This is a genomic window from Microbispora catharanthi, from assembly GCF_006334915.2.
Lineage (GTDB): Bacteria > Actinomycetota > Actinomycetes > Streptosporangiales > Streptosporangiaceae > Microbispora > Microbispora catharanthi.
Genome location: NZ_VDMA02000008.1, coordinates 1 through 55,287 on the forward strand (window position 1 = coordinate 1; position 55,287 = coordinate 55,287).

Consider the following 55,287-nt stretch of genomic DNA (forward strand, 5'->3'; position numbering starts at 1 on the left):
TACGGCTTGATGAACTCCCACTCTTCGTCCGTCAACTGGGCCCGCGTCACACACGAGGACCTACCGGATCAGACCCGGCCACAACGGCAAATCCCAAGGATTGATCACAACCCGATACGCGCCCTAGTCCGGTGGGAGGAAGGTGGGGCGGGGAAGCGGCCGGAATTCGGATTGTTGGTGGATGGCGGCGGTGGCGCGTTCATGAACACTGGGGCAGGCCAGTTCCTGAAAGAAGGTCTGTTCCGTGTTCGAACGGCTCTCCGATCGCGCTTCGTCGATCGTTTTCATTGTCCTGACGCTTACAATCTCGCTGGGTACCGCCAACATCGCCGGAGGGCTCATTCTCGCCTTCTCGCCGTTGCTCGTCGTGATCGCGATGTTGCTCGTCATCACGCGAGAGGGGTACTCCAGAGACGGGTGGCGCCGGCTCGGTATGGGGCGGCTCGGCCTGCGAGCCTGGCCGCTTACGGTCGCCACCACTGCAGGCGTCTGCCTGCTCGCCACCGTGGGTGCCGTCGCGCTTGGCTTCGGGCGGTTTACCGCGCCGCAGGGTGACTGGGTGCCGTCGGTAATCGCTGTGTGTATCACTGGGCCGGTCCTGGCGTTCGCCGAAGAGATCGGCTGGCGGGGCTATCTGCAGCCACGGCTCGCGTTCCTGGGCGAGCGCTCGGCGATGCTCGTCGTCGGGCTGGTGTGGATTGCCTGGCATATGCCGTACATCTTGTTCACGCCGTACTACCACAGCGAAGGGAACCATAGCCTGGTGCTGCTGCTGTTCAGTGGCTCGGTGATCGCGTTCTCGTTCCTCTTCGGGTACCTGCGTGTCATGTCCGGGAGCGTGTGGCCGGTCGTGCTCGCCCACTTCGCGCACAACGCCACCTTCGCCCTGTTGCTGGAGTACGCGATCTCGACGGACGAGCCCGTGGTGGTGCGCGAGTACCTGGCCGGTGACACCGGGCTGTTCGTGCTCCTCGGCACGGCTGTCTGCGCCCTCGCGATCGGGATCAGCCGGTCCGTTGCGAGTCGTCGGTCAGCCCCTGTGTCTGCGCGAGGATGACTGCCTGCACACGGTCGCGTAGCTCGAGTTTGCGCAGCACCGAGCCGAGATGCGTCTTGACGGTCGACTCTGCCAACTGCAGTCGCGCGGCGACCTCTGCGTTGGTGAGTCCCAGCCCGACCGAGGCGAGGATCTCGCGTTCGCGGGTGGTGAGACGCCCGAGCCTAGACGCGGCAGCGGGTGGGTGCTCGGCGGATTTGGTCGCCGGCGGTGCGAGGACGAATGAGTCGATCAGGCGACGTACGAGCCTCGGCGCGATAGGCGCCTCCCCGGCAGCGGCTGCCCGTACGGCCGTCAAAAGCTCTGCCGCGCCCGCGTCCTTGAGCAGGAACCCGGCCGCTCCAGCTCGAAGGGCGGCGACGAGAAGCTCGTCGTCGTCGAACGTCGTCAGCATGACGACGTGTGGCGGATCGGGTGTGGTCAGCAGCCGCCGGGTGGTTTCGACGCCGTCGATACCCGGCATACGAATGTCCATCAGGACGACGTCGGCACGGTGCTCGGGCCGACGCAGGGCATCAAGGGCCGTCTGCCCGTCGGCGGCCATTCCGACGACCCGTAGGTCCGGGGTGGCGTTGAGGATCATCGCGAACCCGGTCCGCACCAGCTCCTGGTCGTCCACTAAGAAGACGCGGATGAGGTGGTCGGCCCTCATCACTCGCCGCTTCGCCTCAGGCCGTCCGACGGATTGGCAAGGCCCGGAGGTCGCGCGGAAGGCGGCAGAACGGCGACGGGGATCGCGGCATCGACCACGAACCCGCCGCCAAGGCGTGAGCCTGCGTCCAGCACTCCGCCCAGGGTGCGCAAGCGCTCTCGCATTCCGTCGAGGCCGTAGCCGGGTTCGGATGCGTGGTCCGCGGTCGCGTCGGCGCGACTGACACCGACACCGTCGTCCTCGACTCGAACCATGATCCCTTCCTGCGTCCTCGCCACGAGCATGTGCGCTGTAGCGTCCGGGCCGGCGTGCTTCAACACGTTCGTCAGTGACTCCTGGACAACGCGGAGCACAGCAAACCGTATCGCGGCGGGGACTTCGTCGAACACGCTCGGCTCGGCATCGACGTCCACAGCAAGCCCCGCCGCCCGTACCGAGTCCACGAGCTGCCGCAGCTCGGCGATTCCCAGCCCGGCCCGGCGCAGCTCGTCCGATCCGTCGGCGTCGGCGTCGCGGAGAACCTCGATGACGCCACGCACCTCGGCGAGGGCCGACCGCGCGGCACGCCCGATCGTGGCGAAGACCCTCCCCGCGTCTCCACGGTCCCAGGGCTGCGCGTGCTCGGCGGCGTACTCGGCGCCGTCAGCTTGCACGATCACAACGGTGAGCGAGTGGGCCACAATGTCGTGAATTTCCCGTGCCGCGACGACACGTCGCTGCTGCGCGACGAACCGTTCGCGCTGCAACCGGCTCTCCTCGAGTCGGGCACTTGCCTTACGCAGTGCACTCATGTTGGCCTGTCGGCCGCGGACGAGATTGCCGATGACCCAGACCAGCACACACAGGATCCCCAGGACAACAGTGGTCTTGAGCACGTTCACCGGGTATTCAGGCGGGGTGCTCCATCGAAAGCCGGCCAGCACGCTGCCGACGAGCGCGGCACCGAGGGCGAGCAGGCGGATCGGCAGAGATTCGACGTGTGCGGCAACCGTATAGACGACGATCGCCTGCGCGATGTTGGCCGGCAACGGAATCGGCACCAGCATGAGCTGAACGGCGAAGGCTGCGGCCGACGAGGCGAGAATCGCGGTCGGGAAACGTCGCCGTACGGCGAGCGGGAGGATGGCCGCGGTGGCGACGAGGAAGGCGGGCAGCCCTGCCAGAGCACTCAACAGGCCGAAAACCAGCCACATCAAGCCGGTCAGGGTCAGATCCAGCAGTCTGGGGTGCTCTCGTGACCACTGGTCGATGCGGGCGGCGAGGAAAGTCCGCTGCTTCAAGGTTCCCGGCCCTCCGTGACTGTTCGGCCGATGCGGCAGCCCAGGATAGAGGCACAGGCACTGACGGACAGGTAGGGCGGTCTCCCTGGACAGGGTGCTGGTGGCCACCTCGGTCAGCGCGATGTCGTGGTTCAGCGGCGCGCTGACCGTCCCGCACTCCAGGCGTTTCGTCAGGGTACGGAAGTTCGCGACGTGATCCTGCCCGCTGTGGAACAGCAACTTCAACCGCCGCTTTTGGGCCAAGGCGCTCACAAAGGCCGGCGTCCCGAAGGTTCACTTCCACGATCTTCGGCACACGGGGAAAACCCTCGCGGCCAGCACTGGCGCATCGCTGCGAGAGCTAATGGACCGTATGGGCCACTCCAGCACACGCGCCGCGATCATCTACCAGCACGCGACGGACGAGCGACGGCACCAGGTGGCCAAGCAGCTCGACAGCCTCGCGCGAGGACAACTCAAGAGTGGATCGGGCACGCAACGGGCGCGGAAGAGCTCGAAGGCCGATTAACGATCAAAGCCCAGGCGGGGGAAAGGGTCCCTGGCCTGGGCTTTCGAGTGGGTGGAGCCTAGGGGATTCGAACCCCTGACTTCCTGCTTGCAAAGCAGGCGCTCTGCCAGCTGAGCTAAGGCCCCTTAGCGGGTGCGAACTGCGCAAACACGCAGATCCACGGGCCGCCGGTGCGTACACCGTAGCAACAGCCCGCACCCGAGCGCCACTCGATACCGCACGGTGCCGCCCACGTGGCCCTCCTCACCGGGGAAGACCGCAGAAAACGAGCCGGCGATCAGGAGGCCGAGGTGGCCACCGGTGACGCGCCGACCTCGTTGCCGAGGACGAGTCCGGGGAAGTCGGCGATGGACTCGATGATGTGCGTGGCGCCGCCGCCGAGCAGACGGTCCTTGCTGTGGACGCCGGTGAGCACTCCGGCGACGATCGAGGCGCCCGCGCGCCGGCCGCACAGCATGTCGCTCTCGGAGTCGCCCGCCACCGCGACCTGCCTCACGTCGTCGACGCCGGAACGCAGGACGGCGGTGAGCACCATGTCGGGGTAAGGACGGCCACGTCCGGCATCCTCGGGACACAGCGCGAGGTCCAGCATGTCGACCCAGGCGAGGGTGCTCAGCACCCGTCCCAGGGTCGCACGGCTGAATCCGGTGATCAGGGCGATCTTCAGGCCCGCGTCGCGCAGCTTCGCGACGGCCTCGACGGTCCCCGGCAGCGGCACGAGCCCGGTCCGTTCGATGGCTCCCTCGTAGGAGCGCTCGAAGGTCAGGTTCGCGGCCTGCGCCTGTGCCTCGTTGCCGGGGAAGATGCCCCGGAAGACCTCGATTTTGGGACATCCCCGGGACCTGTGCACATGCACCATGGCACGGGCATAGGCGCTGGTCCCGGGGACGATGCCCTGCGTGGCGATCGCCTCGGCGAACGCCCGTTCCACCATGTCGATGTCACCGATCGTGGTCCCGGCCAAGTCAAGACAGGCCAGCTTCACGGGGCTCATTCCCGTACCCTTGCCACGATCAAGCACCATCCCTGGTGGTCAGTTCTCGCTGCCGGTGGCCTCGGTCCACAGATCGAGCTCGGCGCGGTCGGCCTGCACCTTACGCCAGACCAGAAGTCCGCCGACGGCGACCAGAGCGAGAACAAGCAGCTTCTTCACGGTGTGACCCCACTTCTCGACGGTCTCACCTGCCGGGTGAGACAACGCCCGGTTCTACGGTTCCCTGCAGCCTAGCAAGGCTTCGGCGCCCAACCTGGATTGCCCGAAATTTCGGTGAATCAAAATCATGATTACGGCTCGCCCGCCTGGCCTGCCGTCCGACCCTGGCGGCAGGGCGGCGAGATCAGAAGTGCCCAGCTCACAGTGGCGCTAACCATGCCTGCAGGCGGTGTTCGGGGAGATGGGGAAGCCTGATTTCGGTCAGGCGGTCCGCGCTCCGCTCTCAGCGGAAGTCAGATGTCGATCAGGGAAGCGTCACGCAGAGGCGGATCGTCGTTCCTTCGGCCCCCGTACGCACGACGAGGTCGGCCAGGCGGTTCATGAGCCACAGTCCGCGTCCCCCGAAGTCGAACCGCGTCGCCGTCTCCTCGCGGTCCAGCGCCTCGTCGGGAATGCCGGGACCTTTGTCGGTGATCTCGGCCACCAGCACTCCCGCCTCACGCCACATGGCGATTCCCCGCGGCGGGGAGCCATACCGGACGGCGTTGGTGACCGCCTCGTGCACCGCGAGCACGAAGTCCTCCAGGACCACGCCCTCGAGCCCGGCCTCCTGCGCCGACACCATGACGAGATGCCGCACCCTGGTGACCGAACTTCGGTCGAACTCCAGGCTGAGCAGGCTGCCCGCCAAGGTTCTCACCGCCCTCCTGCTTGCCCCACGGTGTGGTAGTACTCCATTTACCGCCCACGCGCACCTGACACGTATTTTCGGGTACGGCTTGCGCCACAGTCTCCTGCGGCGTACGGCAGCGGAGGTCGCGCACGTGACGCTAGCGCATCGTCACAGCTCCGTCATGAGCTGCCGCAGCATCCGCTTGGTCTCCGACGCGGGTTTGGCCTGGATGCACAGGCGTTCCATGACTGCGAGATAGCGGTCGATGTCCTCCCGCTTTTCCAGGTAGATGGCGCTGGTGAGCTGTTCGAGGTAGACGACGTCAGGCAACCCGACCCCCGCGAAGCGCAGGATGCTGAACGGCCCTCCGGCGGCCGCGTGCCCGCCGGCGCTGAACGGGATGACTTGGAGCGTTACACGAGGCAGGGCGATCATCTCGAGCAGGTGCTCGATCTGGGCCCGCATGACCTCGGCCCCACCCACCGGACGCCGCAGGACGGCCTCGTCGATCACCGCCCACAGAACGGGCGAATCCGGGCGGAGCAGCACCTCCTGGCGGTCCATCCGCAGCCGGACGCGGCGCTCGATCTCCTCGTCCGACGCGTCGGGATGGCCGAGTCGCACGACCGCTTCGGCGTACTTGGGGGCCTGCAGCAGCCCGGGCACGAACTGCACCTCGTAGCAGCGGATGGCGCTCGCGGCCTGCTCCAGGCCGACGTACGCCTCGAACCAGGAGGGCAGGACGTCGTCGTACTTGTGCCACCAGCCGGGGGCGTTGGCCTGGGCGACGAGCGAGAGCAGCGCCTCCCGCTCACTCTCGTCGGTGACGCCATACAGGGTGAGGAGGTCGGCGACGTCACGGCGGCGGAACCCGACGCGCCCGAGTTCCATCCGGCTGATCTTCGAGTGGGAGGCGCGGATGGCGTGACCGGCCTCCTCCAGGCGGATGTGCCTGCTCTCACGGAGCCGTCGCAGTTGGGTGCCGAGCAGAATGCGCAGGACAGTCGGGCTGCGGCGCGACCGTGCCGTCAGGTCGAGCGGGTGAGGCACACCCTCGGTAGGGGCCGCAGTCATATGGGGTCCTTTGAGGTGCACCGATGTTTACGCCACGTTCACGATACTCGTCACGTCGGCCCGCGCAAGTGGCGAGATCATTTCTCCACTTCACCAAGAAGGTCGTCGAATTCGCCCTCCTTGGCGGAGCGGAGGAATGCGGCCATGTCCTGAAGAGGAACGATCAGCGCCGGCCCCGTCGGGTGCCGGGAGTTGCGCAGGGCCACCCGGCCGTCGGGCAGCGCGGCGATCTCGACGCAGTTGCCGCTCGGATTGCTGTGCCGGCTCTTGCGCCAGGCCTGCTGCCCCAGGTGAGATGAGGGCATTCCGTTGTAGATCACGGACACGGGGCACCTCGTTTCGGAATCCGAGCCCAACCGACGACATTCGTGCGTTTGCACGTGCATCTGTACTTGCACAGGAGCATCAATGGGAGCAGTATGACTTACTGAGTCATCCCGCCACATGGTCGACATCAACCTCATAGGGCTCTCAATGACTGGTTATCGGACAGACCGAGCTTCCCTCGCAGAAGCCGATAGCGTTGCCCGGGATCCCTGGCTGGGCACGCTTGAGCAGGTCTTTCCGGAAGGCAAGCGCTGGCCTTGGACCTACGGCGAAGAGCCCTGTGGTGTCCCCCAGGTGGCCGTGCACGAGTTCCACCGTGAGAGTCTCGCCGCCCGCACCGCGCGGCACTTCACCGCCGGAGTGCTGCGGACCTGGTCCATGGAGGACGTCGCCGACGACGCCGCGCTCGCGGTCTGCGAACTGGTCACCAACGCGCTGCGCCACGGCCTGCGGCACCAGGCCATCCATCCCCTGCCGGTGCGCCTGTTGATGTTCCGTTCGTCCCGCGCGCTGCTGTGCGTGGTCACCGACCCCAGCACCGACGCGCCGGTGCTGCGCGAGCCCGACTACGTCGCGGAGACCGGGCGCGGCCTCCAGGTCGTCGCCGGGGTCAGCCGCATGTGGGGCTGGGCGCGGCTACGCCCCGTGGGCAAGGCCGTCTGGGCCGGATTCACGGCCGACGCCGCCGGCTACCGCTGATCCCTCCGACCGAGAGGGCCGCCGGAGAAGGCCGGCCGGGAAGGCCCGAAGGCCGGCCCCGCCGCCGACACCACCCACGCCGTAGGCCCAACACGCGCACGAATCCTCACTTAGACCCGTCTTGCACCGGTAATATCGGTCATGAGGGCTGAACGGAGGATCATGCCGGGTTTCCCCCCGGTCGAGCCTGTGGGTTTCGACCCGTCCGTCCCGAACGAGGCCCGGGTCTACGACTACTGGCTCGGCGGGAAGGACAATTTCGCCGCGGACCGCGAGGCCGCAGAGGCGGCGCTGCTGATCGCGCCAGAGCTTCCCCTGATGTGCCGCGAGGGGCGCAAGTTCCTGCGCAGGACCGTACGGTTCCTGGCCGCTGCCGGGATCCGCCAGTTCATCGACATCGGCTGCGGCCTGCCGACCCAGGGCAACGTGCACGAGATCGCACGGGAGTGCGCCTCCGACGCGCGCGTGGTCTACGTGGACAAAGACCCCGTCGTGGTCAACCACGGCCAGGCGCTGGTGGAGGACAACGAGCGCGTCGTGGTGATCCGCGGCGACGTACGCGACCCGGACTCGATCCTCACGCATCCACGGCTGCGGGAGCTCGTCGACCTCGACGAGCCCGTGGGCGTCCTGCTCGTCGCGGTCCTGGCGGCGATCAACGACGACGACCTCACATTGGCCATCACCGCGCGCCTGCGCGAGGCGATCGCACCCGGCAGCTATATGGCCATCAGCCACGCGATCTCCGACCTCCGGCCGGAGGTGACGGACAAGCTCGCCCTGCTTTTCGCCAACGAATGGGCGGTCAAGGACGACGGCCGCCTGCGGCTGCCCACCCGGGCCGAAATCCTGCCGTTGTTCGGCGACCTGGAAATGGTGGAGCCCGGCCTGGTCCAGGTGCCCGAATGGCGGCCGGAGCCCGACGAGCTCCGACCGCCGAAGGACGCGGTCTGGGCGGTCGGCGGCGTCGGCCGCAAACGCTGAAAGCCGCCAGTTCTTTGATCTTCGTTGAATATTAACTGGACTGACCATTGACAGATGCGCTGTCAGGCGGCCACGCTCAGTGAGTATTTCCACTTCCAGCGAGGAGGTGGGACCGTGACGACGTTCACCGTGTCCTGCTCCGAAGACATGCGCCCAAGACGGGCGGACATCGCGTCTTACACCGGTTCGCCGTGCCGGGGCGTCTCGTGAATCCAACCGCTGGTCACTGCGGCGTTCTCTACACGGACACCCACCTCAGCGTCAGGTGGTCCGCCGCGGACTCCTCGGTGATCCTCGATGGCGAGGTCGACGTCTCGAACAGCGCCGCCCTGGCGACCGCGCTCGCCGAGGCGAGGAGCGAGCGCGGCGAGATCACCGTCGACACGGGCGCTCTGCGGTTCATCGACCTGGCGGGACTGCGGGCTCTGCTGGCCCCAGCGTCCCCCGCGGCGGGCGACGCCGTACGGCTGCGCAACGTGCCCCCCTACCTGTGCCGCCTCATGGAGATGCTCGACGGGTGACGGCCCCGCCCGCCGGGCTCAGGCGAGCAGCCGCCGCGCCAGCGTCTCTATCCTGTCCCGCCACGCCTGCAGAGGCCCCGCGGGGTCGGGCAGGCCGGTCTCGGTGACGACCAGCCGGGCGCCGTGCCCGGTGCCCCGCGACAGTTCCCAGCGCACGCGCCTGCCCTGCTCACCGGACTCCACGTACGCGGGAAGCTCGGCAGCGGGTTTCCCGATGGCCGTGACGATCCCCTCGCCGAGGCCGTCGGGCACCGGTGCCCCAAGCGTCGCGGCAGGCGCGCCGGCGGCCGTCCAGACCTCCTCGACCGGGCGGGTGAGCTGGCGCTCGAAGCGCACCCGCCATTCGCCGCCCACCTGCTCGCCCGGCTGCTCGGCCAATCGCTCGGCCACGCCCTCGGCCAGCCCGAACGCCTCCACGTACGCCTCATGGAGGTGGGCGAAGTTCCCCTCGGGCCACTCGACGGGCCGTCCGCCGGCGATCGCCTCCATGGCGTCGAGGCAGACCTGCCAGCCGGACGCGTAGCTCGCCGCGGCCGGCCGGTCGTGGAAGATCTGGGTGAAGACGAGCAGGCAGCCGCCCTCCTCCGGCAGCAGCTCGAAGCTCAGGAGGTTGTCGCCCTCGCGCGGCATCTCCCGCGGCGAGTGCTGGAGGAAGGCGAACAGGCGGGGCGGGTCGAGCTCGGTGATCTCGGCGTCCATCGTCATGCCGCCGCCGTCGAACATGATCTTTCCGCCCACCCGCAGGTCCATCTCGACGACCGCGAACGGGAACCACTGGCCGAGCCGGTCGGGCTCGGTGACCGCCCGCCAGACGTGCTCCGGAGGATGGGCCAGCCTGCGCTCCATGCGCAGCGACGGCTGCCCGTCGAACATGCCGAGTGTCGCGTTCACGGTGTCTCCTCTGAATGGTCGGGCATCGCGTCCAGGTGCCGTTCCAGCGCGTCGAAGCTCTCCGACCACAACCGCCGGTAGGGCGCGAGCCAGGCGTCGATCTCGGCGAGCGGCTCGGGGCACAGTTCGTACCACCGGCGCTGGGCGTCCCTGCGCACACGGACCAGCCCGGCCTCCCGCAGCACCTTGAGGTGCTTGGAAGTGCCGGGCTGGGTCAGGCCGAGCCGCTCGGTGAGCTCCCCGACCAGGCGGGGACGTTCGAGCAGCAGGTCGAGGATGCGCCGCCTTGCGGGCTCGGCGAGTACGTCGAAGGTCACTGACACGCCTTCGAACATACTCCATCAGGTATATAGCCGCAAGTGCATATACTCAGCTCGCGATCTCGTTCAGCTCTTTCAGCGCCGCCTCGTCCGGTCGCCACGCCGCCGCCGCGACGTTGGCCTTGATCTGCTCGGGCCGGGTCGCCCCCGCGATCACGGAGGAGACGGCCGGCTGCGCGAGCAGACCGCCGATCGCGACGTCCAGCAGGGTCACCCCCTGACGCTCGGCGAACTCCCGCAGCCGCTCCACCACCTCGAACCGCGCGTCGGTCAGATACTGTGTCCGGCCCGCGAGACGGGTGCCCGCCGGCGGCTCCTCCCCGCGCCGGTACTTGCCCGTGAGCAGGCCGTTGGCCAGCGGGAAGTACGGCAGCAGGCCGACGCCGTGGTGCAGCAGCGCCGGGACGAGTTCCTTCTCCACCCGCCGGTCGAGCAGGCTGTACTCGTTCTGCGCGCTCACGAAACGCTCGAAGCCGCCGGTGCGGGCGATCCAGTCCGCGTCGGTGACCTGCCAGGACGCGAAGTTGGACGAGCCCACATAGCGGACCTTGCCCTCCCGCACCAGGTCCGTCAGCACCGACAGGGTCTCCTCGATCGGCGTGGACGGGTCGGGGAAGTGCAGCTGGTAGAGGTCGATCCAGTCGGTCTTGAGGCGGCGCAGCGACCGCTCGACCGCCAGGCGGACGTACCGCCGCGAGGCCCTCGCACCCCAGTCGGGCCCGTTGGCGCCGTTCACGTCCCCGCCGAACTTGGTGGCGATGACGACCTGGTCACGCCGCCCCTTCAGCACCTCGCCGAGCAGCGTCTCCGACTCGCCGTAGATGTCGGCGGTGTCGATCAGCGTGACGCCGGCGTCGAGCGCCGCGTCGACCACGGCCCGCGTGGCGTCGAGGTCGATCCTGCGGCCGAAGTTGTTGCCGCCGAGGCCGAGAGCCGAGACGACGAGTCCCGAGTCGCCGAGCCGCCGGTAGGTCATTTCGGTCATGCCCCTACATCCCCTTCTCACGGAGCCCCTCCCTGCGGGGAGAGGTCTCCTCACCGTATTTCGGCCCCCTTCGGCAGCGGACGCCGGACCGTCCGCGAGAGGATGCCGGACATGACCTCCGTACGGCACAGCGTCCGGGCCATCCTGTTCGACGGCGACGACGTCGTCCTGTTCCGGCGCGTACGGCCGGGGCGGGAGCCGTACTGGGTCACGCCGGGCGGCGGGGTGGAGCCGGCCGACGCCTCTCCCGAGGCGGCGCTGCGCCGCGAGCTCGACGAGGAGCTCGGAGCGACGGCGGGACCGGCGCTGCACGTGTTCACCCTCGTCGAGCCCGGCCGATTGAGCACGGTCTTCGCCTGCCGGCTGGTGTCGCTCGACCTGTCGCGCCGCAGCGGCCCGGAGTTCCTCGAACCGGACATCGGCCTGCACGAGGTGCGGCGCGTGCGCCCGGAGGAGGTGCGCGCGCTCACCATGGTGCCGCCCGAGCTGGGGGAGTTCATCTCCGCGAACGCCGCGACCCTGCCCGCGCTGCTCGACGCCGCGACGTACGCCCCGGGCCGCTACCGGCCGGTCGTCGACGTGCACCTGATGCTCACTGACGGCGAGAAGGTGCTGCTCGGCCGCCGCCAGGGCACCGGCTACGCCGACGGGGAGTGGCAGATCATGCCGTCCGGGCACCTGGAGGAGGGGGAGTCGGTGGTGGACACCGCCGTGCGGGAGGCCCGCGAGGAGCTCGGCGTCGAGGTGGACGACTGCGAGGTGGTCCATGTGATGCACCACCGCAACGCGGGCGGGACGGCACGCATCGGGATGTTCCTCATGCCGCGCTCCATCACCGGCACACCGGTCAACGCCGAGCCGCACAAGTGCGCCGAGCTGGCGTGGTTTCCGCTCGACCGGCTGCCCGAGCAGACCGTGCCGTACGCGCGGGCGGGCGTCGAGGCCGTGCGGCGGGCACTCGCCGCGACCCCGCCGGGCCTCCCCGCGGCCGCCGATGCCGCCCTGGTCGCTTCCAAGGCGCCGTTCTTCTCCCTGCACGGATGGGACGTCCCGGGCTCCGCCGATCTGGCGGCCGAGGCCGTACGCGCCGGGTTCGAGGAGGTCACGGTCTGCCTGACCGGCTGGCTCGACGGCGCGGTGCTCGTCCACTCCGACGACGAGACCGACCGCCTGCCCGCCACGGTCGTAAGGCCGGGCGAGGGAGTGGTGGCGGCGCTCGCGCGGCTCGCCCCGGTGGAGGAGGTGACCTTCGTCGGCGCGGACGACTACGTCTCGCCCCGGGGACTCACCGGACGCCGTCTCGCCTTCTCCGCCCGGCTGACGGAGGTGCCCGAAGGCATGGTCCCGCTCCCGGCCGGATCGCTCGGACGCCTGCCGTACGGAGAGGGGGTATTCGTCCGCCGCGCCTCTTCGGGGCTTTTGTACGGCCTGTCCGGTCGATAGCCTGATGCGGGGCGTGCCGGGAAGTCTGGTCGGCGAAGGGGTCTCCCATACCCGGGGGACCGTACCGGCGACCGGAAGGCAGACGTGAGCACAGCCGCACGTGGCAGGCAGGTGAGAACATGCGTGCCCGGGATCTCGTAGTGCCGATCCCCACCGTGGAGCTCGACTCCCCCGTGACCGACGCCGCTCGCCTCATGGCCGAGCGCGAACTGCCCGGGCTGATCGTGCTGGACGAGCGCGGAGCACCGGTGTCGATCCTGCCGGGCACGCAGGTGCTGCGTCTGGCCGTGCCCCGCTACTGCCAGGACGACCCCGCGCTGGCCCGGGTGATCGACGAGGCGCACGCCGACGCGTTCGTCCGCGCGCTGGGCGAGCGGACAGTCCGTCAGGCGATGCCGGAACGGCCGCGCGAGCTCCCGGTGACCGATCCCGACGCCACGCTCCTGGAGGTCGCCGCGCTGATGGCGCGCACCCGCAGCCCCCTGGTCGCGGTGCTCGACGGCGACCGTCTGCTGGGCGCGGTCACGCTCTCCGCGCTGCTCAAGCGGCTCACATGACGGTGACCGCGTGGGTGGCGGCGATCGTCTTCGTCGCCACGTACGTCCTCATCGCCAGCGAGAAGGTCCACCGGGTCAAGGCCGCCCTGGGCGGCGCCGCGATCCTGCTGCTCGTCCACGCGACCACGGCCGGCTCGGCGTTCTTCTCGCAGGAGTCCGGCGTGGACTGGAACGTCGTCTTCCTGCTGCTGGGCATGATGATCATCGTCGGTGTGCTGCGGCAGACCGGCGTGTTCGAATACCTCGCCATCTGGGCGGCCAAACGGGCCAGGGGACGGCCGTTCCGGCTCATGGCACTGCTCCTGGTGATCACGGCCATGGCGTCGGCGCTACTGGACAACGTCACGACCGTGCTGCTGATCGCGCCGGTCACGTTCCTCGTCTGCGAACGCCTCACGCTGCCGGTCGCGCCGTTCCTGATCGCCGAGGCGATGGCGTCCAACATCGGCGGCACCGCGACCCTCGTCGGCGATCCGCCGAACATCATCATCGCCTCCCGCGCCGGGCTGACCTTCAACGACTTCCTCGTCCACCTCGCGCCGCTGGTGATCGTGCTGACGGCGGTCTTCATCGGACTGTGCCGGCTGCTGTTCCGCAAGGCGTTCCGGTACGACCCCGAGCGGGCGGCCGAGATCATGCAACTGGACGAGCGGGCGGCCATCCAGGACAAGGTCATGCTCGTGCAGAGCCTGTCCGTGCTCGGCGTGGTCATCGCGGCGTTCGTGCTGCATCCGGTGCTGCACTACGAGCCGTCGGTCGTGGCGCTGCTCGGGGCGGGGCTGCTCGTCCTGGTCACCAAGATCACCACCGACGACGCGCTGCGCGAGGTGGAGTGGCCGACGCTGGTGTTCTTCGCCGGGCTGTTCGTGATGGTCGGCGCGCTCGTCGAGACCGGCGTGATCGCCCAGGTGTCGCGGGCGGCGGCGGAGGCGACGGCCGGGCGGCCCGGGGTGACCGTCATGGTCCTGCTCTGGGCGTCGGCCGGGCTGTCCGCGATCGTGGACAACATCCCTTATGTCGCCACGATGAGCCCGATCGTGGCCGATCTCGCGCAGCACGTGCCCGGCGGCGACCACAACGTGCTGTGGTGGGCGCTCGCGCTCGGCGCCGACCTCGGCGGCAACGCCACCGCCGTGGGCGCCTCCGCCAACGTCGTCATCCTCGGCATCGCCGAGCGCAACGGCGCGCGGATCAGTTTCTGGCAGTTCACCAAATATGGCCTGGTGGTCACCGTCGTCACGGTGGCCCTGTGCGTGCCGTACCTCTGGCTGCGCTACCTCCTGTAGGCCCGGCGGGCCCCCGAAATGGGGCCCCCTTTTGACGCGGAAATACGGTAGGGGGGTATGGTGTTCTCGTCAGTGAGGCACGAGTTATCGGAGTGATCGTTATGACCAGCACCTACACCGTCACCGGCATGACCTGCGGCCACTGCGTCAGCTCGGTCAGCGAGGAGGTCGGTGCGGTCGCCGGCGTGACCGACGTCCGGGTGGACCTCTCCTCCGGCCTGTTGACGGTCGAGACCGACGGCGCCGTCGACGACGCGGCCATCGTGGCGGCCGTCCGGGAGGCGGGATATGACGTGGCGGGTGTCTCGTGAACACCCCCGCCCGGCTCGCACGCGGATGGACGGATCCACGGTGATGACGGACGACCTCGCACCGGGCCGGGTCAGTAAGCTCGGGTTCACGGTGAGCAAGGACGGCAGGCCCGCCGGCGACCTCGAACCACCATCTGGGCGCGATCCGCGCGGGCGACCCGGCCTACCTGCACGTGCCCCCCGAGGACGCGACGTCGGGCGGAGCGACCTTCGCCGCGCCGGTGCCGGGCGGCGGGGACTACCGCCTGCTCCCGGACTTCACGCACGAGGGGACCGTCCGCACCGCGGCCTTCACGGTTCACGCGGAAGCGGCGGGGCACAGCCGTTGACGGCACGACGCGAGAGGAAGGAGTGGTGATGTCGGCGACAACCGGTGACCGGCCGTCTGGCGCGGTCGAGCTTTCGATAGGCGGCATGACCTGCGCGTCGTGCGCGAACCGGATCGAGCGCAAGCTCAACAAGCTGGAGGGCGTGTCCGCGACGGTGAACTACGCCACGGAGAAGGCCAAGGTGACCTTCCCTGTGGAGTTGGACCCGCAGACGCTGGTGGCGGAGGTGGAGAAGGCCGGATACACCGCCAGGCTGCCCGAGCCGCCCAGACCCGAGCAGGCGCCTGAGGCGCCGGAAGACGAGCTGGCTCCGCTGCGCACCCGCCTGCTGGTGTCCGTCGTGCTGGCGGTGCCGGTGATCGCGATGGCGATGATCCCGGCGGTGCAGTTCACCTACTGGCAGTGGCTGTCGCTGACGCTCGCCGCCCCCGTCGTGGTCTACGGCGGCCTGCCCTTCCACCGCGCGGCCTGGACCAACCTGCGGCACGGCACCGCCACGATGGACACCCTGGTATCGCTGGGCACGATCGCCGCGCTGGGCTGGTCGCTGTGGGCGCTGTTCCTCGGCGACGCCGGGGTGCCGGGAATGCGGCATGGGTTCGACCTGACCATCACCCGCAGCGACGGCTCGGGCAACATCTACCTGGAGGCCGCCGCCGGGGTGACCGCGTTCATCCTGGCCGGGCGGTATTTCGAGGCGCGGTCCAAACGGCGCGCGGGCGCGGCGTTGCGTGCGTTGCTGGAACTGGGCGCCAAGGATGTGGCCGTGCTCCGCGACGGGGCCGAGGTGCGCATCCCCACCGGTGACCTCGCGGTGGGTGACCACTTCGTCGTGCGGCCCGGGGAGAAGATCGCCACCGACGGCGTCATCGAGGAAGGCAGCTCGGCGGTCGACGCCTCGATGCTCACCGGCGAGTCGGTCCCGGTCGAGGTGCGGGCCGGGGATGCGGTGACCGGGGCCACGGTCAATGCCGGAGGCCGGCTGGTCGTGCGGGCCACCCGGGTCGGCTCCGACACCCAGCTCGCCCAGATGGCGCGGCTGGTGGAAGACGCCCAGACGGGCAAGGCGCAGGTGCAGCGCCTGGCCGACCGCATCTCCGGGATCTTCGTCCCGATCGTCATCGCGTTGTCGGTCGCGACGCTGGGGTATTGGCTCGGCACGGGTGAGGGGGCCGGGGCGGCCTTCACCGCCGCGGTCGCGGTGCTGATCATCGCCTGCCCCTGCGCGCTGGGGCTGGCCACGCCGACCGCGCTGCTGGTCGGCACCGGCCGCGGCGCCCAGCTCGGCATCTTGATCAAGGGCCCGGAGGTGCTGGAGTCCACCCGCGCGATCGACACGGTCGTGCTGGACAAGACCGGCACCGTCACCGAAGGAAGGATGGCCCTGGTCGAGGTCCATCTGGCCGACGGGCAGGACCGTGAGGAGGTGCTGCGCCTGGCCGGGGCCCTGGAGCACGCCTCCGAGCACCCCATCGCCCAGGCCATCGCCCGGGGCGCCGCCGAGCGGGTGGGCGGCCTGCCCGCCCCGCAGGACTTCGCCAACGTCGAGGGCCTGGGGGTGCAGGGGATCGTGGACGGCCACGCGGTGCTGGTCGGCCGGCCCCGCCTGCTGGCCGAGTGGTCCCAGCACCTGCCCGCCGATCTGGCCCGGGCGCTACAGGATGCGCAGGACGCGGGCCGCACGGCGGTGGCGGTCGGCTGGGACGGCCAGGCGCGGGCGGTGCTGGTGGTGGCCGACACCGTCAAGCCCACCAGCGCGCAGGCCATCGGGCAGTTGCGGGCGCTGGGGCTGACGCCGGTGCTGCTGACCGGCGACAACCAGGCGGTCGCCCGTGCGGTCGCCGCCCAGGTCGGCATCGATGAGGTGATCGCCGAGGTGCTGCCCGCCGACAAGGTCGATGTGGTCAAACGGCTGCAGGCCGAGGGCAAGACCGTCGCGATGGTCGGCGACGGGGTCAACGACGCCGCGGCGCTGGCCCAGGCCGACCTCGGCTTGGCGATGGGCACCGGCACCGACGTGGCCATCGAGGCGGCCGATCTGACCCTGGTGCGGGGTGATCTGCGGGTGGCGGCCGACGCGATCCGGCTGTCGCGACGCACGCTGCGCACGATCAAGGGCAACCTGTTCTGGGCGTTCGCCTACAACGTCGCGGCCCTGCCGCTGGCCGCCGCGGGGCTGCTCAACCCCATGATCGCCGGCGCGGCGATGGCGTTCTCCAGCGTCTTCGTCGTCAGCAACAGCCTCAGACTCCGCCGCTTCCGCTGAGCGTCAAGGTGAGCTTCAAGGCCGGGTTGTCCACAGCCTGTGGACGACTCGGCCTCAGCCATACGTGGAGTGCCGGACCGGCGGGGCGTCAGCGGCCCAGGCGGCGTCCGGTCTCCTCGATCACCTGCCACAGAACCGCCGCGAGGTCCGGACGCTCCGTCAGGACGTCCTCGATGCGGGCGCGCCAGGCGCCGACCTCTGCGGACAACGGGTCCTCGCGAACGCCCCGCACAGGCCGGGCCTCGTCTCGTAGGAGGCGCGTGCGGGTGCGGGCCAGGTCCCGTTCGTACGTCTGCCCGAGATGGCGTCCGAGCGTCTCACCGAGCCACCAGTAAGCGTTGTCCGTCGCGGCCGCGACGAACACCCTGGCGCTCTCCCACGCCACACGGTCCCTGTGGATGACGGCCACGCCATCGACGGTACGTCCGGATTCCACGGCGGGCAACGGCCGCTTCGCCGTCGGATCTCGCCGGGCTCTTGGTGCTTCGCCGGGCGCGCCCCGAGTTTGTCGAAACTCGCGCACGGATACGAAGAGTAACGATCGAGCACGATTAGTTACACCTGAGATGAGGAATCTTCATGCACCACCCTTTCCGTCTTCTGTCCCTGGCCGCCCTGACCTGCGCGGGCCTGCTCGCCACCGCGCCCGCCTACGCGGGCTGCGGTTGTGACACGCCGAAGGCCGCCAAGCCCGCGGCCGCCGCCGCGGACCTCGGCGCGAGGGTCGACGCGGGCCTGAACGTGGGCCTCGGCCTCGACGTCGCCCTCGACCTGGGTCTCGACCTCGGCCTCGGCCTGAACGCGCGGGCCGGCGCCAACCCGGGGACCATGAGCTGCGGCAAGCCCATGGTGCTGCGCCGGTGCGGCTGACGGGGCCGGCGTGACCCGGCCGGCGCCGGGTCACGCCACCCGAAAAAACCTCGTGCACGATTGGACCGTTCACGTGCAGATGGCGGGCCAGGCTCCTACAGTGGAGGAATGACCGGCACCACGAGCGAGCGGCTTCCCCGCATCCTCGACGACAAGATGTGCTTCGCGCTCTACGCCGCCTCCCGCGCCGTCACCGCCCTCTATCGGCCGCTTCTCGACGAGATGGGTCTCACGTACCCGCAGTTCCTGGTCCTGCTGGTGCTCTGGGACGGCCCCGAGGAGGGCGTCACGGTCAAGGAACTCGGCGCCGCACTGCACCTCGACTACGGCACGATGACGCCACTGCTCAAGCGCCTGGAGGCGAACGGCCTGCTGCGCCGGGAGCGCCGCATCGACGACGAGCGCACGGTGCAGATCACGCTGACCGAGAAGGGCGCGGGGCTGCGGGAGCGGAGCGACGGCATCTTCGCCTCCGTCGGCGACGCGATGGCGCTCGAGCCCGAGGAGTTCACCCGCACACTCGCCACGCTGCGCCGCCTGACCGCCAACGTCACCGCCTACGCCAACCGGCGGGGCTGAGAGGCGAGCGTTCGCTCAAGGGCGATGCGGGTGAGCCAGGCGAGGGCGGCGGTGAACAGCGGCGGCCACGCGATCGGACCGAAGGTGTAGGCGACCAGCACCACGAGCGGGATCCACACACGGTGGACGGCCTGGTAGAGCGCGCCAGGCGGACGAACCCCGGCGAGCCGCGACAGGTCGATCAGCGCGAAGAAGGCGAGCGCGGCGACGGTGGTCGGCACGCCGTACTTGACGCTCTCGAAGACCGCGAACGCGGCCAGGAAGAGCGCGACCACTCCCCAGCCGATCTTTCGCAACCAGCCGCCGCCTTTGTGGTCGGCAGCCCCTGCAGACGGCTGCGCCCGATCGCCTGCACCCTTCGTGATCCGCACACCCGCGACCTTATCGGTGGTACGCCCATGAGACATCATGCGCGCGATTACCTTGCACACAACTTAATTGTGCCCTAGTCTCTGGGACGCACGAGGAACCCGGTCGCAGAGGCCGGGGTCACGCACTGGAGATCAGAAGGAGCAGGTCATGGCGTACATCACCGTCGGCCAGGAGAACAGCACCGACATCAACCTGTACTACGAGGACCACGGTAGCGGGCAGCCCATCGTGCTCATCCACGGCTACCCGCTGGACGGCCACTCGTGGGAGAAGCAGATCCCCGCCCTGCTCGGCGCCGGCTACCGCGTCATCACCTACGACCGCCGCGGCTTCGGCCAGTCGAGCCAGCCCACCGTCGGCTACGACTACGACACCTTCGCCGCCGACCTGAACACGCTGCTGGAGACCCTCGACCTGCGCGACGTGATCCTCGTCGGCTTCTCCATGGGCACCGGCGAGGTCGGCCGCTACCTCGGCACGTACGGCTCGGCGCGGGTGGCCAAGGCCGCGTTCCTGGCCTCCCTCGAACCGTTCCTGCTCAAGACGGAGGACAACCCGGAGGGCGTGGACGGCAGCGTGTTCGAGGGCATCCTCGAGGCCGTCACCAAGGACCGCTACGCCTACTTCACCGACTTCTACAACGCCTTCTACAACACCGACGAGAACCTCGGCACGCGCCTGAGCGAGGAGGTCGTCCGGGCCAACTGGAACACCGCCGCGGGAGCCTCGTGGTACGCCTCGTCCGCGGCCGTCCCCACCTGGACGACGGACTTCCGGGCCGACATCCCCAAGATCGACGTTCCGACGCTCATCGTGCACGGCACCGCCGACCGCATCCTGCCCATCGAGTCCACTGGCCGCCCATTCCACCGGGCGCTCCCCCAGGCCGAGTACGTCGAGATCGAGGGCGCCCCGCACGGCCTGCTGTGGACCCACGCCCAGGAGGTCACCGACGCGCTCCTCGCCTTCCTGGCGAAGTGACGCGCGGGCGGCATGTGCCGTCCTGAGATCGTTGCGGCGTGTTCACCCTCGCGTCCGTTTCACGGAAGGAGAGGTTCAAGGCAGGGTAATGGGATCACAGGGCCTGCCCTCAGCACCGAAAGGTACGTCCTGTGAGTTCCTCCCTCTCCCGCCGCGACCTCATGCGCTCGGCCGCCGCCGGCGGCCTCGGCATCGCCATCGCGGGCAGCATCGAGGCCATCGCCGGCCCCGCCGCCGCCCAGGCCGCCCAGGCGGGGGCCGGCAAGACGACCGGGTACGGCCCGGTCGTCGCCGACCCCGCCGGTCTGCTCGCCCTGCCCGCGGGTTTCTCCTACAAGATCGTCGCTCAGGCCGGCAAGACGGTGCTGGAGTCGGGCGAGCCGACCCCCAGCGACGCCGACGGCACCGGCTGCTTCCGCGGCCGTGACGGCTGGGTGCTGGTGAACAACCACGAGATCGGCGGCAGCGAGCCGTACGGCGTGCCCGCCCTGCCCGGACTGACCTACGACCCGGGCGCGAAGGGCGGCACCACGACCATCGAGGTCGACAGGGACGGCAACCGCATCCGCGAGTACGTCAGCGTGGCCGGCACGCACAACAACTGCGCGGGCGGCATCACGCCGTGGAACACCTGGCTGACCTGCGAGGAGACCGAGCAGCGGGCCGGCGGCGCCTTCCAGAAGGACCACGGGTACGTCTTCGAGGTGGACCCGTTCGACCGCGAGGCCAACAAGAACCCGGTGCCGCTGAAGTTCCTCGGCCGCTACTCCCACGAGGCCGTCGCGGTCAACCCGCGCAACTCGGAGATCTACCTGACCGAGGACGCGAGCGGCCCGAACGGCCTGTACTTCCGCTGGACCCCGCCCCACGGCTTCCACGGCCGCAAGGGCGCGCTGCGCGCGCTGGCCCTGGGCCCCGGCGGCGACACCGCAGGGAAGCTGCAGGCCATGCGGTGCCGCAAGGGCAGCAAGCACATCGCCGACCTGTCCGAGGCGACCCAGCCGGGCACCCGTTACAAGGTCGAGTGGGTCGACGTGCCGGACCGGGACGCCAAGACGACCTCGGTGCGCAAGCAGTTCGCCGACGACCAGATCACCCGCAGCCGCAAGCTGGAAGGCGCCTGGTGGGGCGACGGCGGCGCGTACTTCGTCGCCAGCTACGCCCGGCACGACGACGGCAGCGTCAACGAGCACGACGGCCAGGTCTGGTTCTACGACCCCGAGTCGGAGACCGTCACGCTCAAGACCATCTTCGGCGTCAACCCCGACCCGGAGCAGGACACAAACTACGACGGGCCGGACAACATCACCGTCTCACCGTACGGCGGCGTCATTCTGGCCGAGGACGGCGAGGGCCTGTCGCACCTGGTCGGCGTGACCGACAAGGGCGCGCCCTACCCGATGGCCCGCAACGAGCTCAACGACAGCGAGTTCACCGGCCCGACGTTCAGCGACGACGGCCGCATCCTGTTCGCCAACATCCAGACCCCCGGCTACGTCTTCGCGATCACCGGTCCCTGGACCCAGAAGCACAACGGCCACGGGCACCACTGACCCGCCGCACACCGAGCGAGCCTCTCCGGCTCGCTCGGTGGTTCAGGCGAGGAGGGCGGCCAGTGCGAACCCGGCGGCGGCGGCGAGGACGCCGAGGACCAGACTGCCGAGCGCGTTGAGCCCGGCCTCCAGGACCGAGCCCTCCTCCAGCAGCCGTACGGTCTCGAAACCGAACGTGCTGAACGTCGTGAACGCGCCGCAGAAGCCGGTGCCCAGCAGGGTGACCATCACGGCGGGCAGCCCGAGGTCGTCCCGGGCGCCGAGCAGCAGCCCGAGCACGAGCGACCCGGACAGGTTGACCGCCAGCGTGCCCCAGGGGAACACGCTGTCGTGCAGGCGCTGCACCAGGCGGTCGGCCAGATAACGGGCGGGAGCGCCGACGATGCCGCCGAGGAAGACGAGCAGCAGGGTCACGGCTCCGCCCGCCCCGGCTCACGCCCCACGTAGCGGTAGACCTCCACGGAATCGACGATCACCAGGCCCTCGGTCACCAGTTCGTCCAGTTCCGCCACGAACGCGCTGATCCTCTCCGGAACGTCCACGATGACGACGGCGATGGGCAGGTCCTCGCTGAGCGACAGCAGGCGGCTGGTGTGGATGCGCGAGGAGGCGCCGAAGCCCTCGATGCCCCGGAACACGCTGGCCCCCGCCAGGCCCATCTTGCGCGCCCGATGAACGATCTCGGTGTACAGCGGCCGGTGCCGGTACTGGTCGCTCTCGCCTATCAGGATCGTCAATCGCTGGGCGGGGCCGTGCAGTCTCATTCGCCCCTCCTCCCGCGCCGCCGTACGGGGAGACCCGCCAGGGTGCGGGCGAGGACGATGCCGCACCAGACCGCGATCAGCCCGGCGACCATGCCGGCGGCGGCGTACGCACCGGCCATCGGCCACGCGCCGTGCGACGACCTGTCCACGATCTCCACGGCGAAGGTGGAGAACGTCGTGAAGCCGCCGAGGAAGCCGACCCCGAGGAACGGACGGACGTAGCGGCGCGGCGGCCAGACGTCCAGGACGAAGACCATCAGGGCCCCGAGCGCGAAGCAGCCGGTGACGTTGGCGAGGAACGTCCCCCAGGGGAATCCGGTGGGCGGCGCGGGGAAGGCCCGGCCGAGCAGATACCTGGCCACGGCGCCGGCTCCGCCGCCGAGTGCAATCACCGCGAGGATGTCCCAGGTCCGGCGGGGGGCCGGGGCCGGGGCCGCCGGCCCGCGGAACATGTCCCGCTCGTGGCGGAGGTCCACGTCGGGGTCGACCGGCAGATCCGCCTCTTCCCGATCGCCGCGTACGCGCCGGCTCACACCGTCCTCCTCACCTCGCCACCCGGTCCGCCGTTCGACTCGTCGCCCGGCCTGTCCGCAGGACCGCAGGTCCGCGCGACGGTTGCCACGACGGTCGCGAAGGGGAGCGGACTTCCGCACGAGTGCATCCCAGTTTAGGTGCCGCACCGGAACGGCCATCCGGGCCGCCGTGGTCGTCGCGGACCGGGCGATTCGCGATCAGCAGCGGTATGCCCCTATTAAGGAATTGCTGACGACCACAAATTAAGGGTCGGGACAGAACAGCAGACAGAGCTTCCGACAGTCACCGCTTTCCGGACATAGACCTATAGTGACCTGCTGGAATACAACTCCTACATATCACAATAAACATATCGATTAACCACATTAGGTTCTATTGACAGCAAACCGGGGCCACCGTTGACTGGTGGGATATGGGCGTGATCACGAAAATGATGCCGATAGAAGCGTCACCGGTGCGAGGTGACGGATTCGGAGCGCGCACGGCTGCGGTCACGCCTTGTTGAGCGCCACCGGCGTCCCGGGCCAGGCCGGGCCGGGCCGGTCGTGCGACCCTCACCTCACCGTCGATCTGCGCGGATCGCCGGGCTCGGTGTCGTGGCGGCTCCCGGAGACCGGGCTGGTCACGGACGCCGCGCCCTGCGTCGTGCTGGCCGACCGTGCGGGCTGCGCCGAGTTCGCCGTCCTCCAGGACACGCTGCACCACCTCGGGGTGCCGAGCGTACGCGTCGACGCCGAGAGCGTGGCCGCGCTGCGGCTGTCCGCCGCGGTGACCGGCGGGGCCGGACACGACCGCACCTGGTGCGTGCTCGACCTTGACGGCCGCCGGATCGCTCCGACCGTCGTCTGGGCGCGCCACTTCTCCCCCCGGGCCATGCCCGCGACGGCGGATGCCGCACAGACCCTCTTGCGGGCCGAGTCCTGGCACGCGTTCGTCCGCCAGCTCTGCTCGCTCGCGCCGGCGAGCCTGCCCGGCAACCGTCCCGGTCGTCTGGAGCAACTCGCCGGGGCCGCGGCCGCCGGCATCCGCGTTCCCCGGACGGTCGTCACCACCGCCCCGGCGGAGGCCGCCGCCGCGATGCCGGGCCGCAGGGTCGTGGTCAAGGTCGTCGGGGAGCACTTCGTCGAGGCCTCGCCCGGCCTCCTGACCGGGGCGCTCCCCGAGATCGCGGCACGTGCGGAGGTCCTGCGCCGGCCCGCGCTCGACCATCCGGTCATCGTGCAGGAACACGTCGAGCACGACGCCGAGCTGCGGGTCTACCACGTCGCCGGGGCCGTGCACGCCTACGCCGTCGGCAAGCGCGCCCCCGACTCGCCCTGGCGGGAGGAGGCCGGGGTGACGGTCACGCAGGTCGCCGCCCCGCCCGCGGTCGCCGACGCCGTACGCGGGCTCGCGAGCCTGTGGGGGTTGACCTACGGCGCCTTCGACCTGCTGCTCAGCGCGGGCGAGGTGGTGTTCCTCGAGGTCAACACCGACGGCGACTGGCGCTGGTTCGAGGCGAAGGCCGGAGGGCGTGAGGTCTCCACCGCCGTCGCGCTCGCGATCAGGACGCTCCACCTGGCGGCCCTGGGGAAGGCGGGACCCCCATCGCCGCTCGAACTCGTCGACTTCCTCCTGTTAGGCACTCGGACACGCGGCTCCCGCCGGTGACCGGGGTCGCCGCGCAGACCCGGACCAAGGAAAGCGCCATGGGTGACGTGAGCTCGCCGCGACTGCACTGTTCTGTACTCGGTTCGCTGGAGGTCCGCGTCGCGGGCCGCAGGGCCGTCATCGGCGCTCCGAAACAGCGGCTTCTCCTGGCGATACTGCTGTGCCACGCGAACGCGGTCATCCCGTCGGACCAGCTGATCGACTCGTTGTGGGGCGAGACCCCGCCGCGTACGGCCCGCAAGAACCTGCAGGTCTACATGTCCGCGCTCCGCAAGATCGTGGGCGACCGGATCAGCTTCCAGGGATGGGGCTATCGCATCAGCGCCGATCGCGAGGAGCTCGACCTGCTGCGCTTCCTGGAGCTGGGCAGGTCGGGGCGCGCCGCCGTCCGGAGCGGAGACCTCGCCACCGCCGCCGCGCTGCTGGGCGACGCCGTCCGCATGTGGCGGGAACGGCCGCTCGAGGAGTTCTGCCACGTCCCGCTCGTGGCCGCCGAGGTGGGCCGCTTCACCGAGCTCTTCCTGTCGATCTACGAGGACTGGGTCGAGCTGGAGATCGAGCTGGGCCGCCACGTCGACGCCCTGGGCTCCCTCGACGTCGTCGCCGCACGGTTCCCCGCCCGCGAGCGCGTCGCCGCGGCCAGGATGACCGCGCTGTCGCGGTGCGGGCGGGCCGCCGAGGCCCTGGCCCACTTCGAGGGCCTGCGCCGGCACCTCGCCGCCGAGATGGGCATCGATCCCAGCCCGTTGATCAGGCAGCTCTACCAGGCCATCCTCCGCGGTGACGGGCCCCCGCCCGCGCGTCTCCCCGGCCTGTCCGGCGTCGTCCGCCCCCGGCCCGTACGCGCCCTGGCGAACCGGCTGCCCCGCGCCATCGACGACTTCGTGGGCCGTGAGGCGGAGGTGCGGCGCGTCCTGGACGAGCCCGCGCCCGTCACGGTGATCACGGGCGGGCTCGGCGCCGGCAAGACCGCCCTCGCCGTGCACGTCGCGCACCTGCTGGCCCCCCGCTATCCGGACGGCGCCGTGGTGATCCCGCTGCGGTGCCACGGAGTCGCCAGGCCGGCCGCCGACGTCCAGCGGGAGATCCTGGAGGGCGTCGGACTGGAGGTCGCCGGCGTGCGCGGGGACGACGTGCTGGCCTCTGTCTGGCGGTCGTGGCTCGCCGACCGGAAGGTCCTGCTGGTCCTCGACGACTCGCCGGACGAGTCGAGCGTCCGCATGCTGCTCCCCGGCACCACGTCGAGCAGAGTCCTGGTGACGAGCCGGAACAGGCTCAGCGGGCTGGAGTCGGTGGCCAGGATCGATCTCGAGGACCTGTCCACGAGTGAGGGCGTCGAGTTCCTGAGCCGGTTGATCGGCCGCCACCGGGTGGCCGGGGATCTGCCCGCCGTCCTGCGGATCTTCCGTAGGTGCGGGCTGTCGCCGCTGGTCCTGCGCCTGCTCGGGGGACGGCTCGCCGGGCTGCGGCACCTGCCGCTCGGCCTGCTGGCGGAGCGGCTGGAACGGACCGAGGACGTGCTGGACGAGTTCGTCGCGGGGGACGTGTCACTGCGCCGGCGGTTCGAGGAGTCCTACGCCCACCCGTCGTGGCCGCACCGCGCCGCGTTCCTCGCCTTGGGCGCGCTCGACGGCCCGGTCTTCGGGCACGAGGAGCTCGTCGTGGCGCTGGACGGCACCGAAGGGCCGGGCGAGCGGGTCATCGAGTCCCTGTTGGAGGCCGGTGTCCTGTCGATCCCGCAGGTAGAGACCGACGTCGAAGTGGTCGCCCACTCCTTGTCGTACGCGATGTCACCGCTCGCCCACCGGTTCGCGGCCGAGCTCGGCGAGGACCGGAACCGCTGAGGGCGCGGAACCGGTGGCGGCGGCAGCCGGCACGTGGAGGCCGCGCAGCGCGGGGCTGATCGAGGCCACCACGCTGCACGCCGCGAGCAGGCCGCCCACCGCCACCAGCGCGCCGGCGCCGCCGACGTACTGCGCCAGCAGGCCGCCGAGCAGCGGCCCGACCGGGGTCAGGCCCATGGTGGCCATGGTGAACACGGAGACCACCCGGCCCGTCATCGCGTCCGGGACGAGCCTGGCGAGCAGGACACGCAGGACCACGTTGAGCGCCGGCGCCGCGACCGTCGCGAGGAAGAGCGGGACCACCGGCCAGTACGGCCCGAACGGCAGGGCGGTCGCGCAGACGGCCAGCGCGAAGAATCCGACCACGGCCGGCATGAGCCTGCCCGGCGGCAGCAGGCGTCCGATCCTGGCCGACAGGGTCGCGCCGAGCAGACCGCCCAGGCCCAGCCCGGCCAGCACGACGCCGGTCGCGGCCGCATCACCGCCGCGCGCCTCCACCATGACGATGACGGGCAGCAGCAGCGCGTTCGCGACGAGGTTGGCGACCAGGGCGAACGCCAGCCCCGCGCGCAGGCCGCGATGGCGCCACAGCCAGCCCGCCGCCTCCATGACGTCGGCCCGCATCCCGGTCTCGCGCCGCTCCGCCGCCCCCGCCGGCCGGCGCGGCACCCGCGCGCGCACCACGCACACCAGCGAGACCAGATAGCTGAGCGCGTCCACGGCGAACGGGAGGGCCCGGCCCAGGCCGAACAGGAGGCCGCCGAGTGGCGGCCCGGCGAGGGCGGCCGCGTGCCCGCGCGCCTCCTCCTGGGCGTACGCCTCGGGAAGCTGCCCGGGAGCCACGACCCCGCGGATCGCGGCGGCTCTGGCGGGGCCGAAGAAGGAGTCGGCCGCGCCGGTCACCACCGCGACCGCCAAGATCTGCCACAGCGCCACCCGGCCGGTCAGGACGGCGGCGGCGAGCGCGGCCAGGGCGAGACACCGGACGACCTCGGCGGCGATCAGGATCCGGCGCCGGTCCCACCGGTCCACCCACGCCCCGGCTGGCAGGGAGAACAGGAGATTGGCCGTGATCCGGCAGGCGCCGACCAGCCCGGCCAGCGCGGCGGAGCCGGTGACGGCCAGGATCAGCAGCGGGAAGGCCACCCAGGTGAGCGTGGTCCCCAGCTCCGATGCCGCCGCCCCCATCCAGAGCATCTGGAACCGGGAGTTACGGCGCAGCGGCGGCAGCTCACCGCGCTTACTGATTCGCTCGCTCCGCTCGCTCATGCCCGGAGCGTCCCAACGGGCGGTTCGCGCCCAGTAGGGACGCGGTATGGGGCCGGTATGGGCGGCCGGACCAGGCGTGATCGGGGCCAGTATGGCGACGGCATGGCGTCGCCATACTGGCCCTGAACCCTCCGTACTTACCGTTGGCGGCGTACCCCTGTGGCCGACAGGTCCCGCACGACCAGTCCCCGCACGACCAGGAGGTGGCCGATGAACAGCCGCGAGGTTCATAGCGGGCCGGCGCCGTTCGACCCGTTGACGGCCCTGCGCGAGGCGGGTCACCCGGTGGACCTGCTCAACGAGCGGCAGCGGCAGGTGTTCGCCGAGCTGAGCAGGCCGGAGGTCGAGCTGCTCAACTCGATCAAGACCCGCCTGGACGCGGCAGCGGGCGAGGTCGAGGGGCAGGAGCTCAAGCTCGTATGAGCGCCGGGGCGGCCCGCCCTACGCGCCGGAACGTCGTCGTCGTCTTCATCGACCTGGTCGGCTCGACGGAGCTCGCAGAACGGCTCGATCCCGAGCTGCTCCGGGACGTCCTCGACCGCTACTACCGGGCGTGCACCTCCGGCATCGAGGAGCACGGCGGCGTGGTGGAGAAATACATCGGGGACGCGATCATGGCCGCCTTCGGCATCCCCGCCGGCCGCGAGGACGACGCGCTCCGCGCGGTCCGCGCCGCGCACGCCGCGCTGCAGCGGGTGCGCGAGCTGAGCGAGGACCTGGCCCCCACGCACGGCATCCGGCTCGACGTGCACTGCGGCGTGAGCGCCGGGGAGGCTGTGGTCATCGCCACTCCGGGAGCGGACCTGCGCGTCATCGGCGACACCGTCAACACGGCCGCCCGCCTGCAGTCGGCCGCGGGCGTCGGCGAGATCCTCGTCGGGGACGAGGTCGCGCGCATGGTCCGCGCCCAGGCGCGTCTCGAGCCCGTGCCGCCGCTCACGCTGAAGGGCAAGAGCAACCCCGTACGGGCCTGGCGGGTGACCTCCCTGGAGCCCGAAACCGGCCACGACGACGACCAGATCCCGCTCATCGGCCGCGACTCCGAGATCGGGCGCCTGCGCGCCGCGTACCGCGAGGCGGTGCGGGATCGCCGGTGCCGGGTGGTGACCGTGCTCGGCGTGCCGGGCATCGGCAAGTCCCGGCTCGTGCGCGACTTCGTCCACGAGCTGCCCGCCGGGGTCACCGTGATCACCGGCCGGTGCCGCTCGTACGGCGTGGGGATCACCTACCGCCCCATTGTGGAGATGGTCGAATCCCTCGGCGACGACTGGCGGGACATCCAGCCGGCGCTGGAGGCGTCGAGTGGCTCCACCCTGCGCGGCCTGGCGACCGCCGACGCCTCGCGCGCGCCGCGCACCGGGGAGGACGCGGGCGTCGAGGAGATCTCGCGGGCGGTGCGCGCACTGTTCGAGGCGCTGGCCCGGCGCGGCCCGCTGGTGGCGGTCTGGGAGGACCTGCACTGGGCCGAGCCGACCCTGCTCGACCTGATCGACGACCTCGCGGCGTGGCTCGCCGACGTGCCCGTCCTGGTCGTACGGGTGGCCAGGCCCGAGCTGCTGGAGGCGCGGCCCGCCTGGGGGGACGACGCGGAGCGTGCCGCCGCGTTCGAGCTGGGGGCGCTCGACGCCGCTCAGATGGAACGGCTGGTCGCCGAGCTGGCCGCACACCGGCTGCCGGACGCCGAGGTGGTCGCCCACGACATGGCCGCCGGCCCGGCCCTGTGCCTGCGGGTCGCGCGGAGCTCCGACGGCAACCCGCTGTTCGCCGAGCTGCTGCTGGAGACGCTGGCCGAGGAGGGGGAGGACGCCCCGCTGCCGCCCACCATCCAGGCGCTGCTCGGCGCGCGCCTCGACCGGCTCGACGAGGGGGAGCGCGACGTGCTCGAACGCGCCGCGACGATCGGCCACCTCTTCACCCGCGACCAGCTCGGCGTCCTCTGCGCGGCCGAGCCGCAGGCCCGGCTCGACGTCGACGAGCTGCTCGGGCGCCTGATCCGCACGCGCATGGTCCGGCGCGGGGAGGCGCCGGGGTCGTTCCGCTTCGCTCAGACGCTGACCCGGGACACGGTCTACGCCATGACCCGCAAGGACCTGCGGGCCACCTGGCATCTGGCCCTCGCCGACCGGATCGCCGGCCGGGCCGGCGCCGCCGCGGCATCCCGCGCCGCCCTTTCGTCCCGTGCCGCGGAGGAGAGCTCGCACGGCGACCTGACCCACCACCTGGAGACCGCCTGCCTGCTCAAACGCGAGGTGCGGCCGGACGACCCGATGCTGCCGGCGCTCACCGAGCGGGCCGCCCGCGCCCTGGTGGGCGAGGGCACCCAGGCGCTGCACCGCAAGGACCTGCCCGCCGCCATCGCCCTGCTGGAGCGGGGGCGCGACCTGCTGCCGGCCGGCCACGCCGAGCACCGGGTGCTGGCGGTGCGCATCTGCGACGCCGGGCTGGCCCACGGCGAGGCCGACCGGCCGTACGACGCGCTGGATGTGGCCGAGCGGATGCTGCCGGACGACCGGCGCAACCGGCTGATCTGCGCCATTCAGCGCGAGACGCTGGCAGTGCGCTTCGGCACCCGGCCCGCGTCGGGCGAGCCGTTCCGCGACCTGCTGGCCGCCGACCCCGGCGACGACCTCGGCTGGTGCCGTTTCCACCATCTCCAGGCGCTGGTGCGCATCGGCGAGGGCCGGTTCGGGGCGGCCGAGGCGGCGCTGCGCGACGCCCTGGCCCGGGCCCGCTCCCTCGGCGACAGATATGAGGAGAACCGCCTGCTCAGCGGGCTCTGCGAGCTGGCGCAGTGGTCCCCCACGCCGCTGGCCGAGGGGCTGAGCCTGTGCGTCGGGGTGTCGGGCAGGTTCCGCGCCGACCGGGCGATGCTCCTGCCCGTCCTGGTCACCGAGGCGCGGCTGCTCGCGCTCGCCGGCTACGTCACCGCTGCCAGGGCCGTCCTCGACAAGGCCGACCAGTACGCCCGCGACCTCCACCTCGACCTCGCGGCGACCGCGGTCCTCCAGGTGCGCGGGCTGGTGGAGTCACTCGTCGACCGGCACGCCGAGGCGGAGGCGCTGTTCCGCAGGGCGGCGGCGGACCTCCATCGGGCGGGCCAGTCCGAGCCGGCCAGGACGCTGGAGCTCTACGCCGTGCGCGAGCTGCTCCGGCAGGGGCGGCACCCCGAGGCCGCGCGGGAGCTGGACCGGTTGCGGGCCGCGGGCGGACGGCTGCAGGCCCGCGGCGAGCTGACCCTTCTCGCGCTGAGCGCCAGGGTCGCGGCCCTCGACGGCGACCACGGCGCGGCGGGCGCCCTCGCCGCCCGGGCGGAGGAACTGCTCGCCCGCACCGACGACCCCTGCCTGCGCGGCGACGTGCTGGCCGACCTGGCGGTGGCGCACCGCGCGGCCGGGCGCACCGGCCCGGCGGCCCTGGCCGCGGCCCGCGCGCTGCGCGACTACGCGGCCAAGGGAGCGGAGCTGCCCGCCCGGCGCGTACGCCGGTGGATCGAGGAGGAGAGGCGACCTTGACGCAGCCCCCATGGCGCCGGGAGCGGCGTGAGCAGTTCCCCGGCGTGCCGGCCTGGAGCCTGGCGACCTCCCGGCTGGCCCCGGAGGAGTTCGGCGTGAGCCGCCTGGAGGACGTCACCAGGGAGTGGGCCTGGGGTGGTGACGGCACAGGTGGTGACGGCGCGGGTGACGGCGGCGCGGACCGCGCCGACGGAGCCGGCGTGCGCGTCTGCGTGCTCGACACCGGAGTGGACGCCGGTCACCCGCGAGTCGGCGGGCTGGAGCGTTCGCTGGTGGTCGCCGACGGCGAGGACCTGACGGTCGTCGACTGCGAGCCGGTGGACCCCGTGGGGCACGGGACCGCGTGCGCCGGGGTGATCCGCTCGATCGCCCCGGCCGTCTCGCTGACCTCGGTGCGGGTGCTGACCGACGGGCGCTCCGGCAGCGGAGCCGCCCTCCTGGCCGGGCTGCGCTGGGCCGTCGAGGAGGGGTTCGACCTCGTCAACCTCAGCCTGTCCACCACCAGGAGCCGGTATCTGCCCGCGCTGCACGAGCTGGCCGACCGCGCGTACTTCCGGCGCTGCCTGCTGGTGGCCTCGGCCCACAACATGCCGGTCGTCAGCTTCCCCTGGACCTTCTCCTCGGTCATCTCGGTGGCCAGCCACGACGAACCCGACCCCATGACCTACTACTACAACCCCGCGCCGCCGGCCGAGTTCCTCGCCCGGGGCGTCCGGGTCCCGGTGGCCTGGCGCCGCGGCAGGGAGATCCGCAGCACCGGCAACAGCTTCGCCGCGCCGCACATCACCGGGATCTGCGCGCTCATCCTGAGCAGGCACCGGTGGATGACCCCCTTCCAGCTCAAGTCCGTGCTCTATCTGGCCGCCAGCAACGTCGTCGCATCCAAGGGAGGCGCGCATGTCCGTGCATGAACGGCGCTCCGACAGCGAAATCATCGAGCGCGGGCTGCTGCAGTCCACCGTCGAGGTCGCCCGGCACGTCTTCGCCTCGGCCGCGGCGTCGGTCTTCCTGGTGGACCAGGAGACCGGCGAGCTGGTCTTCGAGGCCGTGTCGGGCGAGGGGGAGCAGCACCTGGTCGGGACGCGTTTCCCGGCCGGCACGGGCATCGCGGGCTGGGTCGCGGCGAGCGGCCAGCCGATGATCGCCGACGAGGTGACCGCGGTGCCGCAGTTCGCCCATGACGCCGCCGAGTCCACCGGGTATGTCCCCCGCAGCATCATGGCGGCGCCGGTGATCCGGCAGGAGAGCTGCATCGGTGTGCTGGAGGTGCTCGACAGGTCGGCCACCTGGCGGGGGGACCTCGCCGACGTGGACCTCCTCGCGATGCTCGCCGCCCAGGCCGCGTACGGGCTGGAGCTTCTGCTGCGGCTGCGACGGGCCGAGACGGCGCTCCCTGCCGCGCCCGGCGGCGACGACGTCCACGTGCTGCTGCAGCGGATCTCCGACCGGGTGCCGCGCGACGGCGGGCCCGCCGACCCGACCGCCCTGAAGCTCCTCGCCGTGGCCGAGGAGTTGTTGCACTGAATCCTCTGGCGTGGCTTGGCCGAGTCTGGGACCGCGGCGGAGATTGCCGACCTGGTCGAAGGCGGTATGAGCCAGGACGAAAGCCACGATCGTCAGAGGGGAACAGCCGCTCATGGAGATGCCCGTAGTCAACCGGTGCGAGGCCACCTCGTGCGCGTACAACCGCGACGGCATGTGCCACGCCACCGCCATCACGGTCGGGGACGCGTCCCACGCGCATTGCGACACGTTCTTCACCGCGTCCACGCGGGGAGGCGACCAGGAGACCGTGGGCCGGGTGGGCGCCTGCAAGATGTCCGACTGCCGACACAACGTGGCGCTGGAGTGCCAGGCGCCCGGCATCGACATCGGCTACTCCCAGGACGAGGCCGACTGCCTCACGTACGCCCCGGCGTAGGCGGCGCTCAGCTCTCCGCCTGCACCGGAGCGACCGGGGCGAAGCGGGCGATGGGGTTGTCCAGCTCGCCTGCCGTCTGCAACGCGGCCGACGGATCGGTCAGGTCCACCATCTGCCGGTTGTCGCGCAGTTGCAGGCGGTTGAGGCACGACAGGAGATGCGTCTCGGCGAACAGGTCGTAGCGCCGGAACCGGTCCGCGAGGTGCGGGACCGACCGCTGGTAGGCCGCCGCGCACTCGGCGACGGTCCGCCAGAAGGCGTCCTCGTCCAGCACGCCGTCCGTGGCGAGCACCGCGTTGAGGAAGCGCAGGAAGCAGTCGAAGACGTCGGTGAAGATCGACAGCAGCCGGTGTTCCTCGGGCACCTCCGCGCGGATCCGCCGGACCTCGGGCGGCAGGTCCGCGTCCGGGTCCATCACCACGATCTCCTCGGCGATGTCCTTGAAGATCACCCGTTCCACCGTGCCGCCGTCGAGGACCAGGATGACGTTCTCGCCGTGCGGCATGAACGCCAGGTCGTACGCGTAGAAGGCGTGCAGCAACGGGACGAGGTACGCGTCGAGGTAGCGCCGCAGCCACACCTCGGGGGCGAGGCCCGACTGCTCGATCAGCGCCGCCGCGAACGACCGCCCCTCATCGTCGGTGTGCAGCAGGGAGGCCATCGTGGCCAGGCGCCGGCCCGGCTCCAGGCCCGCGACCGGGCTCTCCCGCCACAGCGCCGCCAGCATCTTCCGGTAGGGCGAGTGGCGGTCGGTGGCCGCCTCGTACAGACGATTGCGGTAGCCGACGGCCGCCCGCTCGCGGATGATCGTCAGGCGGGTCGCGCGGAGGACCTCGTCGTCCCCGATCAGGTCGGCGAGCCAGTCGTTGATCGCCGGGGTGCCCTCCATGTAAGCCGCCGACAGGCCCCGCATGAAGCCCATGTTCAGCACCGACAGGGCCGTCTTGACGTAGTGCCTGGACGGCTCGCTCGCGTTGAAGAACGTGCGGACCGACTGCTGGGCGAGGTGCTCGTCGTCGCCGGGGCCCAGGCAGACCAGCCGCCGCTCGGCGACCTCCGCCGCGAACGTCACGGAGATCCGGTTCCACCACTGCCAGGGGTGCACCGGCACGAGCAGGTAGTCGGCCGGGTCGAGTCCCAGGCCGCCCAGCGTGCCCGCGAAGCGGGCCAGGACCTCCTCGCCCAGTTCGCCGCGCATCAGCCGTTCGTAGTCGATGTCGCGCGAACAGGTGAACGTGGTGTGATCGCGGTGGGCGGCCAGCCAGATCAGCCGTACGGGCGCGGCGGCCTCGGGAGCGTACATGTGGTGGTCGTCGATCCCGTAGCCGATCCGGCCGCTGTTGGCCACGAAGCACGGGTGGCCCTCGGTCATGGCGGCCTCGATCTCCTGGAAGCCGGCCTTCGCCAGCTCGGCCGCGCCGACCGGCCGCCGGCTCAGCTTGTACGCGAGGCTCGCCAGCGTGGAGGTGATCTCCTCCAGGTAGACCGGGAGGACCTCGTCGCTCAGCCCGAGCGGGCCGCGCATCTCGGTGACGAACTCCAGCGCGTCGAGCGGCAGGGTCTCGCCGGAGAGCCGGTGGCGGGTGACCTCGCCGATGCGCCAGTGGTCCAGGGACATCACGGTGGCGGTGAAGCGATACTCCACGCCCTCACCGCGCACGGCGTACCGGCCGCCGCCGAGCGGGCGCGGGGTGAGCAGCCGCTCGTGGGCGAACTCGGCGAGCGCCTTGCGCACCAGCCGCCGGTTGGCCTTCTCCCAGGTGGCGGGGGTGAGATGGGAGACCGCCTCGATGGGGTTCACGCCGTCGCCTCCCGGGTCGCCGCGAGGAACCGCTCCCGGGTGCAGAGGCTCAGCAGGGCGTCCTTCTCCGGCTTGACGACGGTGCCCACGACCTCGAAGCCGACGGCCGCGTTGAGCGCGTGCACCGCCGTGTTGCGCACGTCGGGCTCGACCACCACCCGCCGGGTCGCGGGATCGGCGAACAGCAGCGCCATGACCGTGGTGATCACGGCCAGGGTGAAGCCGTGGACCGGGGTCTCGGCCGGCGCGCACAGGAAGTGCATGCCGGCGTCGCCCTCCTCGGCGTCGTAGAGGCCCGCCAGCTCGACCCGGGCGGGGTCGTAGCGCTCGGCCAGGAAGGCCGGGCGGCCGTTCACCAGCCCGAGGAACGCGTCGCGGTGCGGGTGTTCGACGATCTCGCGGTACTCCTTCTCCACACGGGCGACGTCGGCGTCCCGCATCATCCAGAACACGGCCTTGGGGTGGGTGACCCAGGCGTGCACGGCCGGGGCGTCGGTCCGCGGGTCGAGCCGGCGTACGGCGAGCTCGCCGACCCGGGCGTCGGTGCGGCGGAAGAGGAGGTCTCTACGCCTACCGGTTCGCTCGCTTCGCTCGCTCACGCGACCACGCCCTCGGGCGCCCCGAACTCCTGGAAGGCGATGGCCTTCTCGACGGGGTAGTGCTCCCGGCCCAGGATCTGGCCGATGATCCACGAGTTGCGGTAGGGGCCCATGCCGAGGTCGGGGGAGGTGACGCTGTGGGCGTGGGTGGCGCCGTTCTGCACGAAGATCCCCCGGCCGGTGACGTCGACGCTGTAGTTCCTGGCAACGTCGAACCGGCCGTGCCGGTCCCACCGGATCCGGTCGCGTACGGGGTCGAGGAAGGCGGGAGTCTCGTAGCGGTAGCCGGTGGCCAGCACGAGCCCCTGGGTGACGAGCGTGAAGTCGCGCTCCTGCTCCACGTGGCGCAGCCCGAGCGTGTACTCGCCCCGGCCGGGGTCGTACGCGGCCTCGCGCAGCTCGGTGCGGGTCAGCAGGCGGGTGGGGATCGGGCCGCCGACGGTCTTGGCGTACAGCAGGTCGAAGATGTCGTTGATCAGTGCCGCGTCGATGCCCTTGTAGAGGCCCTTCTGCTCGGCTTCGAGGCGGTAGCGGGTGTCCTCGGGAAGCGCGTGGAAGTAGTCCACATACTCGGGGGAGGTCATCTCCAGGGTCAGCTTGGTGTATTCCAGCGGGAAGAACCGCGGGGACCTGGTCACCCAGTTCAGCCGGTAGCGGTGTGTGTCGATGCCGGCCAGCAGGTCGCGGTAGATCTCGGCCGCGCTCTGCCCGCTGCCGACGATCGTGATGCTGTCCTTCGCCTGCAGCGCGGCCTTGGCGTCGAGATAGCCGGCGTTGTGGACGAGGTCGCCGCCGAGGCCCCGGCAGGCCTCCGGCACGTACGGCGGGGTCCCGGTGCCGAGCACGAGGTGGGGGGCCCGGTGCTCGGTCTCCTCTCCGCCGCCGGTGACCGCGCGTACGACGTAGTGGCCGTCGGCCTCGTCGTACGTCACCGAGGTCACCCGGTGGCCGAAGCGGACGCTCCGCAGCCGCGCGGCGGCCCATCGGCAGTACGCGTCGTATTCGGCGCGGAGCTGGTAGAAGCTCTCGCGGATGTAGAAGGGATACAGCCTGCCGGTCTCCTTCAGGTAGTTGAGGAAGGAGTAGGGCGAGGTCGGATCGGCCAGCGTGACGAGGTCGGCGATGAACGGCGTCTGCAGCGTCACGGAGTCGAGCATCATCCCCGGGTGCCAGGCGAAGCCGGGCCTCGCCTCCAGGAACACGCCGTCGAGCTCGGCGATGGGCTCGGCGAGGCAGGCCAGGCCCAGGTTGAACGGCCCCAGCCCGATCGCGACGAAGTCATGAGTGGACATGCGTTACCTCCGAGTGGTCGGCGACCGGGGCGAGGTCATCCACATACCGCTGGGCGTGTCCGGCGAGGAGGTCGAGGACATGCGCGACGTCGTCCAGCGTGGTCTCCGGGTTGAGCAGGGTGAGCTTCAGGTGGTGGCGGCCGTCGACCGTGGTCCCCGCGACGACGGCCTCGCCGGAGGCGGCCAGCGCCTCGCGGGCGTACAGGTTCGCGTCGTCGGCGAGCTTGCGGCCCGGACCTTCCTGCGGCAGGTAGCGGAAGACCAGGGTGCTCAGCGGCGACCGCGTGACGACCTCGAAGCGCGGGTCCGCCGCGACGAGGGCGTACGACGCGGCCGCGCGGTCCACGACCTCGTCGAACAGCTCCCCGACCGCGTCCGGGCCCATCACCCGCAGCGTCAGCCAGAGCTTGAGCGCGTCGAAGCGGCGGGTGGTCTGCAGGCTCTTGTCCACCTGGTTGGGGATCCCCCGCTCGGCCATCCGCCGGGGGTTGAGGTAGTCGGCGTGGTGGGCCGCGTGCCGCAGCACCGCGCCGTCGCGCACCAGCAGGGCGCTCGAGCTGACCGGCTGGAAGAAGGACTTGTGGAAGTCGACGGTGACCGAGTCGGCCCGCTCGATCCCGGCGAGCAGGTGCCGCCGTCTGCGGGAGACCAGCAGCCCGCAGCCGTACGCCGCGTCCACGTGCAGCCACACCCCGGCCGATCTACACAGGGAGGCGATCTCCGGCAGGGGGTCGATCGAGCCGAAGTCGGTGGTGCCCGCGGTGGCCACCACGGCCATGACCACCAGTCCGGCGCGGCGGCAGCGGCCGAGTTCGCGGGCGAGCGCGGCCGGCCGCATCCGCCGTTCGTCGTCGGTCTCCACGGTGACGACGGCGTCCGGTCCGAGGCCGAGCAGGTTCGCCGCCTTGCGCACGCTGAAGTGCCCGGCCTCGGACGTGATCACGCGTAGCCGCGAAGGAACGGCACCGGCGTTCGTACGAACCTCCTCGCGGGCGAGCAGCAGGGCGTGGAGGTTCGACTGCGTGCCGCCGCTGGTGAAGACGCCGTCGGCGGCGGGGCCGAAGCCGATCCGGCCGGCCGTCCATTCGATCAGGCGGCGCTCGATGAGCGTGCCGCCCGCGCTCTGGTCCCACGTGTCGAGGGAGGAGTTCACCGCCGACAACACCGCCTCCCCCAGCAGCGCGGGGATCACCACCGGGCAGTTGAGGTGCGCCAGGTAGCGGGGGTGGTGGAAGTAGACGGCGTCGCGCAGGTAGACCCGTTCGAGCTCGTCGAGGGCGGCGGCGTGGTCGTGCAGCGGCCGTTCGAGGTCGATCGCGGCGATCTCCGGCGTGAGCCGTTCCGGGGACACGCCGCTGAACGGCCGGTCGGCGCGCCGGATCCGGTCCGCCACCCGCTCGGTCGCCGCGGCCATCGCCCGCCGGTATCCCTCCACTGTGCGGTCGTTGAACAGGTATGGCCGCGCGGCCCCGGCATGGGGAGAGGTCATTGCCATCCTTACCGTGAGAAGTTAGGTTAGGCGAACCTAATTTTTGGGAGTCGACACGTGTCCCCGGGTGATTTATCCGAAGCGTGGTCAGCCGAGCTTCTTGGCGTTCCGGATCGCCGAGGCAAGGCCCTCCAGGATCGGCGCGGCTCCGGCGTACGAGAAGCGCGGCACGGGGTCCCAGCCCACGACCTGGTCGGCCTTGACGGCGGGCAGCGTGGCCCAGGACGGCTTGGACGTCAGGTCCTTGGGCTGCAGCGCGGTGCCGCGGTTGTCGAGCAGGATCAGATCGGCGTCGTACTTGTCGGCGTTCTCCCAGCTCAGGTTCTCGTAGTAGCCGCCGTCGCCGGGCTTTTCCGGCTTGACGACGTCGACCCCGAGCTGGGTGAAGTACATGAGGTCGGTGTTGACCTCCGGGTTGGACACGTACAGCACGTCGGGGCTGCCCGAGGCGGCCAGCACCTTGATGCCGGGGTTCTCGGCGACCGCCTTGCGCACGCTCTCGGCGGCGGCCTCGAACCTGGCCCTGGCCTCGGCGACCTTCGGGGCCTTGAGATCCGCGCCCAGCGACTCGGCGAGGGCGGCATAACGCTCGATCGGCTCGGTCATCGGGACGCGGGCCGTGCTGACGGCAACCGTGGGAGCGAGCTTGACGATCTTGTCCTTGCTCTCGTCCGGGACGTACCACAGGGCCCCGGGGTCGTACATGTGCGTCACGAGAAGCTCGGGACGCAGCGCGGCGTACTTCTCGATGTTGAACTCGCCCCAGACGTTGCCGAGGATCGTGACCTTGTTCACGTCCAGGTCGCCGGCCTGCGGCTCGGGCGAGCCGTCGGCGCGCTTCGTCTCGCCGAAGACGCCGACGACCTTCTGCTGGAGGCCGTAGTCGGCGAGCACCGCCGCCGTCCCGGTGAACGCCACGACCCGCGAGGGGACGGCCCCGGCCGTGACCGTCTCCTTCCTGTCGTCGGCGAAGGACCACGATTTCGCGCTCTGACCTGCGGTGGAGGGCGCCGGATCGCTCGACCCGCAGGCGGCCAGGGCCAGGGTGAGTACGGCGGCTCCGCCCGCCGCGAAAAGGCCGCGACGGGACAAGGGGGAGTTCAGGTTTCGCACGGTTCGTCTTTCTGTCACGGGGCAGGTTCTGCCGGCACCGGCCTTGGGGTTGATCGCTAGTTAGGTTACCCTTACCTAAGTTCTTGTCCAGAGGGGCGGTGGAAATCGCCCCCCGCCCCCCACCGGAGCCGGTCGTGGTCGTCATGGAGTCCTCGCAGATCAGCGGGCCTGCGGGGGCGCCGCGAAAACGCGCGGAAAACGGCCGGCGCGCCGCGGCGCTGCTGGGCTCGGCGATCGCCCTGGCCGCCCTCCTCGTGCTCAGCCTCGGGCTCGGCGCCCGGCAGCTCTCCCCGGCCGAGGTCTGGCACGGGCTCGTCGACGCCGACTCGGCCGCCTACACGGTCGTCCACCAGATGCGGCTGCCGCGCACCCTCCTCGGGCTGCTCGCCGGGGTCGCGCTGGGGGTCGCCGGCGGCGTCATGCAGGCGCTGACCCGCAACCCGCTGGCCGACCCCGGCCTGCTGGGGATCAACGCGGGCGCCTCGGCGGCGGTGGCCACGGCCGCCGGGCTTTTCGGGGTGGCGACGTTCCAGGGCTACGTCTGGTTCGCCCTGGCCGGCGCGGCGGCCGTGTCCGTGCTGGTGTACGCGGTGGGCGGCGGGCGTGCGGCCACCCCGGCGCGGCTGGCGCTCGCGGGAGCCGCCGTCAACGCCGCGCTCTACTCGTACGTGAACGGGACGATGCTGCTCGACGCGGCCTCGCTGGAGACCATGCGCTTCTGGACGGTCGGCTCGCTGGCGAGCGCGCAGGGCGAGACCGCGGCCATGATGGCGCCGTTCGTCGCGGCGGGCCTGCTGCTGGCTCTGGCCCTGGCCAGGCCGCTCAACGCGCTCGCGCTCGGCGACGACTCGGCGCGCTCACTCGGCGCGCATCCCGCCCGGGTCCGCGCGGGCGCCATCGTGGCGGTGACGCTGCTGTGCGGGGCGGCGACGGCGGCCTGCGGGCCCATCGTCTTCGTCGGGCTCATGGTGCCGCACCTCGTCCGGGCGCTGACCGGCCCCGACCAGCGCTGGATGCTCCCCTGCTGCGCGCTGCTCGCGCCCGTGCTGCTGCTCGGCGCCGACGTGCTCGGACGGCTCGTGGCCCGGCCCGGCGAGCTGCAGGCGGGCATCGTCACGGCGGTGCTGGGCGGCCCGCTGTTCCTGTACTTCGTGCGAAGGAAGGTCCGCGCATGAGCGAGCGTGGCGAGCGAATCAACAGGCACAGCGTGATCCGCTACAGAGTCACCTGCGCGCCTCCGGCACGACGGAACTCCGAGCCGTCAGGCGAGGAGAAGGCATGAGTGCGGCAAGGCCCGTGCCCGTCCGAAGGATCGCCGGCGGTTTGCCCCTTCGGTTCAGGGCCGTCGCCGTCGGAGCCGGCTGCCTGCTGCTCGCGCTCGTCTTCGGCGTGCTCGCGGTCGGCGGCGGCGACTACCCGATGAGCCCCTCCGATGTCGTCCGCACCGTCGTGGGCGGCGGCAGCCCGGCCGAGGACTTCATCGTGCACGAGCTCCGGCTGCCCCGCGTGGTCACCGCGCTGCTCGTGGGCGCCGCCCTCGCGCTGGCCGGCGCGGTCTTCCAGTCACTCGTACGCAACCCGCTGGGCAGCCCCGACCTGCTCGGGTTCACCCAGGGCTCGGCGGCCGGGGCGCTCCTCGTGGTCGTCACGGGAGGCGGCAGTGCGGCGCTCGCGGGCGGCGCGGTGCTCGGCGGGGTCGTCACCGGAGCGGTCATCTACGCGCTGGCCTGGCGCGGCGGCCTGCACGGCCACCGCCTCGTGCTGGTGGGCATCGGCGCCACCGCGATCCTCACCGGCGTCAACGGCTACCTGCTGACCCGGGGACGGCTGATGGAGGCGGCGCGGGCCATGCTGTGGCTCACCGGCAGCCTGGACGGGCGCGGCTGGGAGGACGTCCTCCCGCTGCTCGTCGCGATGTCGATGCTGGCGCCGGTGGTGCTGCTCGGCTGCGCGCGCCCGCTGGCGATCACTGAGATGGGCGACGACCTGGCGCGCGGCCTCGGCGTACGGGTCCAGGGCCTGCGGCTGGTCCTGCTGACGGCGGCCGTGCTGCTCACCTCCCTCGCGGCGGCGGCCGCCGGGCCCGTGTCGTTCGTCGCGCTCACCGCCCCGCACCTGACCAGGCGGATGACCGGGGCGCCCGGGCCGAACCTGCTCGCCGCGACGTGCACCGGCGCGGCGCTGCTGACGGGCGCCGACCTGGCCGCGCAGCGGCTGTTCGCGGGCCACCAACTGCCCGTCGGGGTGGTGACGGGGGTGCTCGGCGGCGGCTACCTCGTCTGGCTGCTCGCCGCCCAGCGGAAGGCGGGACGGATTTGACCCAGACGATCGAGCACGGAACCAGCGGACAGGGGAACGGAGTGGCGGGCATGCACGACGACGGGCCGCGCCTCAGCGGCAGCGCGCTGACCCTCTCCTACGACAAGAGGGTCGTCGCCGAGAACCTTGACGTCGCCATCCCCGACCGGTCCTTCACGGTGATCATCGGGCCCAACGCCTGTGGCAAGTCCACGTTGCTGCGGGCGCTGGCGCGCACGCTCCGGCCGGCCGCCGGGACCGTGCTGCTCGACGGGCGGGACATCACCTCCCTGCCCGCCAGGAAGGTCGCCAGGACCCTCGGCCTGCTGCCCCAGACGTCCGTCGCGCCCGACGGCATCACGGTCGCCGAACTGGTCGGCCGCGGGCGCTATCCCCACCAGCGGCTGCTGCGCCAGTGGTCGGCCGACGACGAGCGGGTGGTGCGCGAGTCGATGGAGGCCACCGGGGTCGCCGACCTGGCCGGGCGCCTGGTCGACGAGCTGTCCGGGGGGCAGCGCCAGCGCGTGTGGATCGCGATGGCGCTGGCGCAGGAGACGCCGCTGCTGCTCCTGGACGAGCCGACGACCTACCTGGACATCGCCCACCAGATCGAGGTCCTCGACCTGTGCGCCCGGCTGCACGAGGAGCGCGGACGCACGCTCGTGGCCGTGCTCCACGACCTCAACCACGCCGCCCGCTATGCCACCCATCTGATCGCGATGCGCGACGGCCGGGTCGTGGCCGCCGGGACGCCCGGGGAGGTCATGACCGCCGACCTGGTGGAGGAGGTCTTCCGGCTGCCCTGCCGGGTGATCGACGACCCCGAGACCGGCACTCCGCTGGTCGTTCCCGCCGCCCGCCGCCGCACCGAATCGGCTACGCGGTGACGAGAATTACGCGAGGGACGGCGTCGTGAACATCTCGGTGTCGGAGACGGTGTCGTGAACAGGGTGTATCGAGACGCCTGGGGCATCCCCCACCTGCGCGCGGGCGATCCGTACGAACTGGCCTTCGCCCAGGGGCGTGTCACGGCCCTTGACCGGGCCTGGCAGATCGAGGTCGAGCGGCGCCGGGCGACCGGCACGTCGGCGGCGATCCTCGGGCCGGACGCCGTCCCGTGGGACCGCTTCGCCCGGCAGGCCCGGCTCGCGGACACCGCCGAGCGCTGCCTGCACGCCCTGGACGACGACACGGCACGCTGGGTGAACGCCTACGTGGACGGGGTCAACGCCGGGCTCCCCGAAGGGGCGCGCCGGGCTCCGGAGTTCACCACGACGGAAGCGGCACGCTCCGAGGCGGCACGGCCCGAGGCGGCACGGCCCGAGGCGGGGATCGCGCCGGGCCGGTGGGAGCCGTGGACGCCGATGGCGATCTGGCTGTCCCACCACATCCTCTTCGCGCACTTCCCGGCCAAGCTGTGGCGCGAGGCGGTGGCCGAGCGGCTGGGTCCCGAGGCGGTCGCGCTGTTCGCGGCCGACGGGCCGGGCACCGCCGGGAGCAACGGCTGGCTGGTCCCCGCGGATCGCACCGCCACCGGCGCGGCCCTGATCGCGGGCGATCCCCACCGGTTCATCGAGGACCCCGGCTTCTATCAGCAGATCCGCCTGGCCTGTCCCGAGTTCGACGTGGTGGGACTGGCCGTGCCGGGCGTTCCTGGCATCGCCCACTTCGGGCACGCGGGCTCGGTCGCCTGGGCGATCACCAACGCCATGGCCGACTACCAGGACCTCTACCGCGAGCGGCTCCGGTGCGCGGACGGCCGCGTCGAGGCGCTGGGACCGGACGGCTGGCGTCCCTGCACCGCACACGTCGAGGTCGTCGAGGTGGCGGGGGAGGCCACGGTCGAGGTCGAGGTCGTCGAGACCGAGCGCGGCCCGGTCGTCATGGCGGACGCCCGCGTCCCGGGGGAGATCGGCCACGGACGCGTGTGGGAGGCGGTGAGCCTGCGATATCCGCCTCGGGTGCGCCGTGACCTGGGGTTCGCGGCGCTGCCGGCGCTGCTGCTGGCGAAGACCGTGGCCGACGTGGACCGGGCGCTCGACCGCTGGGCCGAGCCCGTCAACGTCGTGCTCGCCGCGGACACCGACGGCGGGCTGCTGCACCGGGTCGCCGGGACGGTGCCCGTACGCCACCCGGACAACGCGTTGCGGGTCGTGCCCGCCTGGGAGCCCGGCCACGAGTGGGGCGACCGGCACGCTCCGATGCCACGCCGCGAGATCCGCGGCATCACGGTCATGGCCAACGAGCGGGGGATCGCCGCACCGCTCGGCGCCGAGTTCGCTCCGCCATACCGCGCCGACCGGATCAGGCGCCTGCTCGACGGGTCGCCGCGCTGGTCGGCCGGGGACATGGCGGCCGTCCACACCGACACCCTGCTGCCCAGCGCCGGCCCTCTCCTCGACCTGCTGGCCGGGACGGACGGGCTCGGCCCCGAGGCCGTACGCCTGCGTGACCGGCTGTCGGCCTGGGACCGGCGTATGGACGCCGGCAGCACCGACGCGGCGGCGTACGCGGCGGTCCGGGCCGAGGTGGTGCGTCGCCTGGCGGCCCATCCCGCCCTGGCATCCCTCGCCGGACTGGACGCGGGGGTTCCCGAGGTCTTCCGGCCGTGGCTCGCGCCGGCTCCCCGTGTCGCGTACGCCCTGGAGAGCGTGCTGACGACCGGCCTGCTGCCCGGGCTCGACCGGGCAGCCCTCACGGAACTGGCCGGGGCGGCGCTGGAGGATGTGGCGGCGCGCGGCGAAACGAGCGGCGTCTCGTGGGGCGACCTGCACCGGCTCGCCCCCTGGCGGGCACTGCCGTCCCCTGCGATCTCATCCCCTGTGGACAACGCAGGTTCTGGGGACGGCGCAGGCTCTGGGGACGGCGCTGCGCCGGCGGAGGCGGGCCTGCCGGGCGACCACGACTGTGTGCTGTCCACGTCGAGTGTGCCGGGCGTCACCCATCACTGCGCCCGGGGCCCGGCGGCGCGCTACGTGTGGGACCTCGCCCGGCGCGACGGGAGCCTGTGGATCGTCCCGTTCGGCGCGAGCGGCGTGCCCGGTGACCCCCATCGGCGTGACCAGCACCCGCTGTGGCTGCGCGGCGAGCTCGTACCGGTGATCACGGACTGGAACCGGCTGACCATGGACCCGGCAGACCGAGGAGCGACATGACCCCTGACGCACGGACCACGGCCCCCGCACGGCGCGAGGCCCTATGGGAGCAGGTGGTCGAGGGATTCGGCGCCTTCCGCGTCGTGCCCGTGGACCCGCCCGCCGACGCGGGCCTGATCCACTCCTGGGTCACCGAGGAGCGGGCCCGGTTCTGGGGCATGCTCGGCGCGAGCCGGACGCGGGTTCTGGAGATCTACGACTACCTGGACGGTCTCGCCACCCACCACGCCTATCTGGTCCACCGCGACGACCGGCCGGTGGCGCTCTTCCAGACGTACGAGCCCGAGGCCGACCCGGTCGGGGAGTGCTACGACGTCCAGCCGGGCGACTTCGGCGTCCACCTGCTCCTCGGACCGGCGACGGGGGAGGGCGAGCGCGGCTTCACCCCCGCCCTGCTGTCCGTGCTCCTCGCGTACGTGTTCTCCGACCCGCGCCACACCCGGATCGTGGCCGAGCCGGACGCCCGCAACGCCAAGGTGATCGACCGGATGCTGCGGACCGGCTTCACCCTCGGGCCCGAGATCGACCTGCCGGACAAGCGGGCCCGGCTGCTCTTCCTCACCAGAGACCACCGCTGACACAAGGAGTGCGGAGTGCTGCTCGACGCCCTTTCCGACCATCTGGAAGGCCTCGCGGCGGAGCGGGGCGGCGTGCTGGGGGTCCTGCCCGGGCTGGTCGCCGACGACTCCCCCGGCTGGATCCCCGCCGCCGCCCTCGTGCGGGAGCCGTACGAGGGTCTGCTCGCGCTGGTGGACGAGACGGCCGGACGCTGGAGCGCGCCGCGTCACGTGGCGGCGGCGCTGCTGTGGAAGACCTACGGCTACTGGCACACGATGCCGATGGCCCTGGGCTGGGGTCTCGGCCGCCGGGTGCCGCTGATGCGCCTGGAGGACACGCTGGTCAGGCCGTCCGCGGCCGGGGTGACGGTGGCGGCGTCGCGGGTGACGGTGGCCGTGCTCCCCGGTGACCCGCTGGCCGAGGCCGAGGGCACCGTCGTCGTCCCCGACCTCGCGGCGGCCATCGGGGAGGCGCTCCTGGAGAGCCAGTATCCGTTCGTCAGGGCGCTCAGCACCCTGACCAAGGTGGGCGAGCGCACCCTGTGGGGGTCCACCGCGGAGGCCTTCGCCCACCCGCTGCTCACGCTCGGGTCGTACGCAGAGGCGGCCCGGCTGCTGGACGAGATCGGGCCGCCGGTGGCCGGGCTGCTCGTGCCCGACGGTGACGGATACCGCCGCCGCACGTGCTGCCTGTGGGTCACGCTGCCGGACGCCGACCCCTGCTCCACCTGCTGCGTACGCTGAGCCGCACATGAGATCTTGACAGTCTCACCGCCGCTGTGTCAGCGTTCCGAGTGCGTGGCCCAGCCGTGGGTTTCACGCTTTTCCATGCGCGCTGGAAGGTCAATCGGTCAGGTTCCTGACGTGCGTGACTCCTCCGCTCCCTGAAGGGAGCGGCTTCTCGCTAGGCCGCTTCCGCAGCGTCGCGAAGGGCAAGCCCTGCCGCCGCGTTCACGTCGGCGTGCGCGGTATGCCCGCACGCCGTACACGCGAACTCGGCCTGGGTGACGCGGTTCTCCTTCGCGCAGTGCCCGCAGCGGGCGCAGGTGCGGGAGGTGTTGGCGGGGTTCACCGCGATCAGCTCGCGACCGGTGCTCACCGCGTCCCGAGACTGCGGGTGGTGCCATCGGCGACCGCCTGGAGTTTGTCCGGGTTGGCGACGTTGTGGATGGTGGTGATCCGGCCGTCGGTGTCGAAATCGAAGGTGACGGTGGCGATCACACGCCCCGTCCCGCTGAAGACGATGCCGGGACCGCCGTTGATCTCGACGAGCTCGACGTTCATGTCGGCGGGCTCGATGCCCTGGTAGCTGACGGTGCCGATGGCCGCGAACCAGGCGGCCACGGTCGCCGCGCCCACGACCGGGCGCAGGGCCTGGCGGACCTTTCCGCCGCCGTCGGTCCACAGGGTGACGTCCGGGGACAGCAGCTCCATCAGGGCGTTCACGTCACCGCCGGTCGCGGCACTGAAGAACCGCTCGGTGACCTCACGCTGCCGCGACCGGTCCGTGCGGAAGCGCGGACGCCGGGCGCGCACATGCTCGCGAGCGCGGTGCGCGGCCTGCCGCACCGCTGCTTCGGAACGCTCGACCGCCTCCGCGATCTCGGCGTGGCTGAAGCCGAAGACCTCCTTGAGCACGAACACCGCGCGCTCGAGCGGACTCAGCGTCTCCAGCACCACGAGCATCGCCATCGACACCGACTCGGCGTCCGCGACGGCCTCGGCGGTGTCTGCGCTGGTCAGAATGGGCTCAGGAAGCCACGGCCCCACATAGGCCTCACGCTTGCGCTGGGTGGAGCGCAGCCGTTCCAGCGCCACGTTCGACACGATCCGCGTCAGGTACGCCTTCGGATCGGCCACCTGCGAGCGGTCGGCCGCCGACCAGTTGATCCAGGCGTCCTGGACCGCGTCCTCGGCATCGGCCGCAGTGCCGAGGATGCGGTAGGCCACCGAGAACAGCAGGTTCCGATGCCGCACGAACACCTGCTGGTCGAGGTCGGGAGGCTGAATCATCACGCCTCCCGCACCCGGGTGAAGCGGCCCCCGCGGGGCCAGAACGCGCCCGAGGCGGGCATCTTCTTCATGCGGCCCCATGTGGGCCAGGGCGAAGCGGTCACCGTCTCCTTGTATCGGACCGCGACGCGGCCCGTCAGGTGCAGCCGCCGGGGGCTGTCGTCGGGGTGGGTGAACTGCACGACCGCATCGTTCCTGCCCAGGCTGACCGGCGTGTGATAGTAGCCGAAGCGGAACGGCTTGGGCCGCTTGCCCCGCAGCTCCCGGACGATCGAGACCGCGGCGTGCACACCGGTCGGCATGCCGCCCTGGCAGGTGCCGTGCATGACGCCGTAGCCCTGGCGGATCGCGGCCGCGTCGCCCACTGCGTACACCTCGGGGTGGGACACCGACCGCAGCGTGGCGTCGGTCACGACGCGGCCGCGTTCGTCGACGGTGAGCCCGGCGGCGGCCGCCAGTGGCGACACCCGCGTACCACTCGTCCACAGGACCGCGTCGGCCGCCACACTCTCCCCGCCGGCCAGCTCGACCGCGCCGGGCAGCACCTTCACCACCTCGGCCCCGCTGCGGACCCGCACGCCCAGGCGATCGAGCGCGGACCGCAGATAGGCCCTGGCCTTAGGGTTCATGGCCGCGCCGGGTTCACCCCGGCCCAGCAGCACGACGGTCAGCTCCGGGTGCCGCTCGGCGATCTCCGCGGCCGCCTCGACGCCGGTCAGCCCACTGCCGACGACCGCCACCGTGCCGCTGCCGAGCCGCGACAGCCGGTCGGCCAGCACTTCGGCGTCCTGGGCGCTGTTCAGGGTGTACGCGTGGTCCTCGACGCCCGGGACCGCCGCCGTGTCGGCCATGCCCCCCAACGCGTACACCAGCGTGTCGTAGGGGAGGACGCGTTCGTCGTCGATCCGCACGGTCTTCGCGTCCGCGTCCACCGCCGTCACCCACCCGCGCTCGAAGTGCGCGCCCGTGCCCTCGAGCAGTTCGGGGATGCTCAGCTCGGCGAGCCGCTGCCCGGTCGCCGTCATGTGCAGCCGCAGCCGCTCGGTGAACCGCTCCTGCGCGTTCACCAGGGTCACCCGCACCTTCTCACTCCGCTTGTCGACCCTCGACGCGAGCTGGATCGCCGCGGACAGGCCCGCGTACCCCGCTCCCAGGATCACCACTCGGTGCGTGGTGGTCGCCACACCGGCTTCGTGCTGTGCGCTCATCGTTCCGCCTCCTCGCTTGACCGTTGACGACCAGCAGATGGAAGCGGGCCACCCGGACGTGACATGCACCCGATGTGATCCCCGTCACAGGTCCCCTCATCAACTAACCCAATGAAGCGTTTCCGACCTGCGGACTTAACACTTGCGTTAACCTGCGCGTCGTGGCTCAATGGGAAGTGATTCTGGTCGCGGAGGTCGCGGCCTGGTTCGAAGCACTCGCCGAGGAGGATTGGGATAGTGCGGAGCAGGTCGAGGACGCCATAGACATGCTGGCCGAGGCCGGTCCCGCGCTTGGGCGTCCACTAGTAGATCGCATCAAGGGCGCCGAGCTTCACCACCTGAAGGAGCTGCGGCCGGGATCTACGGAGGGGCAGCGAGATCCGCATCCTGTTCGCCTTCGATCCGGTGCGCCGGGCGGTGCTCTTGGTTGCCGGCGACAAAGCGGGAAACTGGCAGAGATGGTACGACGCTAATATCCCGCTGGCCGAAAAGCGCTACGAGGCTCATCTCATCGAGCTGGAGATCAGGGAGTACGAATGACCTCTGTGAGCTGGGAGGAAACCAAGCGCAGGGCCCGTGAGCGCCGGGAGGCCGCGGGACTGCCGGTGCGGTCCGAGAAGCAGAAAAGGGCCGACATGGATCGGTTGGCCGCGGAAGTACGCGCGCATCGGCTTGCGGAGATTCGGCAGGAGCAGGATTTGACCCAGCGGGATGTCGCCGCGCTGATGGGTGTATCCGCTCCCCGGGTGTCGGCGATCGAGCATGGAGAGATCGACCGGGCCGAGGTGTCGACCCTCCGGTCCTACGTGGAGGCGTTGGGCGGCAGGTTGCGTGTGGTGGCCGACTTCGGAGACACGGAATACACGCTCGCCTGAGGGCGGGTTCGAGCCGTGATCGAGGGTGGGAGGCGGGTCAGGCCGGATCGGGTGTGACGGTGGCGGCGATGTGTGCCGCGACCTCTGCCGGGGGGAGGCGCGTCGTGTCGACGACCTGTGCCTCGCGGCTGAGCCACGGGAGAGCGTCCTGGTATGCCGTCAGGTGGTTCAGCCGCCATGGCGAATTCAGCGGCGTGTCGCCCTCGATCCTGCGGATGAGCGTGGCCCGGTCGGCGTGGAGCACGAAGTGGTGCAGCGGGATGCCCGCCGTCTCCAGGCCCGCGCGGATCTCCTGCCAGTAGTCCTCGACCAGGACGGTCTGGGCCAGGACGAGGGCGCCGCCGACCTGACCGGCCAGTCGTGTGACGGTCTCCACGACGAGCGCCCGCCAGAGCGCCCAGTCCTGGAAGTCCCCGACCTTCGGCAGGCCCGTGGCATGCGTGAGCATGACGCCCACCTGCTCGGGGTCGAAGAAGTGCGCCCCCGGGATCAGTCGCACGAGTTCCGCCGCCGTGGTGGTCTTCCCCACGCCGAACGTCCCGTTCAGCCAGATGATCACAGGGATTCGTTCCGCCGCCGTACGGCGGCGGCCCGGGCGGCGAGCAGCGCGGACAGAGCCTCGCAGTCGTCCGGGGTGAGCGGCGCGAGAGGGAGCAGATAGAGCCTGCCTCCCGGGCCGTCGACGAGCTCGACCGGCAGGGGACGTGTGGGCACGTCTGTCGGCGCGGTGATGGCCGGCGCGGTGATGGTGGTCATGATGAGGGTGATTCTTCCGCACCCGACCGACAATTCCGCGCCCGCGATGCCCGGCTTCGAGCACCGCCGCAGGCGTGCGTGCCGGGGCGCTCGAAGCGGCTGTGCTGTCAGAGGGCGGCCGTCAGGGGGTGAAACGGTAACCCATGCCCGGCTCGGTGATCAGGTGCACGGGGTGGGCGGGCTCCTTCTCCAGCTTGCGCCGGAGCTGGGCCATGTACTGCCGCAGGTAGTGCGTCTCCTTGACGTACTGCGCGCCCCACACCTCGCTCAGCAGCTGCCGCTGGCTGATCAGCTTGCCGGGATTGCGGACGAGGAGTTCGAGGATGTGCCACTCGGTCGGGGTCAGCCGTACGTCGCCGGAGACGGTCTTGTCGGCGAGGTCGATCACGTGCTCCCCGATCCGTACGCGGGCGGGCTCGCTCTCCCGGGGGCCGGTGCGCCGGGTCACCGCACGGACGCGGGCCAGCAGCTCGTCCACCCCGAAGGGCTTGGTGACGTAGTCGTCCGCCCCGGCGTCCAGCGCGTCGATCTTGTCCTGGTTGCCGGTGCGCCCCGACAGCACGATGATCGGAACGCTGCTCCAGCCGCGTACGCCGTGGATGACCTCGACTCCGTCCATGTCGGGCAGCCCGAGGTCCAGCACGATCAGGTCGGGACGCCGGTCCGCGGCCTCGCGCAACGCGGAGCCGCCGTCCGCCGCGACGGCGACCTCGTATCCGCGCGCGGCCAGGTTGATCCGCAGCGCGCGCAGGATCTGCGGCTCGTCGTCGACGACGAGGATCCGGCTCACGGCGCCGCACCGCCCATATCGAGAGAACCGCCGAGATCCGGAGAACCGCCGAGCTCCGCCGGGCTTTCGATCACGTCGTGGGTGTGCACGGCGACGGGCAGGGCCAGGATCATGGTGAGCCCTCCCCCGGGCGTCTCGTCGGGCGTCAACGCTCCTCCCATCGCCTCGGTCAGTCCGCGCGCCAGGGCCAGGCCCAGCCCGACCCCGCTGTGGTTGTCCCGGTCCCCCAGCCGCTGGAAGGGCAGGAAGATCCGGTCGTAGGCGTCGCGCGGCACACCGGGCCCACGGTCGATTATCCGGATCTCGGCCCGGTCGCCGTACCTGCTGGCGGTGACGAGCACGCTCTCCCCGGCGGGGGTGTATCGGACGGCGTTGGCGACGACGTTGGCGAGCACCCGCTCCAGCAGCGCCGGATCGGCGACGACCTCGGGCAGGTCGGGCGGGGTGTCGATCTTCACCTCGGCGGCGAGCGGCCCGAGGTCGTCGACCGCCCGGGGCACGATCTCCTCGACGGCGACCGGCTGGGCGGCCACGCCGAGCACCCCCGCCTGCAGGCGGCTCATGTCGAGCAGGTTCGCCACCAGACGGTCGAGCCTGGCCAGCGACTCGTCCGCGGTCTCCAGCAACTCGGCGCGGTCCTCCGCGGACCACTCGACGTCGGTGGCGCGCAGGCTCTCCACGGCGGCCTTCGCGGCGGCCAGCGGGGTGCGCAGGTCGTGGCTGACCGCCGCGAGCAGCGCGGTGCGCATCCTGTCGGCCTCCGCGAGCGGCCTGGCCTGCTCGGCCTCCTCCTCCAGCCGTTCCTGCCGCAGGGCGACGGCCATCTGCGCGGCGAACGCCTCGATCACGCGCCGCTCGGAGGCGTCGAGCAGCCGCCCGCGCGCGGCGAGCACGAGGTCGCCGTCGATGTCCACGTCGGTGCCGGCGGCGTCCGGGCAGGTGCACGGCTCTCCCCCAGAGGTGGCGACGATCCGCCAGGAGGCGGGGTCGGACCGGTCGTCCGGCCCCTGCCCCGCCTCGGACCGCCGTTCCAGCAGGGTGACCGAGACCAGGCCGAACGTCTCCCGCGTACGCGCGAGCAGGGAGGGCACGGCGGCCTCGCCGCGCAGCACGTGCCCGGCCAGCGCGGACAGGATCTCCGCGTCCGCCCCGGCGCGGGCCGCCTCCCGCGTACGGCGGGCCGCCACGTCCACGATCATGCTGACCGCCGCCGCGACGAGCACGAAGACGACCAGGGCGAAGAGGTTCTCCGGGTTGGCGATCGTCAGGGTGTGCAGGGGAGGGGTGAAGAAGAAGTTGAGCAGCAGCGACCCGGCGACCGCCGCCGTGATCGCCGGCCACATGCCGCCGATCAGCGCCACGCCCACGACGGTGGTCAGGAACAGCAGGATGAAGCTCGGCAGCGCCAGCGTGCCCCGGAAGGGGAGCAGGACGGCGGTGAGCAGCGGCAGGCCGGTGAGTGCGACGGCCCACCCCGCAAGCCTGCGCCGCCGGGTGAGCGCCGCCCGCGACCGCTGCGGGCGCTCCCGTCCCTTCTTGACCTGCTCGTGCGTGATCATGTGGACGTCGATCGAGCCGGACCTGGCGGTCGTCTCGACGCCCACCCCTCTGCTGAAGATCTGGGCGACCCGGCCGCGCCGGGAGGCGCCGAGCACGAGCTGGGTGGCGTTGACGCCCCGGGCGAACTCCAGCAGCGCCCGCGGCACGTCGTCGCCCACCACCTGGTGGTAGGTGCCGCCCATGCTCTCCACGAGGGCGCGCTGGCGTGCCAGCAGCGCCGGGTCGCCTCCGGCGAGCCCGTCCGCCCGGGTGACGTGGACGGCGAGCAGGTCGGCGCCCTTGGTGCGGGCGGCGATGCGGGCCGCCCGCCGGACGAGGGTGTCGCCCTCCGGGCCCCCGGTGAGCGCGACGACGACCCGCTCGCGCGCCTCCCACGTGTCGGCGATGCCGTGCTCGGCGCGGTATCGGTCGAGCTGCTCGTCCACCTCGTCGGCGAGCCACAACAGGGCCAGCTCGCGCAGCGCGGTGAGGTTGCCGACGCGGAAGTAATTGGCCAGGGCGGCGTCCACCTTCTCCGGCATGTACACGTTGCCGTGCGCGAGCCGCCGCCGCAGCGCCTCAGGGGTCATGTCGACCAGCTCGACCTGGTCGGCCCGCCGTACGACCTCGTCGGGCACGGTCTCGCGCTGCGGGATGCCGGTGATGTGCTGGACGACGTCGTTGACCGACTCCAGGTGCTGGATGTTCACCGTGGAGATCACGTCGATCCCGGCGTCGAGGAGCTCGTCGATGTCCTGCCAGCGCTTGGCGTTGCGCGAGCCCGGCACGTTGGTGTGCGCCAGCTCGTCGACCAGGGCGACCCGCGGGCGCCGGGCGACGACCGCGTCGACGTCCAGCTCGGTGAAGGCCGCCCCCCGGTACGTCAGGGTCCTGCGGGGAACGATCTCCAACCCCTCCAGCAGTCGCGCGGTGCGTACGCGACCGTGGGTCTCCACCAGGCCGACCACGACGTCCGTGCCGCGCTCCCTGCGGCGGTGCCCCTCGCAGAGCATGGCGTAGGTCTTGCCGACCCCGGGTGCCGCGCCGAGGTAGATCCGCAGCCGCCCGCGTGGCATGGCCGCTCACCTCTCCCTGTCGAGGGCCAGATTGAGCTCCAGCACGTTCACACGGGGCTCCCCGAGGAAGCCGAGGGCGCGGCCGGCCGTGTGCTCCCCGATCAGGGCCCGGACCCTGCGCACGTCCAATCCCCGCTCCCTGGCCACCCGGGGGGCCTGCAGTTCGGCGTACGCGACGGAGACGTGCGGGTCGAGTCCGCTGCCGCTCGCCGTCACGGCGTCCGGCGGGACGACGGCGTGGGCGTTTCCCCGCACCGGCACCGTATGCCCTGACGAATAGTCCTCGCCGGGCCTGCCGCACTCGACCTTCACGCCCTGGTAGGTGGTGACGAACGGCGCGGCCGGGCACGCCTGGTTGACGCTGACGACCCTCGTGGGCCTGCCGACGACGGGGAAGACCTTGAGCACCGCGCCCACCCCGTCCGCCGTGCAGTAGGGCCTGGCCCCGCTGACGCCCTCCAGCTCGCCGACCGCCTTGGAGCGCGCGCACACCTGGGTGAGCAGGGAGACCCTGCCCTTCCTCGCGGCCTGGCCTGCTCCCCGGGGGTCGGGCAGCCGGTCGACGACGTCCTGCGGGCCGAGGTTGCTCGCGCCCGAGGCCAGCGGGTCGTAGCCGCCCGCGGAGGGGCGGCTCTGGAAGTATCCGCGCATCGGGCGGCCGTTCCTGTCGGTGAAGCTCTGCCCGATGAGGGCGCTGCCCACGTCCCTGCCGTCCTCGCGCAGGATCGAGCCGCCGGCCCGGTGGGGGAGGAGGACCTGGGCGATGCCGGTCACCAGCAGGGGATACAGCCCGCCCAGGATCACCGTGAGCACGGCGAGGGCTCGGACCGCCGCGAGGTGCCGGCGGAGCGTGTTCGGCAGGCGTTCCATCACGTTCCCAGCCATCAGGACATCCCCGGAAGGAATCGAACGAACAGGTCGATGAGCGTGATGCCGATGAAGGGCGTGACGACACCGCCCAGGCCGTACAGGCAGAGGTTGCGGCCGAGCAGCTTCGACGCGCTGGAGGGCCGGTAACGCACCCCGCGCAGGGCCAGGGGGATCAACGCCACGATCACCAGGGCGTTGAAGATCACCGCGGACAGGATGGCCGACTGCGGGCTGTGCAACCGCATCACGTTCAGCGCGTCCAGACCCGGATAGACGGCCGCGAACATGGCCGGGATGATCGCGAAATACTTCGCGATGTCGTTGGCGATCGAGAACGTGGTCAGCGCCCCCCGCGTGATCAGCAACTGCTTGCCGATCTCGACGATCTCGATGAGCTTGGTCGGGTTGGAGTCGAGATCGACCATGTTCCCGGCCTCCTTGGCCGCCGAGGTGCCGGTGTTCATCGCCACCCCCACGTCGGCCTGGGCCAGCGCCGGGGCGTCGTTGGTGCCGTCCCCGGTCATCGCGACCAGCCGCCCGCCCTCCTGCTCCTTGCGGATCAGCGCGAGCTTGTCCTCGGGAGTCGCCTCGGCCAGGAAGTCGTCCACCCCGGCCTCCCTGGCGATGGCCCTGGCGGTCATCGGGTTGTCCCCGGTGATCATCACGGTGCGGATGCCCATGCGGCGCATCT

Annotated in this window: 61 protein-coding genes and 1 tRNA gene (1 of these 62 only partly in view); 31 read left to right on the forward strand and 31 right to left on the reverse strand. The window is 71.4% G+C overall.

What is annotated here, in order from left to right; translation table 11 throughout:
- Nucleotides 1–244: 244 nt before the first annotated feature.
- Nucleotides 245–1,057 carry a CPBP family intramembrane glutamic endopeptidase gene (locus FH610_RS16470; RefSeq protein ID WP_139575361.1) on the forward strand — a complete coding sequence of 271 codons (813 nt, stop codon included), beginning with the start codon at nt 245–247 and terminating at the stop codon, nt 1,055–1,057.
- Here FH610_RS16470 and FH610_RS16475 read toward each other — a convergent pair.
- Nucleotides 1,005–1,709, reverse strand: a complete 705-nt coding sequence (locus tag FH610_RS16475) for a response regulator (protein ID WP_139575362.1) — start codon at nt 1,707–1,709, stop codon at nt 1,005–1,007. The two genes, FH610_RS16470 and FH610_RS16475, sit on opposite strands and share 53 nt — an antisense overlap.
- The gene (locus FH610_RS16480; protein ID WP_139575363.1) at nt 1,709–3,214 is read right to left on the reverse strand and encodes a sensor histidine kinase; all 1,506 of its coding nucleotides are present in this window, start codon (nt 3,212–3,214) and stop codon (nt 1,709–1,711) included. The genes FH610_RS16475 and FH610_RS16480 overlap by 1 nt, the downstream gene beginning before the upstream one ends.
- On the opposite strand from FH610_RS16480, the gene FH610_RS16485 reads away from it, so the two are divergent.
- The gene (locus tag FH610_RS16485) at nt 3,195–3,497 is read left to right on the forward strand and encodes a tyrosine-type recombinase/integrase (RefSeq protein WP_139575684.1); all 303 of its coding nucleotides are present in this window, start codon (nt 3,195–3,197) and stop codon (nt 3,495–3,497) included. The genes FH610_RS16480 and FH610_RS16485 overlap by 20 nt on opposite strands.
- Before the next feature lie 52 nt (nt 3,498–3,549).
- Here FH610_RS16485 and FH610_RS16490 read toward each other — a convergent pair.
- The 6 genes from FH610_RS16490 to FH610_RS16510 form a co-directional block, all read right to left on the reverse strand.
- Nucleotides 3,550–3,622, reverse strand: a tRNA-Ala gene (locus FH610_RS16490).
- A gap of 152 nt (nt 3,623–3,774) precedes the next feature.
- A complete protein-coding gene (locus tag FH610_RS16495; protein ID WP_139575364.1) occupies nt 3,775–4,491 on the reverse strand; it encodes an HAD family hydrolase in 717 nt (238 codons plus the stop codon).
- Between the two features lie 39 nt (nt 4,492–4,530).
- Complete coding sequence (locus FH610_RS42865) at nt 4,531–4,695, reverse strand: DLW-39 family protein (protein WP_161628012.1); 165 nt, start codon at nt 4,693–4,695, stop codon at nt 4,531–4,533.
- A gap of 259 nt (nt 4,696–4,954) precedes the next feature.
- Nucleotides 4,955–5,350: an ATP-binding protein gene (locus FH610_RS16500; RefSeq protein WP_052400103.1), complete on the reverse strand. Its 396-nt coding sequence runs from the start codon at nt 5,348–5,350 to the stop codon at nt 4,955–4,957.
- A gap of 141 nt (nt 5,351–5,491) precedes the next feature.
- Entirely contained in the window at nt 5,492–6,397 is a 906-nt protein-coding gene (locus FH610_RS16505; protein WP_139575365.1) for a helix-turn-helix domain-containing protein, read from the reverse strand.
- Between the two features lie 77 nt (nt 6,398–6,474).
- Nucleotides 6,475–6,723: a DUF397 domain-containing protein gene (locus tag FH610_RS16510; RefSeq protein ID WP_139575366.1), complete on the reverse strand. Its 249-nt coding sequence runs from the start codon at nt 6,721–6,723 to the stop codon at nt 6,475–6,477.
- A gap of 295 nt (nt 6,724–7,018) precedes the next feature.
- On the opposite strand from FH610_RS16510, the gene FH610_RS16515 reads away from it, so the two are divergent.
- From FH610_RS16515 to FH610_RS16525, 3 genes are all read left to right on the forward strand, one after another.
- Complete coding sequence (locus FH610_RS16515) at nt 7,019–7,423, forward strand: ATP-binding protein (protein WP_161628013.1); 405 nt, start codon at nt 7,019–7,021, stop codon at nt 7,421–7,423.
- A 162-nt stretch (nt 7,424–7,585) separates the two neighbouring features.
- Nucleotides 7,586–8,407, forward strand: coding sequence for an SAM-dependent methyltransferase (locus FH610_RS16520; protein WP_139575368.1), 822 nt, complete (start codon nt 7,586–7,588; stop codon nt 8,405–8,407).
- A 206-nt stretch (nt 8,408–8,613) separates the two neighbouring features.
- Entirely contained in the window at nt 8,614–8,928 is a 315-nt protein-coding gene (locus FH610_RS16525; RefSeq protein WP_161628014.1) for an STAS domain-containing protein, read from the forward strand.
- A gap of 18 nt (nt 8,929–8,946) precedes the next feature.
- On the opposite strand, the gene FH610_RS16530 is transcribed toward FH610_RS16525, so the two are convergent.
- Genes FH610_RS16530 through FH610_RS16540 form a run of 3 tightly spaced genes read right to left on the reverse strand, consistent with a single transcriptional unit; the run spans nt 8,947 to nt 11,124 of the window.
- Nucleotides 8,947–9,819: an SRPBCC family protein gene (locus tag FH610_RS16530; protein ID WP_240809009.1), complete on the reverse strand. Its 873-nt coding sequence runs from the start codon at nt 9,817–9,819 to the stop codon at nt 8,947–8,949.
- The gene (locus tag FH610_RS16535) at nt 9,816–10,136 is read right to left on the reverse strand and encodes an ArsR/SmtB family transcription factor (RefSeq protein ID WP_396779683.1); all 321 of its coding nucleotides are present in this window, start codon (nt 10,134–10,136) and stop codon (nt 9,816–9,818) included. The genes FH610_RS16530 and FH610_RS16535 overlap by 4 nt, the downstream gene beginning before the upstream one ends.
- A 52-nt stretch (nt 10,137–10,188) precedes the next feature.
- On the reverse strand, nt 10,189–11,124 hold the full coding sequence (locus FH610_RS16540) for an aldo/keto reductase (protein ID WP_205825828.1): 936 nt from the start codon (nt 11,122–11,124) through the stop codon (nt 10,189–10,191).
- 111 nt (nt 11,125–11,235) lie between these two features.
- Here FH610_RS16540 and FH610_RS43670 point away from each other — a divergent pair, with 111 nt between their 5' ends.
- The 6 genes from FH610_RS43670 (at nt 11,236) to FH610_RS16565 (ending at nt 17,316) form a co-directional block, all read left to right on the forward strand.
- Nucleotides 11,236–12,567 (forward strand): NUDIX domain-containing protein, encoded by a 1,332-nt coding sequence (locus FH610_RS43670; RefSeq protein WP_240809010.1) that lies wholly within the window; start codon nt 11,236–11,238, stop codon nt 12,565–12,567.
- Between the two features lie 119 nt (nt 12,568–12,686).
- Entirely contained in the window at nt 12,687–13,124 is a 438-nt protein-coding gene (locus FH610_RS16550; protein ID WP_041952971.1) for a CBS domain-containing protein, read from the forward strand.
- Nucleotides 13,121–14,410: an ArsB/NhaD family transporter gene (locus tag FH610_RS16555; protein WP_139575370.1), complete on the forward strand. Its 1,290-nt coding sequence runs from the start codon at nt 13,121–13,123 to the stop codon at nt 14,408–14,410. Before FH610_RS16550 ends, FH610_RS16555 begins: the two co-directional genes overlap by 4 nt.
- 101 nt (nt 14,411–14,511) lie before the next feature.
- Nucleotides 14,512–14,721 (forward strand): heavy-metal-associated domain-containing protein, encoded by a 210-nt coding sequence (locus FH610_RS16560; protein WP_139575371.1) that lies wholly within the window; start codon nt 14,512–14,514, stop codon nt 14,719–14,721.
- Between the two features lie 173 nt (nt 14,722–14,894).
- A complete protein-coding gene (locus FH610_RS42870; protein WP_161628015.1) occupies nt 14,895–15,050 on the forward strand; it encodes a hypothetical protein in 156 nt (51 codons plus the stop codon).
- A 28-nt stretch (nt 15,051–15,078) separates the two neighbouring features.
- Nucleotides 15,079–17,316, forward strand: coding sequence for a heavy metal translocating P-type ATPase (locus FH610_RS16565; protein ID WP_139575372.1), 2,238 nt, complete (start codon nt 15,079–15,081; stop codon nt 17,314–17,316).
- 88 nt (nt 17,317–17,404) lie between these two features.
- On the opposite strand, the gene FH610_RS16570 is transcribed toward FH610_RS16565, so the two are convergent.
- The gene (locus FH610_RS16570) at nt 17,405–17,725 is read right to left on the reverse strand and encodes a hypothetical protein (protein WP_139575373.1); all 321 of its coding nucleotides are present in this window, start codon (nt 17,723–17,725) and stop codon (nt 17,405–17,407) included.
- 170 nt (nt 17,726–17,895) lie between these two features.
- On the opposite strand from FH610_RS16570, the gene FH610_RS16575 reads away from it, so the two are divergent.
- Nucleotides 17,896–18,186 carry a hypothetical protein gene (locus FH610_RS16575; protein WP_139575374.1) on the forward strand — a complete coding sequence of 97 codons (291 nt, stop codon included), beginning with the start codon at nt 17,896–17,898 and terminating at the stop codon, nt 18,184–18,186.
- 108 nt (nt 18,187–18,294) lie between these two features.
- Nucleotides 18,295–18,765 carry a MarR family winged helix-turn-helix transcriptional regulator gene (locus FH610_RS16580; RefSeq protein WP_139575375.1) on the forward strand — a complete coding sequence of 157 codons (471 nt, stop codon included), beginning with the start codon at nt 18,295–18,297 and terminating at the stop codon, nt 18,763–18,765.
- Here the strand turns inward: FH610_RS16580 and FH610_RS16585 are convergent.
- Nucleotides 18,744–19,061: a hypothetical protein gene (locus FH610_RS16585; protein ID WP_139575376.1), complete on the reverse strand. Its 318-nt coding sequence runs from the start codon at nt 19,059–19,061 to the stop codon at nt 18,744–18,746. The genes FH610_RS16580 and FH610_RS16585 overlap by 22 nt on opposite strands.
- A 223-nt stretch (nt 19,062–19,284) precedes the next feature.
- Here FH610_RS16585 and FH610_RS16590 point away from each other — a divergent pair, with 223 nt between their 5' ends.
- Nucleotides 19,285–20,118: an alpha/beta fold hydrolase gene (locus FH610_RS16590; protein ID WP_139575377.1), complete on the forward strand. Its 834-nt coding sequence runs from the start codon at nt 19,285–19,287 to the stop codon at nt 20,116–20,118.
- 131 nt (nt 20,119–20,249) lie between these two features.
- Nucleotides 20,250–21,671 carry an alkaline phosphatase PhoX gene (locus FH610_RS16595; RefSeq protein ID WP_240809011.1) on the forward strand — a complete coding sequence of 474 codons (1,422 nt, stop codon included), beginning with the start codon at nt 20,250–20,252 and terminating at the stop codon, nt 21,669–21,671.
- Between the two features lie 42 nt (nt 21,672–21,713).
- On the opposite strand, the gene crcB (FH610_RS16600) is transcribed toward FH610_RS16595, so the two are convergent.
- Genes crcB (FH610_RS16600) through crcB (FH610_RS16610) form a run of 3 tightly spaced genes read right to left on the reverse strand, consistent with a single transcriptional unit; the run spans nt 21,714 to nt 22,968 of the window.
- Nucleotides 21,714–22,085, reverse strand: coding sequence for a fluoride efflux transporter CrcB (gene crcB, locus FH610_RS16600; protein ID WP_139575378.1), 372 nt, complete (start codon nt 22,083–22,085; stop codon nt 21,714–21,716).
- Nucleotides 22,082–22,435 carry a DUF190 domain-containing protein gene (locus FH610_RS16605; protein ID WP_139575379.1) on the reverse strand — a complete coding sequence of 118 codons (354 nt, stop codon included), beginning with the start codon at nt 22,433–22,435 and terminating at the stop codon, nt 22,082–22,084. The genes crcB (FH610_RS16600) and FH610_RS16605 overlap by 4 nt, the downstream gene beginning before the upstream one ends.
- Entirely contained in the window at nt 22,432–22,968 is a 537-nt protein-coding gene (crcB, locus tag FH610_RS16610) for a fluoride efflux transporter CrcB (RefSeq protein WP_205825829.1), read from the reverse strand. The genes FH610_RS16605 and crcB (FH610_RS16610) overlap by 4 nt, the downstream gene beginning before the upstream one ends.
- 499 nt (nt 22,969–23,467) lie before the next feature.
- Here crcB (FH610_RS16610) and FH610_RS16615 point away from each other — a divergent pair, with 499 nt between their 5' ends.
- The gene (locus FH610_RS16615; protein WP_139575380.1) at nt 23,468–24,619 is read left to right on the forward strand and encodes a hypothetical protein; all 1,152 of its coding nucleotides are present in this window, start codon (nt 23,468–23,470) and stop codon (nt 24,617–24,619) included.
- Between the two features lie 38 nt (nt 24,620–24,657).
- A complete protein-coding gene (locus tag FH610_RS16620; RefSeq protein ID WP_139575381.1) occupies nt 24,658–26,463 on the forward strand; it encodes an AfsR/SARP family transcriptional regulator in 1,806 nt (601 codons plus the stop codon).
- Here FH610_RS16620 and FH610_RS16625 read toward each other — a convergent pair.
- A complete protein-coding gene (locus FH610_RS16625) occupies nt 26,410–27,732 on the reverse strand; it encodes an MFS transporter (protein WP_161628016.1) in 1,323 nt (440 codons plus the stop codon). The two genes, FH610_RS16620 and FH610_RS16625, sit on opposite strands and share 54 nt — an antisense overlap.
- Nucleotides 27,733–27,942: 210 nt before the next feature.
- On the opposite strand from FH610_RS16625, the gene FH610_RS16630 reads away from it, so the two are divergent.
- The 5 genes from FH610_RS16630 (at nt 27,943) to FH610_RS16650 (ending at nt 33,165) form a co-directional block, all read left to right on the forward strand.
- The gene (locus FH610_RS16630) at nt 27,943–28,155 is read left to right on the forward strand and encodes an aroma-sacti cluster domain-containing protein (protein WP_139575383.1); all 213 of its coding nucleotides are present in this window, start codon (nt 27,943–27,945) and stop codon (nt 28,153–28,155) included.
- A complete protein-coding gene (locus FH610_RS16635) occupies nt 28,152–31,244 on the forward strand; it encodes an AAA family ATPase (RefSeq protein WP_139575384.1) in 3,093 nt (1,030 codons plus the stop codon). The genes FH610_RS16630 and FH610_RS16635 overlap by 4 nt, the downstream gene beginning before the upstream one ends.
- Nucleotides 31,241–32,155, forward strand: coding sequence for a S8 family serine peptidase (locus FH610_RS16640; protein WP_139575385.1), 915 nt, complete (start codon nt 31,241–31,243; stop codon nt 32,153–32,155). The genes FH610_RS16635 and FH610_RS16640 overlap by 4 nt, the downstream gene beginning before the upstream one ends.
- Nucleotides 32,142–32,768: a GAF domain-containing protein gene (locus FH610_RS16645; RefSeq protein WP_205825830.1), complete on the forward strand. Its 627-nt coding sequence runs from the start codon at nt 32,142–32,144 to the stop codon at nt 32,766–32,768. The genes FH610_RS16640 and FH610_RS16645 overlap by 14 nt, the downstream gene beginning before the upstream one ends.
- A 112-nt stretch (nt 32,769–32,880) precedes the next feature.
- Nucleotides 32,881–33,165, forward strand: coding sequence for a DUF1540 domain-containing protein (locus FH610_RS16650; RefSeq protein WP_139575386.1), 285 nt, complete (start codon nt 32,881–32,883; stop codon nt 33,163–33,165).
- 7 nt (nt 33,166–33,172) lie between these two features.
- On the opposite strand, the gene FH610_RS16655 is transcribed toward FH610_RS16650, so the two are convergent.
- The 5 genes from FH610_RS16655 to FH610_RS16675 form a co-directional block, all read right to left on the reverse strand.
- A complete protein-coding gene (locus FH610_RS16655; RefSeq protein WP_139575387.1) occupies nt 33,173–34,966 on the reverse strand; it encodes an IucA/IucC family protein in 1,794 nt (597 codons plus the stop codon).
- On the reverse strand, nt 34,963–35,565 hold the full coding sequence (locus FH610_RS16660; RefSeq protein ID WP_139575388.1) for a GNAT family N-acetyltransferase: 603 nt from the start codon (nt 35,563–35,565) through the stop codon (nt 34,963–34,965). Before FH610_RS16660 ends, FH610_RS16655 begins: the two co-directional genes overlap by 4 nt.
- Complete coding sequence (locus tag FH610_RS16665) at nt 35,562–36,857, reverse strand: lysine N(6)-hydroxylase/L-ornithine N(5)-oxygenase family protein (protein ID WP_139575389.1); 1,296 nt, start codon at nt 36,855–36,857, stop codon at nt 35,562–35,564. The genes FH610_RS16660 and FH610_RS16665 overlap by 4 nt, the downstream gene beginning before the upstream one ends.
- Nucleotides 36,844–38,346, reverse strand: a complete 1,503-nt coding sequence (locus FH610_RS16670) for a pyridoxal phosphate-dependent decarboxylase family protein (RefSeq protein WP_205825831.1) — start codon at nt 38,344–38,346, stop codon at nt 36,844–36,846. The genes FH610_RS16665 and FH610_RS16670 overlap by 14 nt, the downstream gene beginning before the upstream one ends.
- Before the next feature lie 87 nt (nt 38,347–38,433).
- Complete coding sequence (locus tag FH610_RS16675; protein ID WP_139575391.1) at nt 38,434–39,459, reverse strand: ABC transporter substrate-binding protein; 1,026 nt, start codon at nt 39,457–39,459, stop codon at nt 38,434–38,436.
- A gap of 98 nt (nt 39,460–39,557) precedes the next feature.
- On the opposite strand from FH610_RS16675, the gene FH610_RS16680 reads away from it, so the two are divergent.
- The 6 genes from FH610_RS16680 (at nt 39,558) to FH610_RS16705 (ending at nt 46,213) form a co-directional block, all read left to right on the forward strand.
- The gene (locus FH610_RS16680) at nt 39,558–40,634 is read left to right on the forward strand and encodes a FecCD family ABC transporter permease (RefSeq protein ID WP_240809012.1); all 1,077 of its coding nucleotides are present in this window, start codon (nt 39,558–39,560) and stop codon (nt 40,632–40,634) included.
- 103 nt (nt 40,635–40,737) lie between these two features.
- Complete coding sequence (locus FH610_RS16685; RefSeq protein WP_139575392.1) at nt 40,738–41,778, forward strand: FecCD family ABC transporter permease; 1,041 nt, start codon at nt 40,738–40,740, stop codon at nt 41,776–41,778.
- A 50-nt stretch (nt 41,779–41,828) separates the two neighbouring features.
- On the forward strand, nt 41,829–42,644 hold the full coding sequence (locus tag FH610_RS16690; RefSeq protein WP_139575691.1) for an ABC transporter ATP-binding protein: 816 nt from the start codon (nt 41,829–41,831) through the stop codon (nt 42,642–42,644).
- A gap of 54 nt (nt 42,645–42,698) precedes the next feature.
- Nucleotides 42,699–44,912, forward strand: a complete 2,214-nt coding sequence (locus tag FH610_RS16695) for a penicillin acylase family protein (RefSeq protein ID WP_139575393.1) — start codon at nt 42,699–42,701, stop codon at nt 44,910–44,912.
- Nucleotides 44,909–45,490, forward strand: coding sequence for a GNAT family N-acetyltransferase (locus FH610_RS16700; RefSeq protein WP_139575394.1), 582 nt, complete (start codon nt 44,909–44,911; stop codon nt 45,488–45,490). The genes FH610_RS16695 and FH610_RS16700 overlap by 4 nt, the downstream gene beginning before the upstream one ends.
- A gap of 15 nt (nt 45,491–45,505) precedes the next feature.
- The gene (locus tag FH610_RS16705) at nt 45,506–46,213 is read left to right on the forward strand and encodes a (2Fe-2S)-binding protein (RefSeq protein WP_139575395.1); all 708 of its coding nucleotides are present in this window, start codon (nt 45,506–45,508) and stop codon (nt 46,211–46,213) included.
- A 160-nt stretch (nt 46,214–46,373) separates the two neighbouring features.
- On the opposite strand, the gene FH610_RS16710 is transcribed toward FH610_RS16705, so the two are convergent.
- Genes FH610_RS16710 through FH610_RS16720 form a run of 3 tightly spaced genes read right to left on the reverse strand, consistent with a single transcriptional unit; the run spans nt 46,374 to nt 48,690 of the window.
- Nucleotides 46,374–46,568: a zinc ribbon domain-containing protein gene (locus tag FH610_RS16710; protein ID WP_420813712.1), complete on the reverse strand. Its 195-nt coding sequence runs from the start codon at nt 46,566–46,568 to the stop codon at nt 46,374–46,376.
- Entirely contained in the window at nt 46,565–47,482 is a 918-nt protein-coding gene (locus FH610_RS16715; RefSeq protein WP_139575396.1) for an RNA polymerase sigma-70 factor, read from the reverse strand. Before FH610_RS16715 ends, FH610_RS16710 begins: the two co-directional genes overlap by 4 nt.
- Nucleotides 47,482–48,690: an NAD(P)/FAD-dependent oxidoreductase gene (locus FH610_RS16720; protein WP_139575397.1), complete on the reverse strand. Its 1,209-nt coding sequence runs from the start codon at nt 48,688–48,690 to the stop codon at nt 47,482–47,484. Before FH610_RS16720 ends, FH610_RS16715 begins: the two co-directional genes overlap by 1 nt.
- A gap of 161 nt (nt 48,691–48,851) precedes the next feature.
- Between FH610_RS16720 and FH610_RS16725 the strand changes: the two genes are divergently transcribed.
- Genes FH610_RS16725 through FH610_RS16730 form a run of 3 tightly spaced genes read left to right on the forward strand, consistent with a single transcriptional unit; the run spans nt 48,852 to nt 49,565 of the window.
- Entirely contained in the window at nt 48,852–49,163 is a 312-nt protein-coding gene (locus FH610_RS16725) for a hypothetical protein (protein WP_338104555.1), read from the forward strand.
- Nucleotides 49,108–49,230, forward strand: coding sequence for a hypothetical protein (locus FH610_RS45480; RefSeq protein WP_338104553.1), 123 nt, complete (start codon nt 49,108–49,110; stop codon nt 49,228–49,230). The genes FH610_RS16725 and FH610_RS45480 overlap by 56 nt, the downstream gene beginning before the upstream one ends.
- Nucleotides 49,227–49,565, forward strand: a complete 339-nt coding sequence (locus FH610_RS16730) for an XRE family transcriptional regulator (RefSeq protein WP_139575398.1) — start codon at nt 49,227–49,229, stop codon at nt 49,563–49,565. The genes FH610_RS45480 and FH610_RS16730 overlap by 4 nt, the downstream gene beginning before the upstream one ends.
- A 37-nt stretch (nt 49,566–49,602) precedes the next feature.
- Here the strand turns inward: FH610_RS16730 and FH610_RS16735 are convergent, their stop codons facing one another.
- The 6 genes from FH610_RS16735 to kdpB all read right to left on the reverse strand — a co-directional run.
- Nucleotides 49,603–50,124 (reverse strand): P-loop nucleotide/nucleoside kinase family protein, encoded by a 522-nt coding sequence (locus FH610_RS16735; protein WP_139575399.1) that lies wholly within the window; start codon nt 50,122–50,124, stop codon nt 49,603–49,605.
- Nucleotides 50,121–50,321 carry a hypothetical protein gene (locus FH610_RS16740; RefSeq protein ID WP_139575400.1) on the reverse strand — a complete coding sequence of 67 codons (201 nt, stop codon included), beginning with the start codon at nt 50,319–50,321 and terminating at the stop codon, nt 50,121–50,123. Before FH610_RS16740 ends, FH610_RS16735 begins: the two co-directional genes overlap by 4 nt.
- A gap of 121 nt (nt 50,322–50,442) precedes the next feature.
- Nucleotides 50,443–51,111, reverse strand: coding sequence for a response regulator (locus FH610_RS16745; RefSeq protein ID WP_139575401.1), 669 nt, complete (start codon nt 51,109–51,111; stop codon nt 50,443–50,445).
- Nucleotides 51,108–53,726, reverse strand: coding sequence for a sensor histidine kinase (locus FH610_RS16750; protein WP_139575402.1), 2,619 nt, complete (start codon nt 53,724–53,726; stop codon nt 51,108–51,110). The genes FH610_RS16745 and FH610_RS16750 overlap by 4 nt, the downstream gene beginning before the upstream one ends.
- 6 nt (nt 53,727–53,732) lie before the next feature.
- Entirely contained in the window at nt 53,733–54,596 is an 864-nt protein-coding gene (locus FH610_RS16755) for a potassium-transporting ATPase subunit C (protein WP_139575692.1), read from the reverse strand.
- A gap of 14 nt (nt 54,597–54,610) precedes the next feature.
- Nucleotides 54,611–55,287: the 3' portion of a potassium-transporting ATPase subunit KdpB gene (gene kdpB, locus FH610_RS16760; protein ID WP_139575403.1), read on the reverse strand. It continues 1,438 nt past the right edge of the window; 677 of the gene's 2,115 nt are visible here — the last part of the coding sequence; the start codon falls outside the window, past its right edge; its stop codon occupies nt 54,611–54,613.

Bases quoted from the DNA above. Each gene is read 5' to 3' on its own strand.
- FH610_RS16475 (WP_139575362.1), bottom strand. From the start codon at position 1,709: ATGAGGGCCGACCACCTCATCCGCGTCTTCTTAGTGGACGACCAGGAG.
- FH610_RS16495 (WP_139575364.1), bottom strand. From the start codon at position 4,491: ATGAGCCCCGTGAAGCTGGCCTGTCTTGACTTGGCCGGGACCACGATC.
- FH610_RS16505 (WP_139575365.1), bottom strand. From the start codon at position 6,397: ATGACTGCGGCCCCTACCGAGGGTGTGCCTCACCCGCTCGACCTGACG.
- FH610_RS16520 (WP_139575368.1), top strand. From the start codon at position 7,586: ATGCCGGGTTTCCCCCCGGTCGAGCCTGTGGGTTTCGACCCGTCCGTC.
- FH610_RS16540 (WP_205825828.1), bottom strand. From the start codon at position 11,124: ATGACCGAAATGACCTACCGGCGGCTCGGCGACTCGGGACTCGTCGTC.
- FH610_RS43670 (WP_240809010.1), top strand. From the start codon at position 11,236: ATGACCTCCGTACGGCACAGCGTCCGGGCCATCCTGTTCGACGGCGAC.
- FH610_RS16550 (WP_041952971.1), top strand. From the start codon at position 12,687: ATGCGTGCCCGGGATCTCGTAGTGCCGATCCCCACCGTGGAGCTCGAC.
- FH610_RS16555 (WP_139575370.1), top strand. From the start codon at position 13,121: ATGACGGTGACCGCGTGGGTGGCGGCGATCGTCTTCGTCGCCACGTAC.
- FH610_RS16560 (WP_139575371.1), top strand. From the start codon at position 14,512: ATGACCAGCACCTACACCGTCACCGGCATGACCTGCGGCCACTGCGTC.
- FH610_RS16565 (WP_139575372.1), top strand. From the start codon at position 15,079: ATGTCGGCGACAACCGGTGACCGGCCGTCTGGCGCGGTCGAGCTTTCG.
- FH610_RS16575 (WP_139575374.1), top strand. From the start codon at position 17,896: ATGCACCACCCTTTCCGTCTTCTGTCCCTGGCCGCCCTGACCTGCGCG.
- FH610_RS16580 (WP_139575375.1), top strand. From the start codon at position 18,295: ATGACCGGCACCACGAGCGAGCGGCTTCCCCGCATCCTCGACGACAAG.
- FH610_RS16590 (WP_139575377.1), top strand. From the start codon at position 19,285: ATGGCGTACATCACCGTCGGCCAGGAGAACAGCACCGACATCAACCTG.
- FH610_RS16605 (WP_139575379.1), bottom strand. From the start codon at position 22,435: ATGAGACTGCACGGCCCCGCCCAGCGATTGACGATCCTGATAGGCGAG.
- FH610_RS16620 (WP_139575381.1), top strand. From the start codon at position 24,658: ATGGGTGACGTGAGCTCGCCGCGACTGCACTGTTCTGTACTCGGTTCG.
- FH610_RS16625 (WP_161628016.1), bottom strand. From the start codon at position 27,732: ATGAGCGAGCGGAGCGAGCGAATCAGTAAGCGCGGTGAGCTGCCGCCG.
- FH610_RS16630 (WP_139575383.1), top strand. From the start codon at position 27,943: ATGAACAGCCGCGAGGTTCATAGCGGGCCGGCGCCGTTCGACCCGTTG.
- FH610_RS16635 (WP_139575384.1), top strand. From the start codon at position 28,152: ATGAGCGCCGGGGCGGCCCGCCCTACGCGCCGGAACGTCGTCGTCGTC.
- FH610_RS16645 (WP_205825830.1), top strand. From the start codon at position 32,142: ATGTCCGTGCATGAACGGCGCTCCGACAGCGAAATCATCGAGCGCGGG.
- FH610_RS16650 (WP_139575386.1), top strand. From the start codon at position 32,881: ATGGAGATGCCCGTAGTCAACCGGTGCGAGGCCACCTCGTGCGCGTAC.
- FH610_RS16665 (WP_139575389.1), bottom strand. From the start codon at position 36,857: ATGTCCACTCATGACTTCGTCGCGATCGGGCTGGGGCCGTTCAACCTG.
- FH610_RS16670 (WP_205825831.1), bottom strand. From the start codon at position 38,346: ATGACCTCTCCCCATGCCGGGGCCGCGCGGCCATACCTGTTCAACGAC.
- FH610_RS16685 (WP_139575392.1), top strand. From the start codon at position 40,738: ATGAGTGCGGCAAGGCCCGTGCCCGTCCGAAGGATCGCCGGCGGTTTG.
- FH610_RS16690 (WP_139575691.1), top strand. From the start codon at position 41,829: ATGCACGACGACGGGCCGCGCCTCAGCGGCAGCGCGCTGACCCTCTCC.
- FH610_RS16700 (WP_139575394.1), top strand. From the start codon at position 44,909: ATGACCCCTGACGCACGGACCACGGCCCCCGCACGGCGCGAGGCCCTA.
- FH610_RS16715 (WP_139575396.1), bottom strand. From the start codon at position 47,482: ATGATTCAGCCTCCCGACCTCGACCAGCAGGTGTTCGTGCGGCATCGG.
- FH610_RS16720 (WP_139575397.1), bottom strand. From the start codon at position 48,690: ATGAGCGCACAGCACGAAGCCGGTGTGGCGACCACCACGCACCGAGTG.
- FH610_RS16730 (WP_139575398.1), top strand. From the start codon at position 49,227: ATGACCTCTGTGAGCTGGGAGGAAACCAAGCGCAGGGCCCGTGAGCGC.
- FH610_RS16740 (WP_139575400.1), bottom strand. From the start codon at position 50,321: ATGACCACCATCACCGCGCCGGCCATCACCGCGCCGACAGACGTGCCC.
- FH610_RS16750 (WP_139575402.1), bottom strand. From the start codon at position 53,726: ATGCCACGCGGGCGGCTGCGGATCTACCTCGGCGCGGCACCCGGGGTC.
- FH610_RS16755 (WP_139575692.1), bottom strand. From the start codon at position 54,596: ATGGAACGCCTGCCGAACACGCTCCGCCGGCACCTCGCGGCGGTCCGA.